This is a genomic window from Blautia sp. JLR.GB0024 (genome assembly GCF_037000545.1).
GTDB classification, from domain to species: Bacteria; Bacillota; Clostridia; order Lachnospirales; family Lachnospiraceae; genus Blautia; species Blautia celeris.
This window is the reverse complement of sequence record NZ_JBANBF010000001.1, coordinates 230686-288356: the sequence shown is the minus strand read 5'-3', so window position 1 is coordinate 288356 and position 57671 is coordinate 230686. Positions and strand designations below refer to the sequence as shown.

The following is a 57671-nucleotide window of genomic DNA, read 5'->3' as shown; positions in this document are numbered from 1 at the left end:
CCCATGGGAGGGGTGCACCACAAGACCTGCCGGTTTGTTCACACAGAGCAGATCCTCATCCTCATACAAAATATCCGGTATTCCCTTTCCCGGCACCAGTTGGGAGGAGCCTGTGTGCGCCTCCTCCAGCTTTACTTCCACTTTATCCCCGGCTTTCAGTTCATGGGTAACTCTCGCCCTGTTACTGTTTACCCGGATTCCGTCCTTCCTGAACTTTGCCTGTTTTACCTGCCGCTTTGTAAGTTCCATATCGTGAAGCAGAAAGTCTGACAGACTGCAGTCCCTCTCTGCCGTTTTACTCCATATCTTTTCCATTTGCTCATCCCTGTGCATGCTTGTGCTTTCCTCTATCTGTTTTTTTTATTCTAGCAGAGTCCGGCAAATGCGTAAAGAAAATAAAAGAAAACCTCTTTCAGAACCCCTCCTCCCGTGATAGAATGGATTTATAGCAATAGAAAGACGGGCAGACGCACACAAAATGCAATAAATTGCATTTTGGCGCTGGCTAACTCGGGATTTTGCTTCGCATCGCGCAGCATCCCCTTGGGGAAAACACCTCCCGTGACATTGGCCGTGAACAGTAACCAAAAGGAGACTTTATTATGCAGATCAGCAGCCTTCACATCAGGAATTTTAAATACATACGGGATATGGAGATTCGGAACATTGAAAACGCCCTGATTCTGGTGGGGAAGAACAATACGGGAAAAACCTCCGTTCTGGATGCTGTCCGGGCGGTGAGCGGCTCTTACCGGATACGTGAATGTGACTTTAATGAAAAAAAGCAGAGGATAGAGATTACCATGACTCTGTCCATCTCCAGGGAAGACCTGCAGATGCTGCACCACCACGGACGCGTGAGCGTGTACCGCAGATATACTGCCTGGTATGAGGATTTCTGCAAAAAGCTCCCCTCCTACCAAAACGGAAGTCTGACCTTTACCTACACAGTCAATGTGCTGGGACAGGAACGCCTGAGCGACGGCCGCGAAAAGCACAACAAATATATCCGTCAGGTACTGCCCCAGATTTACTACATCGGAACCGACAGACGGCTGGAGCAGCTTCAGAAAGATCTGCTGGCCTTTGAGGAGGATGAACAGTTAAAGAGAATGCGCCTTGATGTCTGCCTGTTCGAGAGCAGCAAGCACTGCAGCCGCTGTTTCCAGTGCATCGGCCTGATCAACCAGAAACGCCCGGAGGATCTGACCGCCTTTGAGACCGCAAAGCTTCTGGAATACAAACTCTGTCAGATGAATCTGACGGACTTTGCAAGGCGTGTCAATACCAGTTTCCACAGAAACGGCGGATTTGATGAGATCCGCTACACCATGCGCTGCAACATCGACAAAATGTGCTCCGTTACGGCAGAAGCCTACAACACCAAGCGCAGCACATACACCCCGGTGGAACATATGGGAGAAGGTATGCGCAGCATCTATATGCTCTCTCTTCTGGAGGCTTACACCCAGGACAACAACAGGATTCCCAGTGTGATCCTGGTCAAGGACCCTGAAACGTTCCTTCACCCGGAACTGCAGAAAAAAGCCGGGGAAATTTTGTACCGTCTGTCCAAAAAGAATCAGATCCTGTTCTCCACCCACTCGCCGGACATGATCTTTAACTTCAGCAGCCACCAGATACGGCAGGTTGTGCTGGACGAACAGTATTATACCATTTTACGGGAGCGGACTGATATGAACCGGATACTGGATGATCTGGGTTTCAATGCCAGCGACCTTATGAATGTCAGCTTTGTCTTCATTGTGGAAGGCAAACAGGATAAAAGCCGACTCCCCCTGCTTCTCCGGAAATATTACTCGGAGATCACCGCCCCGGACGGCAGACTGTCCAGAATCGCCATCATCACCACCAATAGCTGCACCAACATCAAGACCTATGCCAACCTGAAATATATGAACCAGATCTATCTCCGTGACCAGTTCCTCATGATCCGCGACGGAGACGGCAAAAACAGGACAGAGCTGGCTGCACAGCTCTGCCGCTACTATGAGGCCAGGAATCTGGAGGATGTGGACCATCTCCCGAGAGTCACCCCGAAAAATGTACTGATCCTCAAATACTATTCTTTTGAGAACTATTTTCTCAACCCCGCTGTCATGGTTCAGATCGGCGTGCTGGAAAAGGAAGAAGATTTTTACAGAATCCTCCTGGAAAAATGGAAGGCCTATCTCTATAAAATAAAGAGCGGGCGCCATCTGACAGAGGAGCTCGGATTTGAGATACAGACAGAAGAAGACCTGAAAAACCATATGGAGGAATTTAAGATTTATATGCGGGGCCATAATCTCTTTGACATCTTCTACGGACCTTACAAAGAGAAGGAACAGGAACTTCTGAAACGCTATATAGATCTGGCTCCCAGGGAGGACTTCAGGGATATCCTGGATGCTGTCGACCATTTTATTTATTTTGACAGCAGGAAAAAGCAGGAAAGTTAAAACACAGGCGCCGCAGATAGGATGTGAATCTGCGGCGCCTGTATTATTCTTTCTCTTCTGTTTCAGGGGCATAGAGGGCATATCCGCCCTTTCCGCTCCGTTTTGCTTTGTAGAGAGCCGTATCCGCCCTGCGGTACAGCTCGTGGAAATTCTCGCTGCCATTAGTCATGACAGCTCCGATGCTGCCGTGTACCGGATAGTCATCCTTTTCCCCTGTATAGAGGGAATCCCACTTCTTTACAATGGCATCCAGGATGAGGATGAGCTGATGGCTGCTCTGCACATTGATGAGAAAGACCATAAATTCATCTCCGCCGATTCTGCCCACAATGTCCGTGGAACGGAATGTCCTCTGCAGAGCATCCGCAAAGCGGACGATCGCCCTGTCCCCCTGGGTATGCCCCAGCGTGTCATTGATACGTTTTAAGTTGTCCATATCCACAATGAGGAGCGCACAGACACTGCCTTTGTATTTTCTGAGGGCATGGGTGACAAGTTCCTCTGTGGCCATTTTGTTATAAAGTCCTGTCATGGAATCTGTCTCGGCGCGCAGCCTGAGTGCCTCTTTTTCCCTCATATTTTCATCTATGTTCATCATTTTGCCCAGAATGCGCACAACTCTTCCCCTGTCATCCGCAAAGATACTGGTGAGCACTGAAAACCAGATATAGACGCCTGCAAAGTTACAGAAACGAATGTTCCGCGTCATAACCCCTTTTTTGCTGCTGAACTGAGGCAGTATCCTGGAAAAGGCGGTGACATCATCCGGATACACCCATTTCCCGTCCAGAAATGACTGGTAATCCGGCTTTATGCCGAGTATCTTCTCAAAATTTTCGTTGAACTCCAGTGTATGATCCAAATTGTTGAGTTCAAATACCAGCACATCGGAATCCCTGGCCAAAAGCCGGAATCTCTCCTCCGAGACTTCCAGCTTTTCCTTCTCCTCCAGAAGCTTCTGTGTCTGTGCCCGCAAAGCCTTCCGCTCTGTTCTGAAGAGATAAAAGATCAGCAGAAAACCAAGCAGAAAAGAGACTGCGAAGGCAATATTGAGCCTCGCTGCATAAGTTCTGACAAAGGCATAGGAGGAATCCACCTCCCCCCGCTTCATGGCAGATAAAAGTGTCCATCCGTTATATCCGAAGGGCGTCTGTGTCACATAATACTCCTGTTCCCCTTCCTGTATAAGGGATACCAGTTTCTCTTGGTTCTTGGCTGCCTGCTGCATATCCTCCACGGAATGACCGTCCAGAAAGGCTTCGTTCTTTGTCTTTTCATATATGTTTTCCAGGCTCTTATCCCCTACCACCATCTCCTCATCTTTGGAGGCCACTATGACGTCTCCCTGTCCGTTGATGAGAACACTGGCATCATTTCGCTCGAAATTGTCATGCAGGAACAGGGTCCCGAACTGTTCTGCCGTATAAGAGCCGCAGAGCACGCCTGTGATCTCCCCCTGAGGATTTTTGATGGGAACAGCCAGCAGAACACAGAGGTATCCGTCTTCGATACTGGAGATAAACGGCTCTGAGATCGTCTGTTCCCCTTTCACAGCTGCCTGGAACTCTTTCAGATTTTTGATGTTCCTCTGTATTCCCTCATTGGTCATTCCGTTTCCATCCAAATCCGCCATGGTAATGCGATAAAACTCCTGGGTCTGCCGGATGGCATCGGCTGCGTTCAGGAAGGTCTCTGTATCCTCCATCCCTGCCTGCCCCAGATAACTGGCAAAGGCGCCCAGGGAATCAAACTGGCCGGAAAGTACAGTTCTCACATGATCCGCCTGCTGCTGCGCATAACTTTCCAGGGTCGCGTGAATCTCTTCGTTCACCCTGCGGCTTGTCTTCTGATTATAATTCAGCACTGCTACTGCAAGAAAAACTGCCAATACCGCAAACACCCACAGTGTCTGCTCTGCCCGTGTATGTTTCCTTTTTTTCGTCATACATGTACCATACTCTTTCCTCCGCTCATATTTCCTTGTACAACTAGGCGTATTTCACATTTTTCTTTTGTTTATTCTGTCAGAAACGGTTCTGCTCCATGTTTTCCATTTTTTCCTTTGTGAGAAGAAAAATCTTAACCTCTGCCTCGTGACCGTCCAGTTCCTCCTCTGTCATTCTGCCCAAAGCGGCTACTCTGCTTTTTCCATCCCGAATCTCCCACATGGCATCTGCAAAAAACAGGTCTTCCCCCTCTGTCGTCCGGCCCGTATCCGGCATGGCGCGAAGCGTAACGGTAAAGGAAGATATGCCACGCTCCATACTGCGTCTGTGTATGGCAGCCTTCTCCAGTGTCTCCTCCTCAAAAGGATATTCCCTGAAAAGCTCTGCCAGGTCTGCCATGCGGACAAACCCTCTGAAATAATACTCATTTTCCTGTATCGCCTGCTGCAGTCTCAATTTCATAGTCATCCCTCATTTCCGCCCGGCATCCGCAGTTCTCTGTCGCAAAAGAGGGCATCCACTGCTGCCCTGTATTCATTCAGATGCTGGGCCTTTTTTATTTTCTTTGCGTATTTCGCGCTGTCGGGAAACATATGTATCATGTAGAACCAGAGTTCTTTCATCTTAAACAGCACATTTCTGTCTCCTGACATGACTTTCTCATATTCAGTACAGAGGATGTCGTGAAATTCCCGAAATTTCTCTTTATCCGGCAGTGTGCCCTTCGTAATATGTCCCGCAAGGTCCGGGTCTGTGAGCATTCCCCTGCCAAGCATCACTGTCTCCACCTGGGGAAACCGTGCTGTAAATGCCTCATAGTCTTTCTTCGTAAAAATATCCCCGTTATAGCAGACCCTGTTCCTGCTCAGGGACAGGGCATCTGCAAAAACATCCAGATTCGGTTTGTTTTTATAATAATCTGTCTGCAGTCTCGGGTGAATGATCAGCTCCTCCATGGGATATTTGTTGTAAATCTCTATCAGCTCGTAAAACTCTTCTGCATCCTCCATACCGATTCTCGTCTTAACGGAAAGCTTCAGATCCAGTATGTCAAAAATCTCATCAAGAAATTTTTCCAGCAGCTTCTGCTCTCCCAGGAATCCCGCGCCTCTCATCTTCGTCACAACGGTCCGGGAAGGGCATCCCAGATTCAGATTGACCTCCTCGTATCCCATACTCTGCAGTTCCAGAGCTGTCTTCACAAAATCCTCTGCGTTGTTTGAAAGAATCTGGGGCACTGTGTACATTCCCCGGTTATTTTCCGGCAGGACATCCTTTAACTCCCTGGAATTAAAACAGCGGTTCCGGTTCGGCATGATAAACGGGGTAAAATATTTATCTATGTTATTATAACATGAATACAGGGCATTGCGGTAGATATATCCTGTAATTCCTTCCATTGGCGCAAGATAAAATCTCATAGTATTTTCTGTCTTCCTCCCGGTCTTATTCAAGTCTTATGTTCCTCCAGCCATCTCTCCAGCACTTCCAGATTCATGTCAGAGTGTTCCACCTCCCTGGCATATCGGTACGCAGTCTCCACCACATCCTGAAATTCCAGCTTTTTCCCCTTTTTCAGCCATACCAGCATAACAAATTCCTGAATCCATTCCGTGGAAAATACAGCCAGAGCCATCTTGGAATAGACAGCATCGTCGTACACCGCACCGCAGAAATAGGTATATACAAAGAACACCATAAGCTGTTCTCCCATCCGTTCCCACTCCCCGCGTACGCTGCTCTCATACCCAAAGCTGCGTTCAAATTCCCCGCACAGATCCAGATAATGCTCCTCCCCGTTTTCATAGAGATTCTTCCAGGCATCCGAAAGCAAGGTGCCCCACTCGCTCCTAAGCCGCTCCAATTTCCGGAACACGGAAAATTCCTGCTTTCTTCTGGCGTACCGCCCTTCCTTTTCTATCTCTGCACCGGTGGGATGGCGGTATTTTTCAATCACCTGATCTATGGCGAAAAATTCTTCCCGGTCTATGCATGCCTGGAAATCCTCCGCAAGAAAAAGCACCTCCCGCATCCGGATCCGCAGGTCCTTTTCCCTATCTGTAAGGATTTGAAATATCACATCCCTGGCATCCGAAAGCAGGGTAAAAAGGAAAAAATCAAAGTCCTCAAACTCATCTTCCTCCTCTGTCTCCCAGGTGATAAATTCCGCCTTCTCCCTGCAGGAAAGAATCATTCTGGCAGCTTCGGGACAGGACAGCGTAAGGGAAAGTTCCCGCAGATCCTCAAATTCCTCCACATGCCTGGGATACATGCTGCAGGTGGCACATAGCCCCTTCGGGCCCAGTTCCCTGTAAAGGTCACAGAGGTTTTCCTCGTTTAAAAACGCACAGCGCCTGTCATACTGATAAAAGCATCCCTCCATCCAGTCAATGGAATTTCTGAGCCTTCTGCCAAACTCTCCCTGCACATTTCCATAGGTCTGCAGTGACTCCTCATCAATGACAATCTGCCATCCGGCGCAGCAGGTAGCCGGACAAGCTCCGGCAATACAGACAAAATCGTCATAATAGCCGGGTTTTATATATCTCATATTGCGTCTCCTTATTGATTTCTTTCGTAAACCGAACAGAACTCACACCCGGTCAGGACTATGACACTCCTGGGGCCGGCAAGTATACTGTCACTGTCCAGGCGGACAGGCTGTTTTTTCCACTCCGAACCGATCTCTCCGGTATTCACGGATACATGCCACAGCAGGGGCCGCGGAAGCTCAGGCAGTCTGACTGAAACAGGTTCCCAGAAGGCATTCACCAGGAGATAGACAATGTCATCCCTGCCGTTATCCTCATCATAGCCTGTGAACATCACTGCCGTAACCTTTGCCTCCTGCCCGAAATTCTCCACCCAGGGATTTTCCCCGTGGAAGCTGATCTCCGGAAGGCCGAAGCGGTTGCTGCCCAGATTGCCGCTGATGCTCTTATGGCTCTTCCTGAAATGTATCATGAACCGGAAGAATTCATACACATCTCTGTGTGTCTCAAGCCTGCTCCAGTCAATCCAGGATATCTCGTTGTCCTGGCAGTAGGCATTGTTATTCCCATACTGGGTGTTGCAGAATTCATCCCCTGCGTAGAACATAGGCGTCCCTCTGCTGCACATGAGGACTGCGCAGGCATTCTTGATCAGACGCATTCTCAGCGCATTGACCTGAGGGTCATCTGTCTCTCCCTCCTCCCCGCAGTTCCAGCTCCTGTTATCATCGGAACCGTCCCGGTTTTCCCATCCGTTGGCCTCATTGTGTTTCCAGTTATAGGAATACAGGTCATAGAGTGTAAAGCCGTCATGACAAGTCAGGAAATTAACGGAGGCATTTTTCCCCCGTATCTTGGGCTTGTAAATGTCCGTAGAACCTGCGATGCGCATGGCAGCCGCCTGGGCTGACCAGAGTCCGCCCTTCAGATACTCCCGCAGGTCATCCCTGTACTTTCCGTTCCACTCTGACCAGCGGCAGAAGGCCGGAAACTGCCCCACCTGGTATAGTCCTCCTGCATCCCATGCCTCCGCAATCAGCCTGGTGCCGCTTAACAGGGAATCATAGGCCAGAGACTCCACAAGAGGCGGCCGTTCCATGGGTGAACCGTCTTCGTTCCGCCCCAGAATCGACGCCAGGTCAAACCGGAAACCGTCAATATGGTAATCGGAAACCCAGTATCTGAGGCATTCCTGAATCATTCTCCTCACCACCGGGTGATTGCAGTTCAGTGTATTGCCGCAGCCGCTGAAATTATAATAATGGCCGTCCGGCGTCAAAAGATAGTAAATGTTGTTGTCAAATCCTTTAAACGATATAAAAGGCCCCTCCTCGTTTCCTTCAGCCGTGTGGTTAAACACCACATCCAGAATGACCTCTATTCCGTTTTCATGGAGCGCCAGCACCAGGTCCTTTAACTCCATTCCCTCCCGGTTGTACTCTTTTGAGGCCGCATAACTGGTGTTGGGGGCAAAAAATGCCACGGTATTATAGCCCCAGTAATTGATGACCTGCCGGTCATTCACCATTCTCCGCTCCCGCAGCTCATCAAACTCAAAGATGGGCATAAGCTCCACTGCATTAACTCCCAAATCCTTCAGATAGGGGATTTTCTCCTTAATGCCTGCAAATGTCCCCGGGTGCTCAACATCTTCTGCCATCTTCGTAAATCCGCGGACGTGCATCTCATAAATGATCAGCTCATCCATGGGAACCTTTGGCTGCCGCTCTTTTCCCCAGAAAAAATCATTTCTCACAACTCTGGCCCGATATCCTTTTTCATTCACTTTTTTGCCCCATACACTCTGGCCTGTCACTGCCTTTGCATAGGGGTCAAGGAGTATGTGGTTCTCATCAAAGAGAAGGCCCTGTTCCCTGTCCCAGACACCGCCCAGCCGGTAAGCATACTCAAATTCTCCGATGTCCAGACCGAACACCATCATGGAGTACACGTCACCGATCTTAAAATGCTCCGGAAACCTGAGAACTGCATACGGTTCCTCCTCTGTCCTGTGAAAAAGCAGCAGCTCACAGAACGCCGCACCCTTTGAATGCACGGTAAAATTAACGGCAGTCTGTAAAACTGTGGCACCGTAGTTGCCGTACAGCCCCGGGCATACCTGAAAACCTGCCACCTCGTCTGTTGGTATCCATTTTTGAAGCTCATCATTCATGCTGACATCCCTCCCTGAATTTTATGCGATCACGGTTTTCGGTTCTCTTACTTTGCGGGAGAGTCGGAAAAAGCCCGGCAGCAGCCAGGCTCCGGGAGCTCCCATACGGTACACAGCATTTCTTCCGGGAGGCATCAGTCCTGCCTGAGCACTGACAGCAGCTTCCTCATCTGTCCCAGGCGCTCCTCAAACTGTACATAGAAGTCTCTTCCGCTTTCAAACGGCTGTGTATAAAAAAGATTCAGGACATACATGTTCAGATCTTTCGTGAGCTGCTCTTCCTCTTTTTCTTCCAGAAGATTCCGGATGTCTTTCAAAAGAAAATGCCATTTGGCAGCAAAATCTTCATAGTTTTTCAAATCCGGCACATCCAGCCATTTGCTCACTTTTATTTTAGTCTTATTTTTCTTCGGGCATTCCTGATTCTGCAGGTAATAGAAAAAACCTTTTTCCTCATAATATCTCCCCAGGGGAAATAACCGGCAGAGCCCCGGGCGGAAGGCATGGACCTTACATCTTCCATTTTCATCTAAGAAGGTACACTTTTCTTTTGCTCCTGTCATCCGCAGATTCGGCAGAATACTGCCCTCTGCCACATGCAGTTCTATGTGGCTGTTCATCAGGTCTTCAAAAGTGAGGCCCAGGTTTGTCTCCAGCCTGTAGACATCAAGGGGGTCCAGTTTAATGGAGTCCCCCATGCCCCGGCAGCACTCGGAACATCCCTGGCAGCCCCCGCAGTCAGCCTTCACCATATCTCCCGCTTTATATAATTTCTTTAAGTCCTCTGCAAGAACTTCTCTCTCCATGTATAAAACCTCTCTGTCTTATGTATTTCTGTTTATGGACTTTACAGAATGTGTTTGAAAATTTCTTTGGCCGGCTGTACGTCACACTCTGTGGGAGATTTTCCCCCATAAGCCAAAAGTCGGGAAATCCCTCTTGCCACGCGTCCCTCCGGGTCATCAAAATGACCGCCCGGATTACTCTCACAGATAACCGGACAAAATTTCCCCCAGTGGGCAGCCAGACGTTCTGTGCACACTTTTACGGAAGCCATTCTCACATTGCGGACTTTATGCTCCCTGCTGCCAAGAGATATATAGATCAATGGATTTTCGGCTTTCATACTGTGGGACATGGCATAATCTGCCCAGCCGTCAAACCAGAGGGAACCGGACATGGTGCCGATTCTGTTGAACTTGTCCGAATGGTACATGGCATACACGGCGAATAATCCGGCCATGGAATATCCCACGATTCCTCTGTCCTTCACGTCAAATGAAAGATTCTGTTCCGCCCGGGGAAGAAGCTCCTGCTCAAAATACCGCAGATATTCCCCGGCTCCGCCTGTAAAATCCGTGCTCTTTGCAAAAGCCTTCTCTGCCTTCCAGGGAGAAAAATCACCGTTCCAGTCTCTTCCCGAAACGCCCGCAAGGACACACGGCCTCGTGATCTGCTGCCATATCTTCTCCCCTTCCTCCCGGGAAAAAATGTGGCACCAGATAACAGGAACCGGTTCTTTTATCTCCTCTCCCCAAAGGTAGATTTCACATTTCTCTTCTTTAAAACTTTTCATGGCAGCAATAAGACCTTTCTGTGTGCAGTCAGTATTTTTACTGATGTTGCCGCTGATTTATACAAGTTCAGCACGGTAAATGTACAGATACGGCTGAACGGTTAGCAATTTATTTTCTTCTTTTTTATTATAAGGGACGGGGTAGAAAACCGCAATGTTTTTATTCGCAGGGACGGGAAAATGGGGACGGGAAAATGGCCGTAGGCGGGGGCTGCATGATAGCATGACATGGGAGGGGCAACTGCGAGGGATGACTCTGATCTTCCTTGCTCTATAGACAAATTGAAAGGAATCTAAATCTCTTATTTTCGTAGATAGTCTTAAGCGCCTGGCAGCAAGTTCTCCTCACTTTACGGCTAATTTTAGAGAACTCTTTGGTTTTCGTAGGTGATTTTAGGGCATCTGACAATATTTTTTCTTGTTTTACAGATAATTCGAAGGATGTCTTTAGCTTTCGCAGGTAATCTTAGGGCGCCCGACAATGATTTCTTCTTGTTTTGCAGATAATTCATTAAAAAGCTTTAGTTTTTATAGGTAATCTTAGGACTCCTGGCAATGGTTTCCGCCTGTTTTACAGATAATTTGAAGGATGTCTTTAGCTTTCGTAGGTAATCTTAGGGCGCCCGACAATGATTTCTTCTTGTTCTGCAGATAATTCATTAAAAAACTTTAGTTTTTATAGGTAATCTTCAAGAACCAGACCATGTCTTCTGCTTGTTTTACAGATAATTTGAAAGACAGCCATATAATCTATAGGTAAATCCGGAAATTCGACATGTGTCCTTACTTTCCAGGTAATTCAGAACTCTGATATCTAACAGATGATGTGCGATGGGTAATATATAAATACAACAAGGGTATTTATAAAATGAGACAGCAATGACCCGGTATGGCGTATGGAATCTATATATAGCTTGCAGGCTGCAGGAAATGTAGTATAATAGTGTCTGGCTGTCCGGATGATTTCCATGCCGGACTGTATCATAAAACTGCACGGGAGGTCTTGTGAAAATGAATCTGATATTCCGGAAAAATTTTAAAAATGCAGTGGAACGTGTGCTTCATGTTCCCCATAACTATACAGGCGGTATTCTGGAAATGACCTTTGTGTTGGATTATGCGCTTTCCAAAGAATGTGCCGTATCCATGACAAAAGAGATTGTCGCCGTGCTCCGCTCTCACAGCCAGGTCTTCCAGAATGTCCGGCTCAACCTTCTGCACTGGAAGGAGAACGAGGTGCTTGTAAACCAGGTGGTGCCAATTTCCATGCTGCAGCTTGGGAGAGGGCTGGAAAACTATGAATCCCTGCCCGGAAATAAATCCCTGGACACCCTTACAGATACCCTGAAACGGTTCCACGCCAGATCTAAGCTGGTAATCTGCCTGCTCGGTACAGGATCAGCCGCAGGCGCGGTGGTGCTGGATGAGGAGAGGACAAAAAAGAATCTGCAGCCATTTCTTGGGCGGAAGAGTATATTCTTATGTGTGCAGGAGGACGGGGAATGCGTTAGTCCGGAGATTGTGATGGGGGCTAACGTACTTTCCGATTATGCTAAAAAACCCGGAGCTGATGTCTAATATCAGCTTCGGGCTCATATTGTAATTTCTGCCTATCCTTTCACTGCTCCTGCTGTCAATCCTGCAATAATATGCTTTTGCAAAACAATCGATGCAATTAATATTGGCAGAGTAATTGTCACTGCAGCCGCCATCAACGCCCCCCAGTCAATAGACGCATAAGAGATAAAACTCAATAGTGCCAACGGCAGCGTCTTTGTTTTTCCTCCAGCCAAAACAAGAGAAAACATGAAGTTGTTCCACGAAAAAATTACAGATAATAAGGAAGCCGTCACAATTCCAGGCTTTGCTAAAGGCAGCATAATACGTATAAATGCCTGAAATGTATAGCATCCATCTATCTTGGCCGCTTCCTCCAAATCGGCGGGAAGGCTTTCAAATGCAGGAATCATAACCCACACAATAAATGGCAGATTAATTAATAAATGACTTAAAATCAATGCCAAATGCGTATCAGATATGCCAATTTTTTCAAATATCATATACCACGGAAGCAAAAATGCAATTCCCGGGAAAAAACGTACAATCAAAACCATTGTACTTAATTTATTCATTTTAGTTCTTGCGATAGCATAAGAAGCCGGAAGCCCCAACAAAAGGCCGATCAATGTTGATCCTACTCCTACTATTGTACTGTTGATAATTGGTTTTACAAAGTCATATCTACCAAAAACATCTTTATAATTTCCCCAATAAGGCTCAAAAAACAAAAACTGCTCCGGGTCAAGTACCTGTGCGTTCGTTTTAATAGAAGCAAGAACCATCCATAAAAACGGAAAAACAACTACTGTGGTTATAAATATGATTCCTAAATAGAAAATAAATCTTTCACCCGCCGATTTAATTCTTTTAATTCTTTTTGTATTTGTTGCTTGATCTATAGTTTTTTCCATTATTCATCAACCCTCGCTTTCATCCTGAGATAAAATATAAAGGCTATACAAATACCAATTTCAAGTAAAAAAATCACTATAGTAGATGCCCCGTAACCCATTCTGAAATAACTGAATATAGAATCATAAGCCATAAGATTCACAGTTTCTGAAGCCTTAACAGGTCCGCCTTTTGTTGTGGCATAAATAATATCAAAAGTCTTGAGTGCATCTATGATTCGCAGCAAAGCTGCAACTACAACCGTGGGCTTGATAAGAGGCAGTGTAATTTTTTGTACAATCTGAAAGCGGTTGGCTCCGTCCATCTTCGCCGCTTCAAATAGGTCATCAGATATACCCGATAAACCAGCCAAAACTATCAGCATAATCATAGGTGTCCATTCCCAGACTTCAATGATAACCAGAGATGGAATCACACTGTTCTTCTGTACCAGCCACATGATGGGGGATAATCCCGCAGATTTAAGCATATAATTTGCGATACCGATGGTCGGTTCATAGATAAGCTGCCAAACCATTCCGATTGCTATAGGTGTTGCCACCATTGGCAGGAGAAAAAGTGTCTTAACCAAATTTTCCCCCCTGAACTTCCGATTAAGCAGTAAGGCCAGCGCTATTCCCAAAACCGTTTCAATTATTACTGAACCAAATGCAATCACCAGTGTATTTTTAGTTGCGGCCCAGAATCTACTGTCTGTTAAAATATCCTTATAATTTTCAAAGCCAATTATTTTAGGTGATGCAGTTCCCATTGTCCAATCTGTAAAGCTTAAATAAATGGTATATACCAAGGGAAACGCTACCATGGAAATAAGAAAAATGACCAATGGCAACACCATAAAATAATGGGCCCATTTTTCCATTCGATTACTTTTCATAACATCATTCCTCGCTATATGGCTCAGGGGTTTGAATTATCTTCAAACCCCTGGTATATTAACTGCCCGATGGTAAATCAATCCGACTGTTCACTGTCAATCAGCTCCTGAAACTCTTTATCTGCCTTTTTTAAAGCATCTTCGGGGTCATTACCCATAATTGCTTCCTGTATAGGAACACTAAGAATATCACGCGCCTCCGAAACACCGATTACCGTCGGACGGTCTCCGGCAACCGCAACTTCTCTGGATTCCGTCATAGCCTTGAGCATTTCCGGCTGAAATGATTCTGCTACATCCGGTACTTCCCATGTACTTGCTCTGCAGCTCGCATTCTGTACCTCCTCTGCCATTCTCAGATCCATTTCTTTAGATAACGACCATTTAATGAATTCTGCAGCTGCCTCCTGCTTCTTGGAAAAAGACGGAATTGCCCATGCCCCAATTGTTGCATAAAACGGTGTATTTCCCGCCGGACCTGCCGGAACTTTTGCAAATCCAACCTGGTCTTCTGTAATTGCAAGGCTGCTGTCTCCTGTTATATTTCCATAAATCGCATCAGAATCAATAAAAAATCCCACTTTCCCTTGTGCAAATAACGCTGCACATTCTGTCCAGGTCATATTCACAGCACCTGCAGGACCATATTTATTTAATAGGCCGCCGTAATAGCGCACCGCCTCAAGAGCTTCTTCCGTTCCCATCAAACTCTTTGTCTCATCATTAAATCTTCCGCCAAAGGCATACAAAAATGTTGAAAACTGTGTAATGCATGCATTTGCTTTTCCTCTGAGTGCAATTCCGTAAAAATCATGATCCGGATCATGCAGTTCACTGGCAGCACTTTCCAGTTCCTCCAGGGTTTCCGGCACTTTTATTCCTTTTTCCTCCAACAAATCTTTCCGGTAATACATAATCTGGCTTTCCGCCAGTATGGGCACTCCATACAAAGCATCGTTATAAGTACAGCTTTGAATCGACGATTCAAAAAAATCACCCATATCGAATTCTGTATCTTCATTTAGATAGGATAGATCTGTAAGCCAGCCATTTTGTGTATACTGCTTCAACTCATTGAGGGGTCTTAGAAAAATAACATCTAGATTATCACTTTTAGCTGCCAGCTCTACTGTAGCTTTATTTGAATAATCATCAGTCCCCATAATCTCCATATCAACTTTAATGCCTGTTTTCTCTTCAAACTCACTGAGATTGGGATAAAGTACTTTTTCTACACAGGTCTGATTTGCGGTCAATACTCGTATGGTAGTTCCGCTGTACGGCTTATCCGAATCTGTGCTCTCCGTCTTAGTATTATTTGAATCTTGTACATCATCTGCCTTATCCACATCTTCTTTTTCTCCACAGGCAGTAAAAACACAGGAAGCAACCAAAGAAACTGCCAGTAAAAGACTAACTCTTTTCTTCTTCATACAAATTCCTCCTACAAATCTTTCGCAGACTTATCATCCAGATACATAACAACATTTTCATGTTTTCTCATAATACTGGCCGGACACGTTTCATTTACCGGCCCTGTCAGGGTATGTTTGACAGCAGCTGCCTTTAATTCACCCGGCACTATGCAGAACAGGAATGATCCCCCCATCAGGCACGGAATTGTTGCAGTCAACGCATATTTTGGCACTTCATCTATATCAGGAAAACACCCATCATTTACCTGTTGTCTACGACATGCGTCATCCAGTTCCACAACTTTTATCAGATTTGTATCCTTAAAATCGGCATTAACCGGATCGTTAAATGCAATATGCCCGTTTTCACCAATTCCTAAAAATACTACATCCAATTTTTGATTACGAATCAGTTCTTCATAACGGATACACTCTTTTCGGAAATCATTTTTACCATTCATCAAATTTACACTCTTGAACGGAACCTTTCCAAAGATCTTATTAGATAGGTATCCGTTAAAAGACCGCGGATCTCCAATCTCAAATCCTATGTATTCATCCATGTGAAAAGCATTGATACGTCCCCAGTCTATATCCTGAATACCTGCAAGAGCTTCCAAAAACTCATTTTGAGAAGGTGCTGCTGCAAACATGCAATTGATTTCATCTTTGCTTTCCAACAAACTTCTCATACAGGAAGCTGCATCTTCTGCGGCATGGAGCCCCATCTCTTTTCTTTTTTCAAATATTTTAACTTTTATTTTATCGTATCTTTTTATCTGCAAAATTTTCCTCCTCTCCTTCAAAATCAGCTTTATGTGCCTGCTCATTTAATAGCTGTATGATCAAGATCAGATTTCGGGTGATATGATAAGGATCTTTCACAGGCAGTGCCACTACTTTATCATCCGGTCTGCCATCCCGCTGGCGGATTTGAATCCATTCTCCAACACTTGAGTCAGGATTCGGAAATAATTTAAACGTATAATCAAATACCTCCCTGTAGATAGCAAGTAATTCTTCATCCCCTGATTGAAAATACGCAAGCAGGAAACTGTAAAGGGCCTCCGAATGCGGCCACCAAAGCTTATTATTGTGATTCTCTTCAATTTGCCTGAACATGGGTTCCTTCTCTAAACCTGCTGATTTACCATGAGGAACTCCTCCATCGTGATGGACAAATAACCGAAAACCACCATAGTCCTTATCCCATCCAATTTTATATACATTTTTCAGTATTTCTGTGCAAAGCGGAAGAACTGACCGGTCTCCCAAATAATGGGCAGCTTTTAGAATAAACCAGATATCTTCCATTGTATGTCCTGGATTACAGTACTCTCCGAAATAATTATCCACCTGACAATTATCTGTTGTTATCATTTCTCTCAATACATGTTTCTGATCTACAAAATTGGTGAGTATATCTGTATAAAACATCTGCATATCCCGGCTGTAAACATCATTTTTTAATCCAAGTCCAGCCGCGGAAACATACATCTCGGTTGATAGGTTCAAAAATATCATCGGTATCCCATGCATACGCAGTCCTTCTGGTATGGGATACGGCAAAGTAAGATACGTTCCCTGCTCTATTCTCTTCCTGATACTCTGGTACATCTTTTCGGCAAGTTCAAATATTTTATAGTCTTTTGCTGCATCTGCGTATTTTGCAAATCCCGCTGCCACAAAAAAGTCCGCATATATACTTGATGATAATATACCGCTTTCATCTGCAGGTATGGGATTTCCCTCTCTGTCCATCAAATAAGTACATACCTTACTTTCATTCAGAAATACATGTTCACTGAGAAAATCCACACCGATTTTTGCGTATTCCAAAAACACTTCTTTTTCTTCTTTTGTTACAACACTGTCTTCACACATAGATAATTCCGAAAATACCCAAAGAAAACGTCCCTGAGACCATGTAAATTTATTATATGACAATAACTCTTTACCGGTATTATCATAACAGTTCAAATAGCCTCCAAATTTCCGGTCAATACAATCCGGAATCCAGAACGGAAGAATGACCTCTTTTAAATGTCTCACATAATATTTTTCTGCTTTTTGAATATCTGCTTTGTCCATAATTCTACCTTTTCAGTCTTTCAGATTCAGTAATTCACGCTGCACCTTTGCAACTTCGCTGATATCCTTTTTCCCCAGGCCCTTCTGCCTCGCAATTTTCATTGCAGACAAGCCGCCATCCAGTATAAAGGAAGGACTTCCATAACTGTCAAAAAGCTGCTTTACATACCCTGCATCCTTTAGTGCCAAATCCAATGCGAAACCATGTTCGTAGCTTTTCGATACTATCTTCTTACCGGCACCTTTATACATAGGGCATCCAACGCCGCTTTCTCCAATAATATCAAATAATTTCTCCACATCAATATCCAGCTTTTCTACCAAAGGGAAAATTTCGCCATACAGGTTTACGTACATAATTGCCAGATAATTATTGATCAATTTGGCAATATTACCAGCGCCGCTTTTGCCTATATACTGAAATGCTTTTGAAAAAGTATTTACAACCGGTGTTACTTTTTCAAAAGTTGCTTCATCACCTCCAAAAGTCACAATAAGTTCCCCCGCAGCAGATTGTGCCGGTGTCCCTGTAAGGGATGCATCCGCAAATTCACCACCGGCATTTTTAAATTTTTCATAAATGGCCCTGCTGGAAAGCGGAAAACTGGTGCTGATATCCAGCACGGTCTTACCTTTTACCCCCATCGACAAAAATGTATTAGTTACTGCTTCCACTTGTACGGAACTTGGAAGCGACATCAGTGTAATCTCTGAATGCTCAAATACTTCCTCAATGCTTTGTGCCAGACTGGCTTTTCCTTCAAACGGAACCATAGCTTCCTCATTCATGTCATATACTGTAGTTTCAAATCCACCATCTACAATATTCATACATACTCCGCTGCCCATCATGCCAAGTCCAATAAAACCTACTTTCATACACTTTCATCCTCCTTTTAGTTTTTCCTCTCGTTCATGGAATACGTTTTCCGTAATGTAATTTCATGGTATCACAACAACATTCTTATGTCAATTATATTTTCTAACTTTTACGTCGAAAAAAGTCTTTATTTGGAAATTTTTTATTTTCTTCCAGTATTTACCAATATAGTTATCCGGTTTTAGAAATACTAAAATTCATTCTTGCCTTTTTTGTTGCTCTGCTTTATACTTTTCTTATGGATAACGTTTTCTTTTTTCTCCTCCGTATAAAGAAAGGATACTAGCTATGGCTGAAAATTTATATGATATTATTGGTAATATAAAAATTCCACGAATGATACGCGTCCGTCAAAAATTTGACGCTGTGGAAATTACAGATATTGAACAGGCTGTACGCAGGGAAATGCAGCAGAAAGATATCGACGATACAATACAATCAGGTATGCGTATTGCTATTGCAGTAGGCAGCCGCGGCATCTGTCATCATAAAGATATCGTGAAAACAGTTGTATCTGTTCTGAAAGAGAAAAAGGCATTTCCATTTATCGTCCCTGCTATGGGCAGTCATGGGGGCGCCACGGCCAAAGGGCAGGCAGAAATACTTGCCAGTGCCCAAATAGTAGAAAATTATGTGGGATGTCCTATAGTTTCCAGTATGGAAACCGTAAAAGTCGGGGAAACAAACGAAGGTCACAGTGTACATATTGACAAACGCGCATATGAAGCAGATGGAATTATTCTGATAGGCAAGATCAAACCACACACGGCTTTCAGAGGAAGCTATGAAAGCGGCATGATGAAAATGATGGCTATTGGTCTCGGCAAACAGTACGGAGCCAGCATCTGCCACCAGGCCGGTTTCAAAAATATGGCACACCTGGTACCTTTATTTGGAAATGTCATTTTAAAGCAATGCAACATTCTCTTTGGACTATCAGTTATTGAGAATGCGTATGGACGCTCCTTTATGGTCAAAGCATTGACCGGCGACAAAATACCCGATGAAGAGCCAAAACTTCTGGAAATCGCCCGCACTAAAATGGGCAGCATTCTTTTCAATAATATTGCGGTCCTGGCTATAGATGAAATCGGAAAAAACTATAGTGGTGACGGTCAGGATCCCAATGTTACAGGAAGATTTATCACCCCCTATGCTGCCAATGATGTTCAGATACAAAAAATATGTGTTCTGGACCTTTCAGAGGAAACTCGCGGAATAATGGTAGGGATAGGATGCGTAGATGTCTGTACCAGCCGCGTATTGCAGCAGGCCAGATTAGAGGAGAGTTATATCAATGCAATAACCAGTACTGTATTTACCGGTATACACCTGCCTATGATGTTAAAAAACGATTATTTTGCTATCGCGGCATGTATTAAGACTTGTAATGAAGTGGATATAGACAATATCCGCATGGTACGAATTCCTAACACACTGGAAATCGGTGAAATATATATATCTGAAAGTATGCTGGAAGATGCAGCCTCCAATCCCTGCATCGAAATACTTGGATCTCCCGAGGAAATGGAATTCGACAACAGTGGAAACCTAATCAAAAAAGAAGCATTCTGGAGCCACTGAAACAATAAATCAATTTTAAATGGGGATGCAGTCAAAGACTGTATCCCCATTTTATACTATAATTTCTGTTATTTTACTATTTTTCCGCTTACCATGCACCATTTAACCTGAATATCATCATCAAACATAATCAAATCAGCGTATTTCCCTACAGATACAGATCCTGTCACAGAAGATATTCCTATGGAATGCGCAGGTGTAAGACTTGCCATTTTTACTGCATCACATAGAGGAATTCCGCATTTAAGCGCCGTCCGCACTAACACGTCACAAGTGGCAATACTGCCGGCAAAGGCTTTTCTGTCTGCCATTTTAGCCACACCATCCTCTATAACCACTTCCAAACCTCCCGTTAGGCTCCCTAACACAGATGTATAAGTATCTGTTCCTGCCGCTCTCATAGAATCTGTCACCAATACCACATGATCTGCGCCTTTTATTTCGTAAACCAAGCGGATTAATTCCGGCGGAATATGACGCCCATCGGCAATAATTTCGACAATTACATCTTTTAAAAGAAATGCACTTTCCACTACACCCAGATGTCGGTATCCGTCTATTCGTTTGATAGTTGAACATGCTGAGTATAAATGAGTAATCCGTCCAAAACCATTCAGTCTGGCTTTCTCCATCTGTTCCCACAGCGCATCGCTATGCCCTGCCGAACAGATGATTCCCTTCATGGAACAATATCTGCCGAATTCCATTGCACCTTCCAATTCAGGCGCTGCAGACCACAGACAAATATCACCCTCTGCCTCTTTTATAATTTTTGTGTATTCCTCCTGCATGGGATTTCTGATGATTTTAGGATTCTGTGCCCCACATTGAGTCCGGTTAAAATAAGGTCCTTCCAGGTGTATGCCTGGCAGATGAGGACCATTTTGCATATTTGCTTTTAATATTTTAAAATATTTTATGAAATTCAGTATTTCTTCTTCCGTACCTGAGAGTGCCGTAGGTACAATCGTTGTCGCTCCGAATCTAAGCTGTGTCTTGGCTGCAGTTTCCATCGCCGAAACAGATCCATCCATATAATCGCAGCCACCGGCTCCATGGCAGTGAGTATCTATGAATCCCGGTGAAAGATACAACCCCCTGCCATCTATCACGGTTTCAGCAGAAAAGGCAGGATCTCCTTCAAAAATTCTTATAATCACACCATTTTCTACTGTCACCCCGCCATCTATGACACTGTCCTCCAGTATAATTCTGGCATTTTTAATTATAGTTGCCGCCATAATATCCCCTTTCCATCTTTTTAGCCTTAACAAAACGCATTATCATAAATGCGTGTTATTAATTTTCTGGTAAGGGAAAACGTATTCCATTTCCACTATAACATCTTTCTATTTCAAATGCAAGAACTCTTCGTGATTTATCATTTATCTTTTTGGACCTGTTGACTGTCTGATCACAAGACTTGGTCTCAGATATAAATTTTTTATTACAGAATTCTTGTTTTCCATATCCTCCAACAATATTTTTACGGCCTCTTCTCCCATTTGTGCAAGCGGCTGTTCTATAGTAGTAAGGCCAGGCCAGGTAATCGACGAAAAAAATAAGTTGTTGTAACCTATCAGTGAAACTTCTTCTCCCACTTTTATTCCAATCTCGGACAGATACTGCAAAACGCCATAGGCAGTCAAATCATTTGTTGCAAAAATAGCCGTAGGCGGGGATGAAAGTTCCATCAGTTTCCTTGCCTGATATCTACCATTTTCAAATTCATATCTCTGAGGTTCTCTGTCCTTTACAGACAAAGGCTTGATATCATACTCTTCAGGCAATTCTAATCCTTTTGCTGCAAGTTCACTTTTAAAATCATGATATAAATTTATTCTGCTGGGCCTGATCAGAGGTGAATTAACAATAGCTATATTTTGATGTCCCAGGTCACATAGATGATTTAAAGCCAGTTTTGCTGCATGTCTGGAATCAAAAAATACTCCACTGGTTTCCAAACCGCTGATTTCCTGATCATAGACTACAACGCTCACCCCCATATCCATCATATGTTTCAGGGAATCAATAATAGTATCATCTTCATCTATATATGCTGATGTAGAGATAATCAATCCTTTAATCTGTCTCTGTCTTAAATCTTCCAGATATTTCTTTTCTCTCTGTGTATTACCATAAGTATTATAAATCATCACACTATATTTATTATCATCCCAAAGATAATCTTCTATCCCCCTTAAAACATCTGGATAAAAGGGGTTTGCCAAATTCTGCACAATAACTGCAATATCACTGCTTCCCTGCTTTTTCAATTGTCTGCCCATCAGATTCGGCACGTAATCCATCTTTCTCGCTGTAGCGATCACTTTTTCCTTTAAATCTTCACTGACCGGATGTGTGCTCCCCCCCAACACCCTTGAAACAGTGGAAACAGATACTCCACTGGCTTTTGCTATATCAACGATCCCTGCTTTTTTTTTCGTCATATTCGCTCCTTACGCTGCTATTCCCTGCTAACTTTTTTAATATATTTTAGAATATTGTAGCATGGAAAACGAATTCCATCAACAGGTAAACTTTACAGTAATTATTCCAATAATTTATATCAATTCTGTATCCCTGCTGTTTCTAACAACACTTTTTTACTTTTAATTTTCCGCTGTTTTCCATTTGCAATGAATTTCCCGGAATATATTATGAATTTCAGATAAGACACAAAGAAAAAAGCAGCAACAATTCCATTTATATTTTATAAACTATAAAAGGTGCTGCAAACTACGCAGCACCTCATCATAGAATATACCCTGCAATTGCAGGAAATACTGTCATTATATCACTACCCTCAGGTAATAGAAGCCTTATAGATCGCGTCTATGGACTCCCTCAGCAAATTATTGAACTCTTCCTCCGTCTGATTAACATTCAGCCCCTGGGTCAGTGCCCTGGAGAAGCTGGCGATCAGGCCCGGATTCCGGGCTAATTTTTGGTCTGCCTCATCCCTGCTGTAGCCCCCGGAAAGAGCCACCACACGAACCACATGAGTGTCTTCCATAATGTCAGAATAAAAACCATCCGCATCCGGAATCGAAAGCTTGAACATAATCTGTATACTGTCATCCAGTTTTGCCAGATGCTCCTGCAGATATCCTTTCATGATTCTTTCAGACTCCGCTTTATCTGTACTGAAAATGTCAATCTCCGGTTCCAAAATGGGAACCAGTCCGGCTTCTGCGATCTGAATCCCCAGTTCAAACTGTTGTTCCACAACAGCACGGATGCCTGCCTCATTGGCTTCTTTAATGACGGAGCGCATCTTGGTTCCGAAGATATGACGCTCTTTTGCCCGTACAAGCAGTTCATCCAGTCCCGGAATGGGTTTCATGCACTGTACACCATTCTCCACCGGTGCAAGTCCTTTGTCCACTTTCAGAATCGGAAGGATGTGTTTCTCTTCCCACAGATAATCTGCCGTCAGTTTTCCTTCCACTTCCCGCTCCATAGTCTTTTCAAAGAGAATGGCTGCCAGAATATGCTCCGAAGTAAATGCCGGGCTGGTCATGATCCTTGTACGCATAGAGTGGACCAGGTCAAACATCTCTTCCTCCCCATGGTAGCTGTCCTCAGCAATACCATAGAGTCTCAGCGCTTTCGGCGTACTGCCGCCGCTCTGGTCAAGAGCTGCTATAAAACCTTTTCCCGAACGCATTCGATTCAACTGTTCCGTGTTCATGCTTCCTCCTTTCGCCGTTTGTCAGTATCCATGCTCTGTCCGCATACGGTGAAATCTGCCTCTCCTCATACGCAGGCAAACCGGCTGGCTGCGCGGTCTTTTGATTCTGACAGCAGCGCTGCTGCCGCCATTCTTGTCATGTTGTCTGCAATACCCGGATTATAGTGATTTTCACTAAATCCATAAGAAAAACATACCACTTTTTGTCCATTTTGTCAAATATTATCCAGTAACTGTTCACCGGAAATTCCCGGTTCCGTCATGGAGTAGGGGTTTAAAATAACATTTAACTCCTCCTCCCCAAGCAGTTTATCTCTCAGGATCAGACTCCGCACGGAAGCCCCCGTTGAAATAGCCTCCTTTGCAAGAACGGCTGCCTTTTCATATCCCACATGAGGACAGATGGCAGTGATGATGCCCACACTGTTCTCCACCATATTCCTGCAGTGCTCCCGGTTGGCTGTGATCCCTTTGATACAGTTGTCCACCAGCGTATGCACGGCAAAGGTCAGGGTCTCAATGGACTGGAAAAGATTGTAGAAGATGATCGGCTCAAAAGCATTCAGTTCAAGCTGTCCCGCCTCTGTTGCCATGGCAATGGTCATATCATTGCCGATGATGTTAAAGGCAACCTGATTCACTACCTCCGGGATGACCGGATTGACTTTTCCCGGCATGATGGAGGAGCCATTCTGTCTGGCCGGAAGATTGATCTCCCCAAGGCCGGCTCTCGGTCCGGATGATATGAGGCGCAGGTCATTGGACATTTTGGAGAGATTGACTGCGCAGGTCTTCACAGCGCCGGATACCGAAGTATATCCATCCAGATTCTGTGTAGCATCGATCAGGTCATAGGACTGCACCAGATCCAGGCCGGATACCAGAGCGATATTCTTCACTACTTTCTGGAGATACTGCACATCTGCGTTCAGGCCGGTGCCGATGGCTGTCCCGCCCAGATTTAAGGAACTCATCTCCTCCTTTGCATGCTCAAATCTGGTAATATCCCGGCGGATCGCCGTTGCATAGGCCCTGAATTCCTGACCGAGACGGATGGGCACCGCGTCCTGAAGCTGTGTCCTGCCCATTTTGATCACATCGTCAAACTCCTCCGCTTTTTCCATAAGCGCCTGATACAGCCGCTCTAACTGTTCCTTTGCCCGGTTCAGAAGCTTCAGGGCTGTGAGCCTTCCACAGGAGGGAAAGACATCATTGGTGGACTGCCCGTAGTTTACATGGTCATTGGGATTGACAATAGAATAATCTCCCTTTCTGCCTCCTAAAATCTCGACGGCCCTGTTGGCGATCACCTCGTTGGCGTTCATGTTCAGGGATGTCCCTGCACCGCCCTGGATTGGGTCCACAATAAACTGGTCGTGAAGCCTGCCGGATATGATCTCGTCACAGGCCCGCACGATGGCGTCCGTTCTTTTTTTATCCAGCCGTCCCACCTCAAAATTCGTGATGGCTGCCGCCTTTTTTATCTGCGCCACGCTGTTGATCAGTTCCGGGTGCATATTCATGCCTGTTATGTAAAAATTCTCTGCAGCGCGGAGGGTCTGTACTCCGTAGTAGGCTTCCGCCGGTACTTCTTTTGTGCCGATAGAATCATGTTCCAGTCTTGTCTTTACCATTTTTTCTTTTGTATCCATATCTTTTCCTTACCTCTTTTTCCTGCAGGCCGTTCTTGCCGCCTTACATGTATTTTACAGCGTTTTTCGCCACTGCCTGCCTCTTCTTTTTACTGTTAATATACTGCCGCATAAAGCAGTTCTGTATACCACAGTCTTTTGCTATCTATATTATAAGTTCGCCTGCTATTAGAAGCTAATACATATATGTATATATTTATTATAAATAATTGTTTATATACAGAGAAATTCATGATAAGATAAAAAAAGAAGCGGTAAGTATTCACCCGGCTGAACGCTTACCAGAAATGCAGGTGGATTTCATGTTTGAAGGAAAAAAATACGTTTATGAAGTTTATAAAACAAGGAGCTTTTCAAAAGCTGCCGCTAACCTCTATATCTCCCAGCCGTCCTTAAGCGCTACCATAAAAAAGATTGAGGCCCGTCTCGGAACCCCCATTTTTGACAGAAGCACCAGCCCTATCATGCTTACAGAGTGCGGGGAAAAATACATACATTACGTGGAACATCTCATGGATATGGAAAATGAATTTGAAAATTATCTGAATGACTTTGAGGCCCTCAGGACCGGACATCTTTCTGTAGGGGGAAGCAATCTCTTTGCCTCCTACGTCCTGCCGCCCCTGCTCTCCGGCTTTATGGGAAAATATCCCTCCATAGAGGTGAAAATGACGGAGTCCACCACAGGCGATTTGGAAAAACAACTCTTTTCCGGCAGTCTGGACCTGGTGATTGACAACTATCCTTTCTCAGATACCATTTATGACCGCCATTTTTTCTGCAAGGAACAGCTTCTTCTTGCAGTCCCCGCAGGACTGGCCCGCGAAAAAGGATCGGATACCTGCTGTCTGGACGCTGCCTCCATAAAAAACGGTTCTTATGAAGAGTGCTGTGTCTGCCCTGATATCCTGCAGCATTTTGCCCATGACCCTTTCCTGCTTCTCAGAGCAGGAAATGACACACGTGAGCGCTCTGACCTGCTTTTAAAAAGCGCAGGTCTTGCGCCCCATGTGCCTCTGAAGCTGGACCAGCAGGTCACGGCCTATCATCTTGCCTGTTACGGCATGGGGATCGCCTTTGTAACAGACACCCTGATCCGGCATGTGCCTGATGACTCCAGGATTGTTTTTTATAAGCTGCCGCCGGACATCTCCCAGCGGAATATTTATTTCTACCACAAACGCTCCCGGTATGTGACAAGAGCCATGGAGGAGTTTTTAAAAATCGCAGGTTCCGGTATCCCCACGGGGCAATGACAAAAACAGGCTCACTCCTGATCTTTCCTGCGGTAATACTGCCTGCCGTACTTTCTGGCCTCATCCTCCACCCAGGCTATTTTTCTCAGCATATCATCCGAATTGCCTACAGGACTCAAATCCCAGAATACATAGCCGCCGCCCACTGCGAAGTTATCTATGGCAGTTCTCGCAGACTGCCGCACTACCTCCTCGGACGCTCCGGGCATTCCGGCCTTTCCCTGGGAATCCCAGCCGCCGTTTAATACAAGACGGTTTCCATATCTGGCCTTGATTCCTTTAAGATCATTCATGACCTGGGCCGGCTGCCAGATATTGACACCCATTTCCACAAAATCAGGTATGATCTTTTCACAGCACCCACACATATGGAGTTCAACCGGCAGCCCAAATTCCTTTGCCACATCAATAAGCCTCTGATAAAAAGGACGAAACCTGTTCCGGAAGGTTTCTGTGGAAATAAAAAGATTCGTGGCAGCAGCCATGTCATCATCAATGATCACCACATCCGGTTTATAGATGGGGATCAGATGCCGCATAGCCTCCTCGGTCAGCACAGTGACTGCATCAAACAGCTCATCCACCGCCTCCGGTTCCTCCAGAAGCGCGCATAAACCCTCCTCAAATCCCATCATGTTCATCAGAGGAATGAAAAAGTTACCCCCGCAGCCGTCTGTCCGGTAGCCCATGGCCTTATTGGGGTTATGCATGCGCAGAGCCTCTGCTGCCATCTGCTCCCAGTCAATTTTGGAGGTATCCGGGAAATTCACAAACTCCCTCCATTTTGTCACGTCTTCCAACAGCTTTCTGTCCGGTTTTGGCATCTTGCCCGCATCGTTAATTTCCCACTCCACGTTGAAAATATCAAACTTTCTCTCTTTATTTACATAGTCCAGCATAAAACCCGTAAATACCCAGTCGCAGGCGTCAAAATACAGGGGTACCCAGTCCGGTTCCTCTCCCCGGATAACCTTCAGATAATTTTCCTTCTCGTCTGCCTCGCCGCCTACTGAGCTGCTGAATTTCATCCAGTCCAGTACCATATTATCTGCCATAATCCATTCCTCCTTCTACAAAAACGTAATCCTTCAGATAACTGAACAGTTACATGCATCCGGCCATTTAAAATCGCTTTGCCATGGGCCGGATACTCACTGCCGCCACGCATTCATGCGGTCAGCGCAGTGAATGCGCACATCTGTCTGAACCGTTACATCAATACTGCAATAGCAGAAAAAATAATATTGATCACAATAGATGGAAGGATCACGCTGGTGATACACACCGGATATGATTCCTTCAAATCCGTTCCCGCAAATCCCATTACCCCGTGAAGTCCGCCCGAATGTGGGGATAAGGTGATGCCGCCTGCTGTATTCGCAACGGTTATCTGCCGCAGCAGCCCCGTATTTACTGACGGATTCGCCAGCCATCCTGCCCCAAAAGTTCCAAGGACCGTCTGCGCGGTCACAGCTCCGCCCCCGGTTATAAATCCCGTTACACTTCCCGCTATAAGGCACTGCATATACGGGTTTCCTCCTACATTCTGAACCGCTTCGGTGAAAAGCTGATAACCGTGGGAACCTGTAATAACACCCAGAAAACCCGCAATAACAGCAGCGGCAAAGGTGGGATTTAATCCTCCGGCCATTCCTTTGAACAGAATATCCTTTTCACTGCCCCGAAGCGTCTTCAGGTTCAGAAGATAACATACAATACACGCGATTCCCATGGAGGCCAGTATACTGTTGGACGCTTCCAGTCTCCCGATTCCCATAAAAGAAAACCAGCCCGATGTCAGTCCTGTATACAAAAGAATCACCAGTACCATGGGAGCAAGCGCTGCTGCCAGACCCGGCAGATTTTCCCTGTCAGGCTTCACCATCTGCCTGTCAGACTCCGTCTCCACGTATCTGCGTCCTTTTTCTTCCCATCTTTTTTCCGTCCTTCTGATGATGAAATATCCCGCTGCTGCATAGAGGACAAACATTGCCAGACAGATCACCGGCACCGTCCCGGCAGACACCTGCAGCATCTGGGATACCACGGTATTCACCATACTGGGATTTCCCGGAAAGAGCTGTGCTGTGAACAATCCCAGATAAAATACAGAGAGCCAGATTCCTCTGTTTATATTAAATTCCTTTGACAGAACCACTGCCATTGGCCATACAATAAATATCTGTACATAAGGATTTACCCCGCCCAGATTCAGCAGACAGCACACAATGAACATGACCAGCAGTATCTTTTCTTTTCCAAATACATCCACCAGCTTATACGCAATGGCTGAGACCGAACCGGAACGTGACATGAACTCTGAATACACGGCACCGATGGTAAAGATCAAAAACCACGAACCGAAAAATCCCACCAGACCGGGCATGTAGTAATCACTGAAAACCGCCCACAGTCCGATACCGCTTGTCAGCCCCACAATAACAGCACAGATCAGGCTGACAAGAAGCATATTCCACTGTTTAAAAGCCAGGAATACCAGCAGAGCAATGGCTGCCACGATTCCTATTACACTTACCATGTGAATCCTCCCTTTCTCCATTTTTAAACACGCTGTAATCTCTTGGCCTGAAAGAAGATCTTCTTTTATGTTTTCATCATAGCACCGGCAAGTGTAAAAAAATATGCTCATAACACCGAAAGCTTTTCCGGTTCTTTACTCTATTTTGTAGGAACCGGCAGGCCCTCATGTATCTATCATCTCAAAGACAAGCATGAGATACAGTCTTGTCCGATAATCGCTTAACTGCCAGCCGGTGATCTCCTCAATCCTTTTTATCCTGTACAGATAGGTGGTCCGGTGCACGTGAAGGATTTCCTGGGCAATGACTGCCCTGCCGCTGTTCTCCAAACATATTTTCAGGGTATACAGCAGCTCTGTCCCATGCTTTTTGTCGTAATCCATCAGTGCAGCCAGGGGCGGGGCAATATAAAACTCTTTGTTATGTTTCAGGCAGGCTGTCCTTACCATATATTCCAGAATATATTTTTCAAACAGATACACTCTTTCAGTGCTGTCCGTCTGATTGCCTGTTTCAAAAGCGATAACTGCCTGATGGTAATACATGCCTACTTTTTCGAAATCAGAAAACCAGCCGCTGCATCCTATATAAAAGTCATGACGGCCGGCAAAGCTCTCCAGTATTTCATATATTTTCTTATTTTTCCTGGATGGATAGCGCAGAATGAGATGAATATGATTTCCATGGACAAACGTATAATTACTGTCCAGGATCCGGTGCAGATACAACATGTGTTCCGCCAGCCTGGAATGCCGGTTATTCTCTGAAAAACTGGACAGATAGACATAGAGATATGTATCTGACTTTTCCCATCCGTAAGACCGGAGTATGGAATCATAGACGTCCAGATAAGGCCGTTCCGAAACGGTAAGCGCCTTCACCATGTGGTCAAACTCCTTTGTCTCTCCCAGATTGACGGGACAGATGTCCAGATACGCCATCTTCACATAATCGGATATGAGCATCAGAAATGACAGATCACTTTCCCTGCAGGGGCGGTAAACTTCATCTGCCACAAGCCTTCCCAGATATTCCTGACGGTGAAAAATGTTATAGTAGATTTTCCGAAACCCGTACATTTTCTCTGAAAAGATACCGGGAATTTTTGTCTTTAACGTCTCCTTGTACTCCGGGTCAGAGACAACAACCATGTATTCATCTTCCGGAAGATAAGCATTCTCAGCCAGGGAAAAGTTCTTATCATGGTTTTTCTTTCCCGGCACGTACATCATGATCCGGAATACAGGGGTCGCGAAAGAGACGGGATTTTCCAATACCTCAAAGAGAATCCTCCCTATCTCATTCATGGGTGCATGGTCCACAAGACATCTCAGAATCCTCACCTCAATGTCCTGAAACCGCCGGAAGATTTCTGCTGCTTTCTGGAACAGTCCGGTGATATCTGTCCCCTCTTCCACACAGAGGTATTCGCAGGGTATCTGCCTGTAAATTTCCGGCAGTTTTCCTATACAGATCAGTGATATACTGTTTTCTGCCTCCGGAACATCCGGAAGATCTTCTGCATCTGCAATGTAAAGACAGGATTCCTGGAACCTTTCTCCTGTGCAGACCTCCACGCTTTCCAGGTAAAAAGAAAAGGGGCGGTTCGTCTGCTTTCTTTTTATGTCCTGACTGTCCAGATAATCGGAAATTATGGTCATATTCAGCTTCATACCTTCTCCTCCTCAAACAAAACCCATCCCGGCCTTCCTCATTTTACTGACGCGGAACTGCATGCAGCCATCTTCCGGCTGTGTGAAGTGCACATCCTGCCCGGAGAGTCTCTTCTGTGATCACAACACTTATTCCAAACCATATCTCCTGTAACAAAACGTAAAAAACAAAACAACAGCAAAGAAATTGATTCCTATAATCACCATACTCTCAGTACCTGCTCCATGGGTTCCAATCCCCTCCATGATTTTGCTGACCTGCTGGGAAAAGATGTACTTTGACACCTTTGCAATTTTCTCATTGAAGGCCGCCAGCATGGGTAGAAACGAGAGCACCATCATGACAGGAACTGCTATGGAAGTGGCAGCCATCTGCCCTCTGCTCCTCACCCCGATCGCTGCTCCCAGAAGCAGGGAGAGCACGATTCCCACACACATGGCAAGCACAAAACCGGCCAGTTCCTCTCCCCTGAAATTTCCCATGATCCCGAAAAACAGTGCGCCAATGGTGCATATCATGAACACATAACCGCCTGTTCCGAGCAGATATTCCCCTGCCTTTACATTGGACATAAGCAGTACGCGCAAAGTGTTGCATTCTTTTTCCTCTGATATAATTGCCGCCATGGAGGTGAGGGGAGCCATGCCGATATACATGGTGGCAAATAAAATCACAAAGAAATTATCCTGCATTCCCTGCATATCTATGGTATTCTGCATCACAGCCGTCAGCAGCGGGAACATAACAAACTGAATCAGTATCACTTTATTTTTCAGGGTATCTTTTACCTGTTTTTTCCATACTGCATATATCTTTCTTCCATCCATGCTACTCAAACCTCCTTCCGGTCAATTCCAGAAATACCGTTTCCAGATTTGGCTCTGTAGAGTGGATACTCTCCACCTGTTCCGATGCAAAAAGCTCCTGAATCTTTCCTGCAGATTCCCTGCTGTTTCGAAGATCGATCTCCCGGCCGTCCTTCAGCAGAATCCTGACCCGGTTCTGCTCATTATATTTCCTGCAGATTTCCTCCGGTTTTCCGTATTCCACGATTTTCCCCTGGTTTAAGAGCGCAACATGGTCACATAATTTTTCTGCCTCCTCCATATTGTGGGTGGTGAGAAAGACTGTGGCTCCTTTTGCCTGCTCCTGACGGATCAGGTTATGGATCTCGCTTACTGTGGAGGGGTCCAGCGCACTGCCGGGTTCATCCAGAAAAAGGATTTCCGGGCTGTGCATCAGGGCTCTTGCCATGACCAGGCGCTGCCGCATTCCCTTGGAAAGCTTGCTGACCGGACGCTTCTCTGCCTCCAAAAGTCCCACAGCGCTTAGGATTTCCCGTATTTTTGCCTTTGGTATCCTGTAGATTTCCGCGAATAATGCCAGATTATCACGGCAGCTCAGACGGTCATACAGTCCGGTGTTATCCAGCACCATGCCCATCTTTGTGTAAATACTGCTGGTAAGTTTTCTGGTATCCGTTCCCAATACTTCCGCCCTTCCTCCTGTCTGTACAAGCTGTCCCGTAAGTATCTTGATCAGTGTTGTTTTCCCGGCTCCGGACGGGCCAAGCAGGCCGAAGATTTCACCTTTTTTCAGTGTCAGGCTGATGTCCTCCAGAACTGTTTTGTCTCCGAACCTTTGGGTGATTTCCATTATTTTTATACTGTTTTCACAATCCATTTTATTTCTCTTCCCCTTCCCATTTTTTCTTCATGCGGTTCAGACCCTCTTCCAGTTTCCGGTCCTCAGCCTTCATTTTCAGGCGCATAACACCTATGCTCACAGCAACACTGATGGCAAAGCAGACAATGAAACATACCCACGGTTCCCACATATTTACGGGAAACCAGCCGAATCCCCAGATTGCCATACAGGTGATCGTCAGAATGGACAGCAGCATACATACGGTCCGCCCGGTCCCTGACAAGCGTTTGAACAACTTTTCCGAGAAGAACAGGTACTGCATACAGGTCACCAGAAAAGAAGTCAGCAAAAACTCCGCCATGACCTCCAGAGGAATCCCCTGCCTTCCAAGCCTGAATATGCCGGAAATTTCCTTTGCCGTTTCGCCGAAAAAAAAGGCGATCAGAATCAGTATAGTGGCAGTGATCCCGTAAATACAAAACACATTTCCCAAAAAATCAAATATCGTTTTCTCTCTTTCCATACTCTACCGAACCCCCAGTTTTTCTTTCATATACTCTGCATATTGTCTGGATACAATCAGTTTTTCCCCGTTTGTCATAGTCACAAGAAGACGCCGGTTCAGCTCTGACTTCAGAGAAGCAATGTGCCGGAAATTAATGATGCAGGACTTGTTTGCCCTGAAAAAATCAGCGTCCTCCAGTTGTTCCTCCAGCTCATAAAGCTTCAGATCCGTCTCATACACCTCACTTTTTGTATAGAGAAATGTTTTTTTATCCGCGGTATCAATATACAGCACATCCACTGCCTCGATGAGATACATCTCCCCTGCTTTATACCCGGCAAGCTGTTTGTTCAGCATATGCAGCATGGAGAGTATTCTTTCGATCTCCGGTGTCATTTCCGGGCATGTTACGTGGATGTGAGTCTCTTTTTCATCTGTGTCCGTGTGCACGGTTATCTTCACGCAGCCATCTCCTTTCCCTTCTGCCTAAACCTTAACAGACTCTGTTTAAATGCGCAATAGCATGGGGCCCCAGTTGCCCTATACGGGTACCAAGTTACCACGCGCACCAAACAGACTGATCTGCCGGACAGCAAAAAATATCAAGTTTCTCTCTTTCTTTCAAATTATAATCTTTTTATAACAGAAAGGAATGATGTGAAATATGGAAAAAACACACGTATATCTGAAAAATTTTACAGGCACAAGCTATGAAGTGGGAACACAGATTGGAAACTGGATACTATCTGCGCCGGTTCTGCTGCAGAGGGCCTTGCTGCCGCCCGATACCTATCCCCATGATAAATTTGCGCAGATCACCGCTCTGCTGGATGAATACTGTCCCGGTATCAACGAGGAGATTCTGGGCTTTTCAGACACCGTCGGCGTTCATGCGGAACAGATCCTCTTCTACGCAATGACCTATCTGGAACGCGGATGCAGCCTGATGGCAGCCCTTCCATCCAAAACAGAAAACCGCCACACCATGATGGCCAGAAATTATGACTTCCACGATGAAATGGAGGAGATGTGCTTTGCCTATACTGATATCAAGGGAAAATACCGCTATATCGGCTCCACTCTGCATCTGTTCGGCAGAGGTGACGGAATAAATGAGCATGGCCTCGCAGTGTGCCAGGCGGGAAACGGACTTCCCGTCGGTAATTTTGAGGGTGCACAAAAGGCAGGGGTAACGGGATTCCAGCTCTGGATCGTTGTGCGCAGTATTCTGGAAAACTGCAGAACCGTGGAGGAAGCAATCCGGTGGACCATGGATGCCCCTATTGGTTTTAATATCAATTTGATGTTGGCTGACAGCTATGATAGAATAGCATTATTACAATGCATAGATGGCCACAAGGCATATGAAATCCTGGACAGCAGCAGTGAAAAAACATATCTCACGTCCACAAACCACACCCTGTTTGAGGAAATCAAGCCCTACGAAAAAATGGTTATCGAAAATTCCCTGATCCGTAACCGCAATATAGAAAAACTCTTTGAACAGGACAGGTGCATTTCCAAGGAAGACATGAAACATCTGTTGTCCGCTCCCTATCCTGAAGGCCTCTGCTGCCACTACTATAAAGAATTTTTCGGAACACTGCGCTCCATGGTATTTGATGTGACAGATAAGACCATAGAGATGACATTCGGCTCACCGCAGGTAAATACATGGCAGACATTTTCCGTCGGCATGCTGGATGCCGGGGAAATACCGGCACTGCTGCCTCAGGAAAAAGCAGGCCCGGAATTCTATAATATACTTTGATCGAACCATAAAAGGAGGGAGGAGACTGTGAACGACCATCAAATCATCGGACAGGCTATTGTATTCATTGAGAATCATTTGTATGAAACGATTACGGCACGTGACGCCGCAGAAGCGGTCTCCTACTCTTATTATCACTTCCACCGCTATTTCAGCGCTGTCATGGGGGAAACCATCGGAAGTTATATACGAAGCAGACGCCTGACGCAGGCTGCGTGGGACTTGACCCACAGCGATAAAAAGATTATTGACATCGGACTTTCTCTTTATTTTGAATCAGCAGAGAGCTTTACCCGGGCGTTTAAAGACAGGTATTCCATGACACCCTCCGAATACAGAAAACATGGAATTGATGTTCTGATCGGAAACCGCCAGTCAGCGCGGCTCCCTGATGAGACCATTGTCACCCATGCCGGATTAACCCCGGAATTTGTCTCCATGCCTGCCATAAATATTATGGGATTTCGGTTCAATACAACGGTCAGCGGCAATGAATCAATTGCCATGTGGGAGCAGTTTAACCGACAGATTCCCGCCTCGCTTCTCTCAAACAGACGGTTTGGCGTATACGAGGCAGGGGAAACCTGCTCTTCTGACGGATTTCACATAGACAGCAAAACTTCCGCCTTTGTGGGGGTTGAAATTCCGGATGCGTATCCTGTGCCCGACCATATGAAAAAGAAAAAGCTCTGCGGGGGCACATACGCAAAGTTCACGCATAAAGGAACTGTGGATACTCTGCTTAGAACCTATCATTATATCTGGGGTGTCTGGTTTCCCAAAAGCGGGTTTGAGCTTGCCGCCCGGGATGATTTTGAATGTTATACAGAACGGTTTACAGGACCGGAAGATGAAAATGCTGAGATTGATATTTATTTCCCGGTTCATGATCGAAAACGGGGATAAAAAAGCTGCTGCAAATGGAAGATTCCATCCATTCACGGCAGCTTTTTCTTTCACCAATAGTGCCCATACTCCGCCGTTCTTCTAACAGCGCTTCATAAGGCGAATATAAAACTCAACGGTCTTTACCAGGGTTTTCACGGGAACTCTTTCATTATTTCCATGAATCATACCTCGCTCCTCTTTAGACAGCTTCATCGCAGAAAATTTGTACACCCTGTCCGTGATCCTGCAGTAATGCCAGGAATCGCTGCATGCCATCATGAGATACGGGGAAACCAGTGCCTCCGTCCAGGTATCGCATACTGCCTGGGATAAAAGTTCCCATTCCCTGCAGGAAGTATCCGACTCTGCGGAAGGATTTCTTCCCTCCACCACACGCACTTCTATATCCGGATTCTGTATGGTGCGGGACAGATAATCCCTGGCAGACTCCACGGTATCTCTGCCAATCAGCCTCAGGTTCATACCCACAGAGGCCATGGGCGGAATCACATTGTAGGCCTTTCCGCCCTCCATTTTTGTCATGGCACAGGTGGTCCGCATCATGGCATTCAGCTCACCGCCGGACTTTTTGCACACCTTGTCAAACAGCCCCTCAAAGCACCAGAGATTTGCAAAGATCACTCTATACAGAAAACCGGAGTGACGCCCCAGTATGTCCAGCATTTCCCTCACGGGTTTGGTGAGCTGGCGGGGGAAGGGATGGTTTTCCACCTCTGTCACAGCCTTGGCAAGCTCTCCCACAATGGTATGGACCGGAGGCATGGAGGCATGGCCGCCGTTACTTTTTGCGTGGAATTCAATGTTTGTAAGACCCTTCTCAGCGATACCGATGAGGGCACATTCCCGTGAAACGCCGGGAAATACATTTTCCACCACGGCGCCGCCCTCGTCTACTACCATAGCCGGGGAAATGCCGTTTTGTTCAAACCAGTCCACAATGGACGGACAGCTCGGCCCATTGATCTCTTCCTGTCCGGAAAAGGCAAAGTAAATGTCATGTTCCGGCACAAATCCCTCTTTCAGAAGCTGCTCCGCAGCCTCCATGATTCCGCAGAGGGTTCCTTTGGTATCCAGTGTTCCCCTGCCCCAGAGCACACCATTCTCCACAATGCCCGCAAACGCCGGCTTCTCCCACTGTGATTCCTCCACAGGCACCACATCATAATGGGACATAAGGACAACCGGGCGCCCCTCCTCTTTTCCTTTCCAGTGATACAGCATGCCGTTAACCCCGATAAACTGGCGGGTCAGACGGCTGTGGATCTCAGGATAGATCTTCGGAAGCAGTTCCTGGAATTTTTTAAATTCAGCCTTGTCTATGAGACTTTCGTCATTATACGATACGGTTTTGCAGCGTATCATCTCTGCCATGTCCTGTACCGTCTTTTCTTCATCTACTGTGACCTGCTCCCCGGAGGGCTTTGGCCCCGGCTTTGGCTTGAACATCGCCGCCCGCACTAAGATAACAGCCAAAAATGCAATGACTGCCGCTAATAGAATCCACAATATCATCTGCAGCATTTCAAATCCCTCCTATAACTTTCCATTCTTATATAAAAATCTTGCCGAGCCAATGGCGATCAGCGCCCCAACAGGTACCAGCACGCCCACAGACCCGGAAAGGGACGGTACCAGAAGAAACAGTATGACCATAAAAAGCAGCGGCGCCACGGAAATCTTCCAGTTTTTACTCACATACACCACCGCCAGACCGCCGAATAAGGACGGAAGTATATTGTCAAAGGCAGGCTTTACTGCCGGATTATTCAGTATTGGGGTCAGCGGTACAAGAAGCGCCACGCCCAGGGCAATGACTATGGTGGTGACAATGGAGGAGGTGGCAACCGCTATGGTGGAAATCACCTCTCCCTTCTCTGTTCCCGGTTTTACCTTTGCATTCTCCATGGCGGTGAGGGCTGCCGGAACTTTCAGGTTGGTCAGATTACCGGTGACAAAGGCCAGATAAGACCCGGCTGTCCCCAGCATGGGAACAAAGGTCACCACCTCGATCAGGCCAACCGTCCAAAAAATAGGCGCCACACCCAGAAGTCCTTTGAGTACCGGTTTCCAGCCCGGCCACGCCTGATAATAGATACAGGTGACAATGGGATAGGCGAAAATCATGCCCAGCGCGCAGAGAATCCAGATGCGCCCGTAAATGTGTGTCATGTCTTCATATGTTCTGCCGTTTTTCTTCATCCTGTCAACCTCCTATCATGGGTGTGATAACCGCCGCAAAGATCATAGCTCCCAGCATACTGACAGGAAGCGCATAATTCTCCAGCCATTTCCAGCCGCACTTTTTTATGAGAATCCCGCAGATACCCATAAGAAGAGCGGAAAACAGCAGGACAAAGATTGGGATCCAGCCCTTCAGTCCATTGCGGATATCAGAGAACACCATTCCCAGAAATGCGGATATCATGCCCAAAAACATGGCTGTCATAAAAATATCGCCCCATTTGCTATCCTTATTCTTGATCTTCAGCAGGCCTCCCTGAATCTTTTTGATAAAGAGGGGCACCCAGATAAGCCCCGGAAAGATGCCGAGTGTCATGACCCAGCAGATGGCTGTATAGACTTTCGGGTCTGTCACGGTCTCCGACAGGGAGATATGCAGGGCATTGGCTGTGGACGTGGCTGCCGGAAGTTCATATGTAATGGCTCCGATGACACTGAGCCTCAGCCACGGCAGAGGCAGCCCCAAAAACTTAGACAGTGTGATGACGCCCAGCAGTATGGACACAGCCGGGGCCAAGGTAAATACTGCGGTGGACAGAATGGTCTTCTTCATCTGCGCTGTCTCGATTCCCAGGCTTTTTCCCCGCCTGTAAGCCCGCACCAGGAAAAATATGGACTGGGCAATAACGAACAGGATCACCAGTCCTGCCAGGGTAAACAAAAAGGTACTGTTTGGTTGAAATTTCATGTGTTCTCCTCCCTTGTCAGCTTCCGTATCCAGTTCCCATAATGGGATTCCAGAAACGCCGGTACACATTTGAATATCTGGTCCGCGTTCAGGCAGCAAACCACAACTGCCGGGGATGCTTTCATAACAAACGCCATAAAAAATGACAGAGGTATGACAATGCCCCAGATACTGATCAGGTCCATTTTCACTACAAACATAGCATTGCCGCCGCCCCGGATGATCCCGTTGTTGGTGGGCATCTGGTAGGACATGCCCACACAGACTACACTCAAAATGATCAGGAATGTGTTGGCCATATCTTTAGTTGCAGACGACAGATCATAAAGATTCAGAATTGGAATGCGGATAAAGAATAAAAGGATTCCCGATAAGATTCCAATCACCAGGAACATTCTCTGCATCACCTTTGCGTACACCTTCGTCAGCGCTATGTCTCCTGTTCCGATGGTCTTTCCTATGATGATCGATGCCGTGGAGGCTGCTCCCACTGCTGTGGATTTCACCATCAAAAACAGTGTGGACGCCGCGCTGTTGGCGGCAATCGCCGCGGATGTCATATGCCCCAGGATCACTGTCTGCAGAGCAGTATTGACACCCCAGAGGCTCTGTACCACCACCATGGGTGCTGTGATCTTAAAGTAGTCCCTGCACAGAACTTTGTCGAATGACAGATAATCTTTTAATCTGAGATTCAGGTTCTTTTCCTTTTTTGCTATGTATAGGATCAGCACAGCGCACTCTGCGATTCTGGCTGTCAGCGTTCCCACCGCTGCGCCTGCGGTTCCCATTTCCGGTGCGCCGAAGTGTCCGTATATGAGGACATAATTGATTCCGCAGTTGATAAAAAATGTCATAATGGAGAGGCCAAACGCAATCTTTACCACCTCCACACTTCTCAGCGCTGCCAGCAAAAGCTGGGTAACCGCAAAAAACAGATACGTGAACCGTATGATATTCAGATACTGCACACCCTCCTCGATGATGTGTCTGTCAGTGGTAAAAACACCCACTGCCTGGAAGGGAAACAGACTGACCAGCACAAACAAAAGGAGCGCCACCACAAGCCCTGCATGCATAGCTGTGGCTGCAATCTTTTTCATGGGTTCCGTCTGCTTTTTCCCCCAATACTGGCTGCAGAAGATCACAAGCCCGTCTCCCAGTGCCATAAGGATCTGCTGAAATACAAACTGGATCTGATTGACCGCTGCCACGCCTGCCAGTGATGTTTCACTGTAAGCTCCCAGCATCATATTATCCGCCAGATTTACGCTGAGCGTGATAACGTTCTGCAGCACCAGTGCCGCGTATATAGAAAAAAAGCTGTAATAAAATGTTTTATTTACCTTGATATGTAAGTTCGTGTTTTCTGTCCTGCGTATTCCTGTCATTTCACTGTCTCCATCCCTCTTCTGTCCATGCATCCGTGTGTGTCATTACACTTCATAGTGAACCATATTCTCCTCAATTTTTGGGCTGTTGTTTTCTTTTACACGCTTTAACGGTAAAATCCCAGCCACCTGCTTTCCTGCTGAAAGTCCATCTGTATCACAGAGCCGCTGGCTACAGATTTCCTCTCTATAAATCGCTGTATGACCGTCTCATGGGAAACCACAATTATCTTTTTACAGTGCATGTATTTTTTCACTGCCAAAAAGGCCCTTTCTCCAACCTTTGAAAGACTTTCCCAGTGGTATTTACATTCGCTGCACCACTCTCCTTCATACCGTTCCATCTCCTTAAGAATAGCCGGGATTTCCTCCGGCCCCGTGTATGTAAAGGTCAAATCAGGCATCCATTCGTGCAGGTCTGTTTCCACGGTCAGGGGAATACCGGTAACCCGGGATATGACAGAGGCGGTTTGAAGCGCTCTGGTATAGGGGGAAGAGAGAATCAGATCCGCACCCGGAAGTCTTTTGTCCCCAGCCGCCTGTTCTGCCTGCTGCACACCCTTCTCTGTCAGTTTTGCCAGATCACGGCCGTGCCCTGCATAACCTCTCTTATCAACGTCAGAATAATCCGGTTCCCCGTGTCTGACCAGCAGTAAGTCCATGATAATGCTCTCCTTTTTCCATTTTTTCTCTTAATTTAAAATTATACTCGTTTTTGTCAATTAACGCAATGAATTTTCCTTTTCATTGCAAACCGCCGCCGGGAATACTATAATATAAGAAAAACCGCAGGAGGCCTGAATTTGTACCATATATTAATTATTGAAGATGATACGGATATCCGCAGTGAACTGAAGCTGATGCTGGAAAACGCATTGTATCAGACAGATGTCATAGAGGATTTTACCCATATTCCCGCTCAGGTGGACGCGCTCTCCCCTGATCTGATCCTGCTGGACATCCAGCTTCCGGGAGTTGACGGTCTGTCTCTGTGCAGGGAGATCCGCAAAACAAAAGACACGCCTGTCATCTTTGTGACCAGCCGGGGCTCCTCCATGGATGAATTGAACGGCATCATGATGGGTGGCGATGACTACATCACAAAGCCCTACGTGGCCCCCATTCTGCTTGCCAGAATAGCCGCGGTGCTGAAACGCTCGGGAAGGGAAAACACAGCCACGGATGCCTGTATCCTGACCTGCCGCGGATGCCGGCTCAATCTTCTGAACAGCACCCTGGCCTGCGGGGATAAGACAGTGGAGCTTACCAGAAACGAGCTGCGCATCTGCTGGAATCTCTTTTCCAGGTGCGGTGAAATCGTATCCAGGGAAGACATTATAGACGATCTGTGGGATAATCAGATATTCATTGATGACAATACACTGAGTGTGAACATCACCCGTATCCGCGGCAAGCTGCGCAGGATCGGCGTGGAAAATCTGATTGAAACAAGGAGAGGACAGGGGTACCGCATATGAATTTTCCGGAATATATCAAAGACAAAATACTGACCATACTGATGCAGATACTGTGCATGACAGGCAGTTTTATCTACCTGTACACCTGCGGTATGAAAAAGAACCAGCTTCTGCTTTTTTATCTGGCCTGGCTCTTTCTTCTGGCTGTCTGGTTCACCGTTGACTGGTACAGAAGAAGCCGGTACTTTAAAGAGCTGTTCCACATATCAGACTCGCTGGACAAGCCCTATCTCATATCAGAGATCATGCCGGATTCCTTCCGCCTGGAGGACCGGCTCTATAAAAGGATCCTCAGAAGCTCCAACAAATCCGTCATCGACACAGTCCATCATCTGGAATCCGAGCGCACAGAGTATAAAGACTTTATAGAGAACTGGATACACGAAGTAAAACTTCCCATCACCTCCATGAACCTCATCTGTGACAACAACAAAACAGCAGAGACGAGAAAGATCAAAGCCCAGCTCTCAGAGCTGGAAAATGATGTGGAAAAGGCACTTTTCTATGCCAGATCTGACACGGTGTATCAGGACTACTTCATACACCGGATCGTGCTGAAAGACGCGGTTCTGACTGCCATCCAGCGCATCCGCCCTTATTTGATACAGAATCAGGCGCAGGTAGAGCTTCACGGCTGTGAGGAAATGGTATACTGCGATGATAAATGGCTGGAATTTATTTTAAACCAGATATTTCTCAATGCCGTCAAGTATAAAAAAGAGGAAAGCCTGCGCATAACCATTGATACTCTCCGGGAAAATAACAGCACTGCACTTATCGTTTCAGATAACGGTATCGGCATTCAGGACAGTGAGATCGGGCGCATTTTTGACAAGGGATTTACCGGAACCAATGGCAGACATAACCGGCAGTCCACAGGGATCGGACTGTATCTGTGCCGAAAGCTCTGCAGAAAACTGGGAATCTCCATAGAAGCCCGTTCTGAGGAAGGAAAATACACAAAAATACTGCTGCATTTTCCTGACGGCAGCAGTCATTTCTCCAGAGACGGACAAAATGCAGAAGCCTGAGCCAATCTGTTACTGTTCACTGCGTGCCCAGTAACACGCTTCGCGATGCACAGTTCTGCCCTTTAGGGTACAAAATGCAATAAATTGCATTTTGGCGCTGGCCAACTCGGGATTTTGCTTCGCATCGCGCAGCATCCCCTTGGGGAAAACCCCTCGCGGAACATTGGCCGTGAACAGTAACGCCAATCTTTCAAAATTGTAAGGTTACTGCAGACTACATTGATATGAAACACAGACGCTTTCCGGTATCATAGAACCAAGAACAGGGAACTCCCCTGTACAACAGCCGGAAAGGAAGGATAACAAGATGGAAGAATTAATCCGTGTGGAGGATATAGAAAAATATTACGGAAGTAAAAACAATCTCACAAAAGCTGTGGACCGCATCTCTTTTACTGTCAGCAAGGGGGAGTTCACCGGTATCATGGGAGCCAGCGGAAGCGGCAAAACAACACTTTTAAATCTGCTGGCAACTGTGGATATGGTTACCTCAGGCCATATCTATTACGGTCCCGAGGACATCACAAGGCTCAGCGAGGATAAAATGGCTGATTTCAGGAAAAACAATCTGGGATTTGTCTTCCAGGACTTCAACCTGCTCGACACGCTGACCATTCAGGAGAATATTTCCCTTGCCATGTCACTGACAAAGAAAAGCAAAAAGGAGATCCAGGAACGGACGAAAAAAATCATGGAGCGCCTGGATATCCTGCCCCTTTGCGACAAATTCCCCTACCAGGTATCCGGCGGACAAAAGCAGCGCTGTGCCTGTGCCAGGGCACTAATCAACCATCCGAAAATTGTTTTCGCGGATGAGCCTACAGGCGCTCTGGATTCCAAATCTGCCCGGATGCTGCTGGAGACTTTTACCCATATGAACGAGCAGATGAATGCCACCATTTTAATGGTCACCCACGACGCTTTTTCTGCCAGTTACTGCAAGCGCATCTTATTTTTAAAGGACGGAAAAATCTTTCATGAACTGCAGAAGGGCTCCAGAAGCAGGAAGGAATTCCTGGATGAGATCCTGGATGTGCTCTCCCTGACAGGAGGTGATGGGGATGCTGAATAAGCTGGCTCTTCGCAATGCCAAACGCTCCTTCCGAGACTATCTCATCTATCTTCTGACCATGGTATTCACTGCTGCCCTGATGTTCTCCTTTGACTCCATGATCTTCTCAGAGGATGTAAAAAAGCTATGCGCCGAGGCGGGAATGATGGGCGCCATGCTGGGTCTGGCCACCTTCTTTATCGTGCTGATCATGATATGGCTGGTGCACTATATGATGAAATTCATGGCGGAAAAGCGAAGCAGGGAATTTGCTACCTATCTGCTTCTCGGATTTCACAAAAAGCAGATCGCAAGGCTGTTTTTAAAAGAAATGCTGCTTCTGGGCCTGGCTGCTTTCTTCATCGGCCTGCTTCCCGGCCTCTTTCTGCAGCAGGTTATCACAACCCTGATCTATGCCATTGTGCAGGCTGACTATACGATCCATATCCAATGGAACGTAGCGACTTTTTTTATGACCGCAGGGATTTTCTTCGGCTCCTATGTACTGGCAATGTTCCGGAGCAACCGGCGGTTTAAGAAAATGAATATCCGTGAGATGATGTACCTGGACCGCCAGAATGAGGAATTGAAAAACGGAAATAAATCGGGAAAACAGTGGATGTTTTTTGTCTCCCTATTCACGATTCTATTGTTTGGCTGGATGCTGTACTTTGGGCATTTTAATCAATGGAATGTATATCCCATGATCGCGGCACTCATTGTCTCCGTCTATTTTCTGTACATGGGGCTCTCCGCTTTTCTTATCAGCTACATCCGGAAAGGAAGAGCCGGCGTATATAACGGAGCCAATATATTCCTTCTCAGGCAGCTTGCCTCAAAAGTAAAAACCATGCAGTTTACGCTGGGCACACTCACGATTCTTTTTATGGTGGCCCTGGTGGGGGTATCGGATGCCCTGATGCTGAACCAGTTTCAAAACACACAGGTGCAGGAAAAATATCCCTTTGACGTTTGCATATACAACGAACATACCGATTATGATTTTGCCGAAGAGAAAGCGCTGACGGAAAAGTACGCGAAAATCACAGATTTTCTGGCCTATGAGATTTATCAGGATCATACCAATTCCTGCAATCGTTATCTTACGGAAGCGCTTTCTGAGAACGACACTTACTATTACTCCTGTTTTAAATACGACACTTATATGCGTTTAAGCGATTACACCCACCTGCGGCAGATGCTGCATCTGGAGCCGGTCAGCCTTCAGCAGGACCAGTATCTGATACAGACAAAAAAGAGGCTGAAAAAAACATTGCTGCCGTTCTCCGAAAACCCTTTGCACATTCAGGGGCAGGACTATGTCTGTGCCGGAATCTATACCGATACCTTTGAGCAAAGCGGACACAACGGTGCTGATTATATACTGGTCGTCCCGGATGAAACGGCGGCCTCCATGACGCCTTACTACTCCCTCATGGCAGCCAGTATAAAAGGCAGCCTTCCGGATGATTTCTACGACCAGGTGCTGTCCATGTGGGGCATCAACATGAAAAATGATTCCTATGAAGAGCTGGATAACTATATGGACAGCCTGGACCGGGGAACCGGATCAGATGCCATCTATGTGTCTGATAAGCTGGTATTTCTGAAAGAAAACGATGCAAGGGAAATGAAATTTCTGCTCTCCACCCTGATCTTTCCGCTGATCTATGTAGGGCTTGTGTTCCTCTGTGTGGCGCTCACAGTGCTGGCAGTCCAGCAGCTCTCAGATTCCGGAAAATACAAATACCGCTATCAGCTTCTCGGCAAACTGGGCATGCGGACAAAGGAACTGAACCAGATAATTTTCCGGCAGCTTGTCATTTACTATATCTGCCCCTTTGCAGGAGCGGTACTGCTCAGCGGAGGCATTGTGGGCTTTATCAGCCATAATTTCGTCAAATACTCCGGTGTGCAGGCACCGTCCTGGTCTTACTTCGGGCTTGCACTACTGCTGTTCGGCGGTGTGTATATAATTTACTTTATCGCAACTTACATTGAATTCAAACGGAATATCATGTCCGCGCAGAAAGTGCCTGATGTGGAATAACATTTAAGGGGAAGCCCGGTTTACCGGACTTCCCCCTGATACTGTCCCCTATGCTTTTCTGTTCTGAATAAAATACTGGTAGGCTCTTCCTATAAATTCAGAGGCCCCTTTGCCATAGTTTTTATCCATAGTATCAATCAAAAGTTTTTCATGCAGATAGCCGTCAATCATGTTTTCCCAGAAGTTTTTGCCCATTTCCATTCCTTCGTACAGTTTTTCCGTGATCTCCACACATTCCTTTATGATCGCCTGCACTTCCTCCGAGCCCGGGTCTCTTGTCAGATCGGATACCAGAGCCTCTGTAAGCTCCTTGTTCCGCTGCAGTCCGCCGTCCTCTTTGAGTTTCTGTCCTTTTTTCATCAATTCGGGCATATGTTCCAGGTTCTTTCTCATGGCTGATATAAAATCTTCCATACTGTCATAATTTTTCTTGGCAGCGTCAACCAGGAAGGACTCTTTTCCTTTCCACTTACTCACCCAGTCATCAAATGCCTCCATGCTTCCAAAGCTTTTTATGACAGCATCCTCATGCTCCTTCCGGAATTCGGACAGCATGTCAAAATATTCTTTTGTATCAAATTCTTCAAAACTCATACACGTTTCCCCCTTTTCTAATTTTCCCAACAGACGAATCATTTTGTCCAGCCGTTTTCTCTTTGTCTCCAATAGTTGTTTCTGCTGCTTATACGCCTCTGTTTTGTCAAAGGCCGGATTTTCGATAATTGCTTTGATTTCTTTTAAAGAGAAATCCAGCTCCTTGAAAAACAGTATCTGCTGCAAGGTTCCAAGTGCAGCGTCATCGTATAAGCGGTAGCCGGAATCCGTCAGCTTCGTTGGTGCCAGAAGCCCTATCTCGTCGTAATACTGTAATGTCCTTACGCTGATTCCTGTTAGCTCAGAAACCTGTTTTACTGTCTTAATATGATTCCACTCCCTTCTGTCCATGTGTTTTTTGCAGCTCTGTATCATATTTCTTTTCTATGATAATTTCATCTTACACTATCACGGAACGTGAGAGTCAATAATGTTTTTCAATAAATTTAAAAGGGGGAAATATAATTTTTATCCTTGGATATCTCCGTTTGCACGGAGCAGTTCTTTTGCGCATTCCATATAATAATGGCGCCCATTTGCGCTTGTTTCGTATTCTGCCGTTTTTTCCAGAGCTGCGGCTTTTAACTGCAGCACTTTGCTGTCAGGTTCCGCAGCCAGCAGCAGATCACAGAGCTCCAGGCACCACTGGTACTCTTTTTCCTTTAGTGCCTTTTTGGCCGCCTCAAAAGTTTTCGTTTTGCCGCCTATCAGATCCAGCATTTTTTCGGAATGCGCTTTCGGGGCAAGGGGATGGAGATTCGTCGGATTTCCGTCAAACCATCCTAAATATGCCGAATAAATCTCTCGTACCGTCCACTCCACACATCCATAATGCTCCGCCAAATACGGAAGATTTGCATATTCCCCGGGCAGTCGGATTTCAGAAGCCAGTTCTTCCGGGCTTTTGCCTGCATTCATTCCCTCTAATGTTTTGGTGAGAATATAGTCAATAGAATTTTTAAAATTCCCCAGCACTTCCCGGATTTTTTCATTGCCGGATATCAGCGCTGTATGGCCCGGCAGAAGATATTCTGCAGGGTAAGACATGAGCACATCAAGACTGTGGATCCACGTTGCGAGATTGCGGTACTGTCCGCCGCGAATCGCGTATAAATTTGGAAAACAGCCAAAATAATTGTCGCCGCAGCACAGCACTTCCTTTTCAGGGAACCATATCATGATCTGTTCTTCCGCCTCACCCGGAAGACGAACCATCTCGACCTGTACCCCGTCAATTTCTCTGACAATGCGCTCCTGCTGACACACCCTGGTCGGTGGGACAAAAGCCCTGTGTTCCCCGTAGACCACGCCCTCCCGCGGTCCGATTCCCTGAGAGATGGCTTCCTCGTCTGTGAGAGAATATCCAAACTGCCGTTTTCCCCGCAGATTCTGAATATCCTGCAGAAGTTCCGTTTTTTCCAATACAGCAGTTACAGGTTCAAAGGCTATGATTTCCTCCGCGCTTTCCTGAAATGCCCCTGCGCCGCCCCGGTGATCGGGATGTCCGTGTGTATAAAGAATGGTTTTTACTTTTTTGCCTGTATTCTTTTCAATGATTTCTGACAATCTTTGCCCGCGCTCCAGGGTGTCCAGAGTGTCAATTAAAATAACGCCGGCAGCCCCCTCAACAAAGACAGCGTTGCTGTGCCCGAAGCCTGATACGAACCACACCCCTTTTGTCACTTCAGAAACGGTTTCTTTGTAATTTTTTTCTGTAAAGTCCCGTAATGTCTGACCACCATTTTCTATAAGCATATAATTATGCCTCCATTCCTTTGGTTTTTCTCTATTTTACCACAATTACAGGGGTGTGAACATGAGAAACTTGCTGCCGATGCCAGAAGGCAGAAGGAAATGGACGAAAAAACGGCATAGCCGTAATGGCTGATGCCGTTTTTTGTGGTGATGTTTTTATGTCCTGTCATGCTGTGTTTATTCTCCGTGATGCCCGTTTCTATGCCCGTGTTCTGTATTTTCATAGTCTGAGTCGCCGGAAGAATGACTGCTCTGCTGATTTTCCTGACTCTCTTCCGACTGGTCACCCCTGGATTTCTCATCGTGTTTTCCATTGCCCTGGCCGCTGTGTTTTTCTCTGTGGCCTTCTGTCTCCGTGTCATGTTCCCGGCTGTGATGTTCACGGTACTGCTGACCGTATGAGTGGCAGGCCTCATTGGCGCTCTGCTGCATATCTGCCTCCTGCTCGTCATCATGGCAGGAAACCTTCACATTCGCCTTATCCCCCTGGCACTCCTGATAGGAATCTGTCTCCATAATGGCCTGCAGCGCTTCCTGGTAATGCATTCCCGTCACATCCACCTGGGAGATTATGCTCTCTCCGTCTTCGTTCAGACCCTCCGCTGAAATCACCGTTTCTTTGCCGTTTACGGACAGACCGATCTCAACCGGGCCTTCCATAGTGATATATGCTGCCTCGGCTTTTATCTCATAAGCCCTCATACTCCCCGCAAACACCAGTACCAGCAGCAAAGCCCCTGCCAGTGTCCGGTAAAATACCGGTCTTTGGTAAAAGCGGCGTTTTGAACAGGAATCCAGTTGGGCGATCAGGGTTTCCTTTGTTTTTTCCTTCATCTGCTCATCTGCTTTTACAGAATCAAATGCATCTCTGATTTTTCTGCTCACTCCACGTCACCTCCTACCATATCCTTCAGCATCTGTCTGGCACGGTTCATCCAGGTATAAACGGTATTCTCTTTTTTATGCAGGATTCCCGCTATTTCCACTGCTGTGTATCCCTCGTAATAGAAGAGATAAATAACGGATTTGTATTTGTCCGGCAGTTTCAGGACTGCCTCCCGTATGTAAGATAAATCCTCCTTCTCCTCTATGGGAATTTCCTGTGCTTCCTCCAGGGAAGTATGCCTGCGGAAAATATTCTTCAGGAAATCCTTGCACTCATTGATCGTCACCCGGATGATCCAGGCTTTTTCATGTTCCTTAGAGTCAAATTCCGGATTGGCGCGCATCAGCTTCAAAAAGACGTTCTGCATAATGTCCTGGGTGTCATCATAATTCTTTCCATAAGAATAGCAGATACGGGTTATGGTATCTGCGTATTCTTCCACTATTACATTGATGTCCCATTTTGTCATCATGTGAATGAAATCCTTTCGGCTTTATATGATACTATCTGTCTTCTTTTCCTTGATGCTGTCTTATTTTCCGTGATGATTTCCATGACTGCTGCCGTGATGTTTCCCATGGCCCCCGAAAGTGTCTGTGCCGTTCACAGAATCTTCCGGATTCTGACAGGCCGCGCTGTTCCTGCAGGCTTCATGGATCTGGCAGTTGGCGCCGTACTCACACTCTTCCGAATTCTGACAGGCTGCGCTGTTCCTGCAGGCTTCATGAATCTGGCAGTTGGCGCCGTACTCACACTTCTCCTGGATTTGACAGTCTTCATTGTTCATGCAGACTCCCTGGTTCCGGCAGTCGGTTCCATTCATGCAGATTTCCGGATTCTGACAGTCGGTTCTATTTATGCTGTCGGTGATGACAGTATTAGCCTGGTTTTGACCGTCTGCATGATACGCAGAATCTGTCTGGTTTTGACTGTCTGCGGCATCTGCCTGACTGTCTGGATTATTCCCGGCAGATGTCTGTTTCACACTGTCCTCATAGCTCACAGTGACGAACTGGTTTTGGCTGTCAGTTTCATTCGCAGTACCTGTACGTTTCTGGCTGCCCGCTTCATTTGCAGTGCCTTTACCGCTCTGATTGCCTGCTTTATTCCCAGTGTCTGCACGATTCTGGCTGTCCGCTTCATTTACAACACCTGTACGGTCCCGGCTGCCTGTTCCGTTTATGACAGTATCCCGGCTCTGTCCGGAAGTACCATAGACGCAGTTGCCCGGGTTCTGACAACCTGCTCCATGTTCACAGTCTTCCCTCTTCTGACAATCTGTTCCTGCACAGGTTTCCGGATATGAGCAGTCTGCTCCATGTTCCCTGCACACACTATCCCGGCACCACAGGCGGTTGTGATCCCCTTTTCCTCCTGCCATCACAACGGTACTCATTGTCCCAACCAGGAGCACACCTGCTGCCGCGGCAGCTAAAACTTTTCTTTTATCAAACTTCATCTTTTTATTCCTCCGATTCTTCATCCTTTTATTTTCAGCGGTTTCTTCCCGGCAGAACGCCCGGAAACTCCTCTTTATACTAATAAAACGATTGGACCGGAGGAATCCTTTCAAAAATATGAAATTTATTTTATTTTTTTACTTTTCCACCTTCAGATATGAATCCAGCCCTGTAAATTGCTCCAGATAGCTGACTGCATCCTCATAACGGTTGGACTGCAGAATCAGATTTACGGTATTACAGATGCAGCGTCTCAGCTCCTGTATGCTAAGCGTTCCCTCTGACAGCTCCTGACGGATGTTCTCATGATCCTGGGGGATGCCCGGCATTACCATATCATTGCCCGCACGCATACAGCCTGCCGCTGTACACTCGCCTCTGGGAGACGCAAAGGTTGTGGTCCAGTCTGTCATGATGGCGCCTGCAAATCCCCATTCATCTCTGGCTGCCCTGGTGCAAATGTCGTAGCAGTTGGCAGCATGCACGCCATTGATCATATTATAAGAGGTCATAATGGACATGGGCTGGGAATTTTTCACTGCGATCTCAAATCCTTTCAGATAGATTTCGCGCAGCGCGCGCTCGGAGAGTACGGAGTCGGAACCCATACGGTTATCCTCCTGATTATTGCAGGCAAAATGTTTGATGGTGGTTCCGCATCCCGGTACCTTCTGCACACCCAGAGTCATGGCAGAAGCCATGATACCTGACAGCAGAGGGTCCTCGGAATAATACTCAAAGTTTCTTCCGCAGAGAGGGTTCCTGTGAATATTCATGCCCGGTGCAAGCCATAAAGTCACCTGGAAAAGTTCCATCTCCTTTCCTATCATCTCTCCCACTTCTTTTACAAGTTCGGCATTCCAAGTCTGGGCTAAGAGTGTTCCCACCGGAATCGCAGTACAGAACTGATAATAGGAGGTTCCTTCCTCTTTTACCGACTCTGCGAAAAATCCTTTTTCTATAGAGTTCATGAAATTCTCAGGTACAATCTCTCCGTCAACCACCTGATATTTCTGGTTCAGGCGCAGCCCTGCAGGGCCGTCTGCCAGAGCCATGGACGGCAGATTCCAGGGTTCCCCGGACGCAGCGGAGGAGGTCTCAGCCGCAGCTCCCGGCACAGTGATCCCTGCTGAACCGAGTACAGCATCCTGGCCTTTTCCCGGGTCTCCGGTCGCCATCAGCACAAGCTGCTCCCGGGACAGGGACTCCACAATCTCACCCGCCCTGCCGGTAAAATGTTCCGGCAGTTCTGAGTAAACCACGATTTCTTTTCCTATATTCTCTGCGCTCATATGTACACAGGGAAGCCCTGCTGTTTTTTCCAGCCAGGCAGCTTCTTTCTCCATCATCCTGCCATGGTCCGGTGTCAGCTCCTTCAGCTCCTCTTTCAGCGGGCAGATATGTTCACACTGTACCAGAACGGCATCTTTGTCCAGACACAGACTTCCTGCAGGCTCTGCATCCTGAATGGAGCTGCCCACCCAGATACCATAAGTGCCTCCCTCCAGAATCCAGGCTGCCTTCTCCTCATCGAAAGAGGCAAGCTGGTATACCGGGAATGTAATGGTCATACTGCAGGACTCCTGCGGCTTTAATTCCTCTGTTTTGGCAAATCCGGCAAGACGGCGGTATTCTTTAGCCAGTTTTCCCTGAGGGCAGGAGACATAGATCTGCACTACTTCTTTGCCGCAGTATGTATCACCTGTGTTGGTCACCTCCACCGTTACCGCGATTTCCGGTTTTCCGCTCTCTGTATTCACAGCCTCAATCCCTTTTGCGCTGACTGAGAAATCCGTATAAGACAGACCATAACCGAACGGATAACGCACAGGCACGTCAAAGGTATCAAAATACCGATATCCCACATAAATGCCTTCCTGGTATTTTTCTGTATTCACATCCCCGTTTTTAAAGCTGAACGTATCACTGCTCGGATAGTCTTTATAATCAAGGGCCCAGGTATCCGCCAGTTTGCCGCTTGGTGTCACTTTGCCGGATATCACGTCCGCAAAGGCATTGCCGCCCTCCTGCCCTGCCTGCACAAACTGCAGCACAGCTTTAATATTGTCAAACTCCTCTGCAAACGCCAGGTCTACAAGACCTCCTGTATTGATCACCAGAACAAGGGAATCATAAGCCTTTGATAACTGAGCGATCAGCGCTTTTTCCTCCGCGGAAATATAATAATCACCTTCCGTGTCATGACGGTCCGCATTTTCTCCCGCTATACGGCTCAGTACATAAATGGCTGTATCTGCACCATCCAGAGCAGCCTTTTCCACATCAACGGGATTTCCGCAGGGCATGAAAAACGGGGTTGTAGAATATGCCTCAAAGAAATTGTTGTTATATACCGGCAGTTTTCCCAATATCTCATCCCGCCATTTAAGCCGTGTCTCCTCATAGAGAGATGCGTAAGCCTCCAGCCAGGCGTCACTTGTGATCTCATATCCCGCGTTTTTCAATCCCTGGCAGATATTGATGCATTCTCTTTCATTGACATCGCCGGAGCCTGTGCCGCCTTTGATGGTCTTTACTGCACCGGCACCGTAAAGTCCAAGCTTTGCACCATTTTTGATGGGCAGAATATGGTCCTCATTTTTTAAAAGTACAAACCCCTCTGCTGCTGCCTGACGGGCAATTTTTCTGTTTTCTGTCTCTCTGGCTGTCACTTCATTTGAAGTTGTTCCTGTAAATGTTTTCTTTTTTAACTGCATGGTATTCCTCCCAGACTGCTTGTCTTTATTAACCGCAGCTGTTCCGTAACTCCCAGCTGCTATCCTGTCTTATATTATGACGAATAAAACAGGAAATTTCTACGGTTCTTTTTAACTATTTATAGGCTGATATTGATATTTTTCACCTGGTTTGCTAGAATGTTCCCAGAAGGTTCTCTGTCAGTATTGATAAATTCAATTACACTCCATGACAAGACCACATGACCGGAAGGAGAAAAGCCCATGTCATACTATTATGAGAAAATCAGTGAAAACAACGGTCTGCCTGCAAAATTCATGCTCTCCCAGTGTACAGATCTGACCATTCCGGCCCACTGGCATGATTATCTGGAAGTTCTGTATATGATGGAGGGAGAACTGACCGCAGTGGTACAGGCGGGTTCCTATCTGCTCACCCCGGGCAATCTGATGATCATCAACAGCAAAGAACTCCATATGACCCGGGCCAATGGCTCCGTCTGTTATATTCTGCTGCAGATTTCCGCTGAGCATCTGCATAATTTTCTGCCTTCCGGCACCGAACTGCATTTTCAGACTATGATCGCTCCTGCGGATAACGGGGAGGTCTTTTCCGGCCTCAGACAGAGCCTGGAGCATATGCTGGATGCCTATACCCGTCAGGGAAATGGTTATCAGTTCTTTTTTGCTGCCAAACTCTATGAATTTCTGTACCATCTGTATAGGAACTTCTGCACGCTCTCCCCTTCCGCACCGGAAACGGGGACCAACCGGGACCTGGAACGTGTCACACAGGTCATGGACTGGGTACGGAACCATTTTCAAAAACCGCTGACACTGGACGATGCAGCCGCAAGTCTGGCAGTGAGCCGGGAATACTTTTGCCGTCTTTTTAAACGGTATACGGGACAGACCTTTCTGGAATACCTGAACTCTGTCCGCACCATGCATTTATATGAAGATTTAAAAAATACGGACGACAGCATCACTGTACTCATGGAAAAAAACGGCATCCGTAACTACAAAGTTTTTATGCGCACCTTTAAAAAATTGTACGGTGATACACCGCAGAAGATACGAAGCGAGATCAGGGAATATTTTTCACCGGAACTGCCATCCTAAGTTTATACTAACTTGGAGGTCCGCATTATGTTTCCAGACAAAATCTACTATGAAGAAGCAGCCATGGGCTATGAACTGGGAAAATACCTGAAGCAGAAATATCAGGACAAAACCTGGATTCCCATTGACAGCCACAATAAAATAGATGAACTGCGCACGCGCCCAAACTCTGATTTCCGGGAACTGAAGCAGTATCTCATTATCGGCATCCGCAAAACACACCGGCATGTACCCAATGCCAAAGTCTCTGATTTTCTGGTACCTTACACCTCATCCGGCTGCATTGCCGCCTGTCTGTACTGTTATCTGGTCTGCAACTATAACAAATGCTCTTATCTGCGTCTCTTCGTAAACCGGGAAGAAATGCTTGATAAAATCATGAAAACAGCAAACCGCGCTTCAGAAGATCTGACCTTTGAAATCGGCAGCAACAGCGATCTGGTCCTGGAAAATACCATCACACACAATCTGGAATGGACCATAGAACGCTTTGCCGAAAATGAAAAAGGCCGCCTGACCTTTCCGACCAAATTTGCAAATGTAGCGCCTCTTCTCTCCCTGCATCACAGTGGCAGGGTCATATTCCGCATGAGCGTAAATCCGGAAAAAATCATCCGGCAGATTGAACTCGGCACCTCCCCTTTAAACAAACGCATCGAAGCCCTGAACCAGATGTGTGAAGCAGGATACCCCTGCGGAATCCTCATTGCCCCTGTTATTTTCCTGTCCGGATGGCAGGATATGTACAGCGGATTGATCACGGTCCTATCGGAAAAGCTTTCGGAAAAGATCAAGAAAACAGCATTTATAGAAATCATTTTCATGAGCTACAGCTTTGTCCACCGCAAGATCAATGAGGAGGCATTCCCGGATGCCCCTGACCTTTACGACAAAGATAAAATGCAGGTCAGAGGCCGCGGCAAATACGGCTACAATCAACCGTCCAGACAGGAGGGCGAACTGTTTTTCCGCAAAGAGCTTGCCAGAAAACTGCCGAATATGGAAATATTATATTTCAGCTAAGTGTTTCCGACTTATCCCCACATATCCATATGTCGGAAAAAGAAGCCGCGAATCTTCCGGGATACGTGGCTTCTGTCAGGATACATACTTTCCTATCGGTTGGATGTTTATTACTGCATATCATCCGGCATACAAAATTTCCGCCAGTATTTTTACCATGAGGGCTGGCTATTTTTCTTTCTCTTTGTTACAATACTATCTGAAGATAACCGGAAAGGAAGGAAATACATATGCGTCTGGAAAAAATACAAACTCTTCTGAAAGAGAAATCCCTGGAATTCCAATATAATGAAGTGGACGGCTGCGGCAGCCTGGACTTTGACTACAGAGGTGTCCCTTATCATATCTGGGAGTACCAGGAAGACGGCTGGGGCGTGGAGACGAATGTAAAACACGGCGGATACAATGAAGATATCACCGGTGACTATGAAGAGGAAATCTTTCAGGTCATGAAAGACTGGTAAGCAGAAAATGGGCTCTTGGGAGTCCGTTTTTTGTATTTCAGACAAACCTGTCTCCTCTCCCATGTTTGCCTGTCAAACAGATAACGCTTAGTACCATTACAAAAGATTCAGGAAAAGGAGAACGACAGAAATGAAAACAAAGATACAGCGCCCTGTAAAGAATGAATGCGATAAACAGATTGAAACCCGTTCAAGAAGCCATGCGCTTGATTTTGTAGCAGCCGCTGCACAGATTTTGACGATTATGTGTATTGTAAAGGGTAATCCTGCGTGGAAGGGAAGTCTTTCTCTCCTATTCTTCGGAGGCGCTGCCGCACTTGTATATAAGTATGATGAACACAAAGAAAAAACATATTTCATCATTGGAATCGTACTGGGTATCATTGGAACAGCCCTGCTTATTTGGTTTGGAATTACCGGATAAAAAGGCTGTCTTCTGCATACCCTCAGCCGGGACTGCAACATTTGTCCCCAATTCCGGAAGGACGGGCTTTCGGTCTCCCTTCCGGAATTAGGGGGATACAGAATTGACCACTTCTGTTGATATATAAATCATAGGCTGTTGGCTTGACCATCCATACAATTTACGTAATATGTTCTCCCATCCTCCATTTCATAGTACCAGACAGGTGTATAAGATTCCTCACCGATTTCTGCAAATATTAATTCTACATTACTAACCACTTTTGCATCTTCGCTATTTTCATCTAATCCTAATTCCTTATTTTCTTTCGTTATTACGTCTGCTATTAATTCTTCCGATCGTTTAAAATCAACTTTTTGAGCTGCTCCGTAATCGTGTGGTGAATCTATTTTTTCGTATTCATTCCATGTTATATTACCATAGATAACACCATAATCATCCAACATTACACTAATACCCTCATACTGTATTTTTATACCATCATATTCGTTTGGGTATTCTATCCTATATCCGATAACAGATTCCTCAACCTCATCTCCCAATTCTGTTTTAAGCATCTCTGCTACAACAGGCTCTTTCTTTTCCAGAAGTTCTGCATCAAACTCATTAAATGCTGTATGGATCCACGCATTTGCCTTCGCAATAGCCTGCTCCTTATCCATACTGACCGTTTCATCTCCAATCTCTCCATATGATATACTGGTCATCCCTCCGCTTTCAGTAAAAATTCTACCTCCGACTTCTTCATTAACTTCATATTGTTTGACGGTTTTCTTCAAAGCATATTCCGGAATATTTAATTCTGTCAGTGCTTCCACATCTGTTTTAAAAATTAATTGCCGGTCTGACAATTCCAAGTCTTCCAGCTTCGTGGTTTCTTTTTTGACTTCTTTTTCTTTTTTAACTTCTTTTTCTTTTGTCAGCTTCTCAGGGGATTCTGAATTCGCAGAGCATCCCATTAATACCCCGCCAATAATAACGGCCAAAGCTGAATTTAACACAACCTTCTTTTTTCTCACTTTTTTACTTTTCAAGATATTCCTCCCATACATTTGTAATATAATAATAGCACAAACGTCATAAACCTTCCACTTTACTTTTCTATATGTTCCAATTCCAATTTTCTGTCAGTCTTACGTCGAAAGCCTATTATCACTGGAGTTTATCTATCTAAGTGTTAATTTACGTCCCTCCTTAACAATAAATCAAATGTCAGCAAACCAGAATACAAGATTGCATAACCTAAAAGACAACAAAAAATATAACAACCACTATAAAAACAAGAAACATCAAATCCCCCGCATAATTTAACATATCATCTAATTGTTTATATTGAGGATTTTTCTTCATTTCTTTCCGTTTAGATTTTAATTCATAGAATTCCTCATTTGTAAAATATCGATACAGATTCTTTGTTTCCATCAATAAATAAATGAGCGCCATATCATGAGGAGAATTTTCCTCCTTAGCTGCCGCTGATTTTAAGATACTGATCATTTCCTCCTTATGGTTTTTTTCCGGAATATATATGGTTTTATGGCCGAATAAACCACCTTTCCCTTTCGTCGCCATTTCATCATGGAGCAAAGACTCCCCCAGCTCTGCTGTTAGTTTCTTCATACTGCTGCCAATTGACAGCATATAATAATTCATTAACTGATTCATCGTGCGTGATTTCTGCTTCAAATATGTATAGAGAGA

At 46.0% G+C, this 57671-nt stretch carries 52 protein-coding genes (2 of these 52 only partly in view); 14 read left to right on the top strand and 38 right to left on the bottom strand.

Annotation, left to right across the window (positions count from 1 at the left end; all coding sequences use genetic code 11):
- A protein-coding gene (locus V8Q34_RS01260; RefSeq protein ID WP_335834631.1) for an RluA family pseudouridine synthase crosses the window boundary here: on the bottom strand, positions 1 to 315 show its 5' end (the start). It extends 588 nt beyond the left edge of the window; only the first 315 of its 903 coding nucleotides appear in the window; the start codon lies at positions 313 to 315; its stop codon lies beyond the left edge, outside the window.
- A gap of 287 nt (positions 316 to 602) precedes the next feature.
- Here V8Q34_RS01260 and V8Q34_RS01255 point away from each other — a divergent pair, with 287 nt between their 5' ends.
- Positions 603 to 2462 carry an ATP-dependent nuclease gene (locus V8Q34_RS01255; protein WP_335834629.1) on the top strand — a complete coding sequence of 620 codons (1860 nt, stop codon included), beginning with the start codon at positions 603 to 605 and terminating at the stop codon, positions 2460 to 2462.
- Between the two features lie 43 nt (positions 2463 to 2505).
- Here V8Q34_RS01255 and V8Q34_RS01250 read toward each other — a convergent pair whose 3' ends face one another.
- The 7 genes from V8Q34_RS01250 to V8Q34_RS01220 all read right to left on the bottom strand — a co-directional run bounded on the left by V8Q34_RS01250 (position 2506) and on the right by V8Q34_RS01220 (position 10649).
- Positions 2506 to 4407 (bottom strand): sensor domain-containing diguanylate cyclase, encoded by a 1902-nt coding sequence (locus tag V8Q34_RS01250; RefSeq protein WP_256138614.1) that lies wholly within the window; start codon positions 4405 to 4407, stop codon positions 2506 to 2508.
- 79 nt (positions 4408 to 4486) lie between these two features.
- Positions 4487 to 4870 (bottom strand): hypothetical protein, encoded by a 384-nt coding sequence (locus V8Q34_RS01245; RefSeq protein ID WP_335834628.1) that lies wholly within the window; start codon positions 4868 to 4870, stop codon positions 4487 to 4489.
- A 2-nt stretch (positions 4871 to 4872) separates the two neighbouring features.
- Positions 4873 to 5829, bottom strand: a complete 957-nt coding sequence (locus tag V8Q34_RS01240; protein WP_335834627.1) for a tRNA dihydrouridine synthase — start codon at positions 5827 to 5829, stop codon at positions 4873 to 4875.
- Positions 5830 to 5858: 29 nt separating this feature from the next.
- A complete protein-coding gene (fliB, locus tag V8Q34_RS01235) occupies positions 5859 to 6959 on the bottom strand; it encodes a flagellin lysine-N-methylase (RefSeq protein WP_033140512.1) in 1101 nt (366 codons plus the stop codon).
- A gap of 11 nt (positions 6960 to 6970) precedes the next feature.
- Entirely contained in the window at positions 6971 to 9073 is a 2103-nt protein-coding gene (gene glgX, locus V8Q34_RS01230) for a glycogen debranching protein GlgX (RefSeq protein ID WP_033140513.1), read from the bottom strand.
- 134 nt (positions 9074 to 9207) lie between these two features.
- Entirely contained in the window at positions 9208 to 9879 is a 672-nt protein-coding gene (locus tag V8Q34_RS01225) for a YkgJ family cysteine cluster protein (protein ID WP_033140514.1), read from the bottom strand.
- 41 nt (positions 9880 to 9920) lie between these two features.
- On the bottom strand, positions 9921 to 10649 hold the full coding sequence (locus V8Q34_RS01220) for an alpha/beta hydrolase (RefSeq protein WP_335834626.1): 729 nt from the start codon (positions 10647 to 10649) through the stop codon (positions 9921 to 9923).
- 1011 nt (positions 10650 to 11660) lie between these two features.
- Here V8Q34_RS01220 and V8Q34_RS01215 point away from each other — a divergent pair.
- Positions 11661 to 12227: a hypothetical protein gene (locus V8Q34_RS01215; RefSeq protein ID WP_335834625.1), complete on the top strand. Its 567-nt coding sequence runs from the start codon at positions 11661 to 11663 to the stop codon at positions 12225 to 12227.
- Positions 12228 to 12259: 32 nt separating this feature from the next.
- On the opposite strand, the gene V8Q34_RS01210 is transcribed toward V8Q34_RS01215, so the two are convergent.
- The 6 genes from V8Q34_RS01210 to V8Q34_RS01185 all read right to left on the bottom strand — a co-directional run bounded on the left by V8Q34_RS01210 (position 12260) and on the right by V8Q34_RS01185 (position 18383).
- Positions 12260 to 13120, bottom strand: a complete 861-nt coding sequence (locus V8Q34_RS01210; protein WP_227243464.1) for a carbohydrate ABC transporter permease — start codon at positions 13118 to 13120, stop codon at positions 12260 to 12262.
- Positions 13120 to 13998: a carbohydrate ABC transporter permease gene (locus V8Q34_RS01205; protein ID WP_244806261.1), complete on the bottom strand. Its 879-nt coding sequence runs from the start codon at positions 13996 to 13998 to the stop codon at positions 13120 to 13122. Before V8Q34_RS01205 ends, V8Q34_RS01210 begins: the two co-directional genes overlap by 1 nt.
- 77 nt (positions 13999 to 14075) lie before the next feature.
- Positions 14076 to 15431 (bottom strand): ABC transporter substrate-binding protein, encoded by a 1356-nt coding sequence (locus V8Q34_RS01200; RefSeq protein ID WP_227243468.1) that lies wholly within the window; start codon positions 15429 to 15431, stop codon positions 14076 to 14078.
- A gap of 11 nt (positions 15432 to 15442) precedes the next feature.
- Positions 15443 to 16198 carry a glucosamine-6-phosphate deaminase gene (locus tag V8Q34_RS01195; RefSeq protein ID WP_227243470.1) on the bottom strand — a complete coding sequence of 252 codons (756 nt, stop codon included), beginning with the start codon at positions 16196 to 16198 and terminating at the stop codon, positions 15443 to 15445.
- Complete coding sequence (locus V8Q34_RS01190) at positions 16176 to 17504, bottom strand: AGE family epimerase/isomerase (RefSeq protein ID WP_227243472.1); 1329 nt, start codon at positions 17502 to 17504, stop codon at positions 16176 to 16178. Before V8Q34_RS01190 ends, V8Q34_RS01195 begins: the two co-directional genes overlap by 23 nt.
- Positions 17505 to 17516: 12 nt before the next feature.
- On the bottom strand, positions 17517 to 18383 hold the full coding sequence (locus V8Q34_RS01185) for an NAD(P)-dependent oxidoreductase (RefSeq protein WP_335834623.1): 867 nt from the start codon (positions 18381 to 18383) through the stop codon (positions 17517 to 17519).
- A gap of 289 nt (positions 18384 to 18672) precedes the next feature.
- Between V8Q34_RS01185 and V8Q34_RS01180 the strand changes: the two genes are divergently transcribed.
- Complete coding sequence (locus tag V8Q34_RS01180; RefSeq protein ID WP_335834622.1) at positions 18673 to 19968, top strand: lactate racemase domain-containing protein; 1296 nt, start codon at positions 18673 to 18675, stop codon at positions 19966 to 19968.
- 68 nt (positions 19969 to 20036) lie between these two features.
- Here the strand turns inward: V8Q34_RS01180 and nagA are convergent, their stop codons facing one another.
- The 4 genes from nagA to aspA form a co-directional block, all read right to left on the bottom strand.
- Positions 20037 to 21209 carry an N-acetylglucosamine-6-phosphate deacetylase gene (gene nagA, locus V8Q34_RS01175; protein WP_244806255.1) on the bottom strand — a complete coding sequence of 391 codons (1173 nt, stop codon included), beginning with the start codon at positions 21207 to 21209 and terminating at the stop codon, positions 20037 to 20039.
- Positions 21210 to 21353: 144 nt separating this feature from the next.
- Entirely contained in the window at positions 21354 to 22418 is a 1065-nt protein-coding gene (locus V8Q34_RS01170) for a LacI family DNA-binding transcriptional regulator (protein WP_227243480.1), read from the bottom strand.
- Positions 22419 to 22774: 356 nt separating this feature from the next.
- Complete coding sequence (locus V8Q34_RS01165) at positions 22775 to 23662, bottom strand: fructose bisphosphate aldolase (protein ID WP_244806254.1); 888 nt, start codon at positions 23660 to 23662, stop codon at positions 22775 to 22777.
- Positions 23663 to 23877: 215 nt separating this feature from the next.
- Positions 23878 to 25314, bottom strand: a complete 1437-nt coding sequence (gene aspA, locus V8Q34_RS01160) for an aspartate ammonia-lyase (protein WP_081960241.1) — start codon at positions 25312 to 25314, stop codon at positions 23878 to 23880.
- A gap of 302 nt (positions 25315 to 25616) precedes the next feature.
- On the opposite strand from aspA, the gene V8Q34_RS01155 reads away from it, so the two are divergent.
- Entirely contained in the window at positions 25617 to 26570 is a 954-nt protein-coding gene (locus tag V8Q34_RS01155) for a LysR family transcriptional regulator (RefSeq protein WP_335834620.1), read from the top strand.
- A gap of 11 nt (positions 26571 to 26581) precedes the next feature.
- On the opposite strand, the gene V8Q34_RS01150 is transcribed toward V8Q34_RS01155, so the two are convergent.
- The 7 genes from V8Q34_RS01150 to V8Q34_RS01120 all read right to left on the bottom strand — a co-directional run bounded on the left by V8Q34_RS01150 (position 26582) and on the right by V8Q34_RS01120 (position 33398).
- The gene (locus V8Q34_RS01150; RefSeq protein WP_335834618.1) at positions 26582 to 27625 is read right to left on the bottom strand and encodes a uroporphyrinogen decarboxylase family protein; all 1044 of its coding nucleotides are present in this window, start codon (positions 27623 to 27625) and stop codon (positions 26582 to 26584) included.
- Positions 27626 to 27780: 155 nt separating this feature from the next.
- The gene (locus V8Q34_RS01145; protein ID WP_158587338.1) at positions 27781 to 29109 is read right to left on the bottom strand and encodes a GntP family permease; all 1329 of its coding nucleotides are present in this window, start codon (positions 29107 to 29109) and stop codon (positions 27781 to 27783) included.
- A gap of 165 nt (positions 29110 to 29274) precedes the next feature.
- Positions 29275 to 30783 (bottom strand): helix-turn-helix domain-containing protein, encoded by a 1509-nt coding sequence (locus tag V8Q34_RS01140; RefSeq protein ID WP_335834617.1) that lies wholly within the window; start codon positions 30781 to 30783, stop codon positions 29275 to 29277.
- Positions 30784 to 30912: 129 nt separating this feature from the next.
- On the bottom strand, positions 30913 to 31611 hold the full coding sequence (locus V8Q34_RS01135) for an ABC transporter permease (protein ID WP_033140530.1): 699 nt from the start codon (positions 31609 to 31611) through the stop codon (positions 30913 to 30915).
- Position 31612: 1 nt separating this feature from the next.
- Complete coding sequence (locus V8Q34_RS01130; protein ID WP_227211152.1) at positions 31613 to 32467, bottom strand: ABC transporter ATP-binding protein; 855 nt, start codon at positions 32465 to 32467, stop codon at positions 31613 to 31615.
- Position 32468: 1 nt separating this feature from the next.
- Positions 32469 to 32954 (bottom strand): hypothetical protein, encoded by a 486-nt coding sequence (locus V8Q34_RS01125; RefSeq protein ID WP_148391611.1) that lies wholly within the window; start codon positions 32952 to 32954, stop codon positions 32469 to 32471.
- 3 nt (positions 32955 to 32957) lie between these two features.
- Positions 32958 to 33398, bottom strand: coding sequence for a LytTR family DNA-binding domain-containing protein (locus tag V8Q34_RS01120; protein ID WP_103731706.1), 441 nt, complete (start codon positions 33396 to 33398; stop codon positions 32958 to 32960).
- A 202-nt stretch (positions 33399 to 33600) separates the two neighbouring features.
- Here V8Q34_RS01120 and V8Q34_RS01115 point away from each other — a divergent pair, with 202 nt between their 5' ends.
- Both V8Q34_RS01115 and V8Q34_RS01110 read left to right on the top strand, forming a co-directional pair.
- Entirely contained in the window at positions 33601 to 34707 is a 1107-nt protein-coding gene (locus tag V8Q34_RS01115; protein WP_335834614.1) for a C45 family peptidase, read from the top strand.
- 27 nt (positions 34708 to 34734) lie between these two features.
- Positions 34735 to 35613: a GyrI-like domain-containing protein gene (locus tag V8Q34_RS01110; RefSeq protein ID WP_227211148.1), complete on the top strand. Its 879-nt coding sequence runs from the start codon at positions 34735 to 34737 to the stop codon at positions 35611 to 35613.
- An 81-nt stretch (positions 35614 to 35694) separates the two neighbouring features.
- On the opposite strand, the gene V8Q34_RS01105 is transcribed toward V8Q34_RS01110, so the two are convergent.
- The 5 genes from V8Q34_RS01105 to V8Q34_RS01085 all read right to left on the bottom strand — a co-directional run bounded on the left by V8Q34_RS01105 (position 35695) and on the right by V8Q34_RS01085 (position 40598).
- Positions 35695 to 37137 carry a M20/M25/M40 family metallo-hydrolase gene (locus tag V8Q34_RS01105; RefSeq protein ID WP_227211146.1) on the bottom strand — a complete coding sequence of 481 codons (1443 nt, stop codon included), beginning with the start codon at positions 37135 to 37137 and terminating at the stop codon, positions 35695 to 35697.
- A 12-nt stretch (positions 37138 to 37149) separates the two neighbouring features.
- On the bottom strand, positions 37150 to 37815 hold the full coding sequence (locus V8Q34_RS01100; protein WP_103731703.1) for a hypothetical protein: 666 nt from the start codon (positions 37813 to 37815) through the stop codon (positions 37150 to 37152).
- Between the two features lie 4 nt (positions 37816 to 37819).
- Complete coding sequence (locus V8Q34_RS01095; protein WP_033140537.1) at positions 37820 to 38545, bottom strand: DUF5058 family protein; 726 nt, start codon at positions 38543 to 38545, stop codon at positions 37820 to 37822.
- Entirely contained in the window at positions 38542 to 39936 is a 1395-nt protein-coding gene (locus V8Q34_RS01090) for an MATE family efflux transporter (RefSeq protein WP_103731702.1), read from the bottom strand. The genes V8Q34_RS01095 and V8Q34_RS01090 overlap by 4 nt, the downstream gene beginning before the upstream one ends.
- A gap of 107 nt (positions 39937 to 40043) precedes the next feature.
- A complete protein-coding gene (locus V8Q34_RS01085) occupies positions 40044 to 40598 on the bottom strand; it encodes a histidine phosphatase family protein (protein WP_052099300.1) in 555 nt (184 codons plus the stop codon).
- A gap of 141 nt (positions 40599 to 40739) precedes the next feature.
- On the opposite strand from V8Q34_RS01085, the gene V8Q34_RS01080 reads away from it, so the two are divergent.
- The 4 genes from V8Q34_RS01080 (at position 40740) to V8Q34_RS01065 (ending at position 45546) form a co-directional block, all read left to right on the top strand.
- Positions 40740 to 41414, top strand: coding sequence for a response regulator transcription factor (locus V8Q34_RS01080; RefSeq protein WP_335834610.1), 675 nt, complete (start codon positions 40740 to 40742; stop codon positions 41412 to 41414).
- On the top strand, positions 41411 to 42445 hold the full coding sequence (locus V8Q34_RS01075) for a sensor histidine kinase (RefSeq protein WP_335834608.1): 1035 nt from the start codon (positions 41411 to 41413) through the stop codon (positions 42443 to 42445). The genes V8Q34_RS01080 and V8Q34_RS01075 overlap by 4 nt, the downstream gene beginning before the upstream one ends.
- Positions 42446 to 42752: 307 nt before the next feature.
- Complete coding sequence (locus V8Q34_RS01070; RefSeq protein WP_033140540.1) at positions 42753 to 43517, top strand: ABC transporter ATP-binding protein; 765 nt, start codon at positions 42753 to 42755, stop codon at positions 43515 to 43517.
- Complete coding sequence (locus V8Q34_RS01065) at positions 43507 to 45546, top strand: ABC transporter permease (RefSeq protein ID WP_335834607.1); 2040 nt, start codon at positions 43507 to 43509, stop codon at positions 45544 to 45546. Before V8Q34_RS01070 ends, V8Q34_RS01065 begins: the two co-directional genes overlap by 11 nt.
- Before the next feature lie 48 nt (positions 45547 to 45594).
- On the opposite strand, the gene V8Q34_RS01060 is transcribed toward V8Q34_RS01065, so the two are convergent.
- The 6 genes from V8Q34_RS01060 to V8Q34_RS01035 all read right to left on the bottom strand — a co-directional run bounded on the left by V8Q34_RS01060 (position 45595) and on the right by V8Q34_RS01035 (position 52958).
- Complete coding sequence (locus tag V8Q34_RS01060; protein WP_305144590.1) at positions 45595 to 46491, bottom strand: MerR family transcriptional regulator; 897 nt, start codon at positions 46489 to 46491, stop codon at positions 45595 to 45597.
- 117 nt (positions 46492 to 46608) lie between these two features.
- On the bottom strand, positions 46609 to 47895 hold the full coding sequence (locus V8Q34_RS01055) for an alkyl/aryl-sulfatase (RefSeq protein ID WP_033140542.1): 1287 nt from the start codon (positions 47893 to 47895) through the stop codon (positions 46609 to 46611).
- A gap of 177 nt (positions 47896 to 48072) precedes the next feature.
- On the bottom strand, positions 48073 to 48780 hold the full coding sequence (locus V8Q34_RS01050) for an anti-sigma-I factor RsgI family protein (protein ID WP_227211145.1): 708 nt from the start codon (positions 48778 to 48780) through the stop codon (positions 48073 to 48075).
- Positions 48777 to 49253 (bottom strand): RNA polymerase sigma factor, encoded by a 477-nt coding sequence (locus V8Q34_RS01045; protein ID WP_054351069.1) that lies wholly within the window; start codon positions 49251 to 49253, stop codon positions 48777 to 48779. Before V8Q34_RS01045 ends, V8Q34_RS01050 begins: the two co-directional genes overlap by 4 nt.
- A gap of 60 nt (positions 49254 to 49313) precedes the next feature.
- Complete coding sequence (locus V8Q34_RS01040; RefSeq protein ID WP_335834603.1) at positions 49314 to 50240, bottom strand: hypothetical protein; 927 nt, start codon at positions 50238 to 50240, stop codon at positions 49314 to 49316.
- A gap of 138 nt (positions 50241 to 50378) precedes the next feature.
- Positions 50379 to 52958, bottom strand: a complete 2580-nt coding sequence (locus V8Q34_RS01035; protein WP_335834602.1) for a glycoside hydrolase family 3 protein — start codon at positions 52956 to 52958, stop codon at positions 50379 to 50381.
- Between the two features lie 243 nt (positions 52959 to 53201).
- Here V8Q34_RS01035 and V8Q34_RS01030 point away from each other — a divergent pair, with 243 nt between their 5' ends.
- The 4 genes from V8Q34_RS01030 (at position 53202) to V8Q34_RS01015 (ending at position 55970) form a co-directional block, all read left to right on the top strand.
- On the top strand, positions 53202 to 54059 hold the full coding sequence (locus tag V8Q34_RS01030; protein ID WP_335834601.1) for an AraC family transcriptional regulator: 858 nt from the start codon (positions 53202 to 53204) through the stop codon (positions 54057 to 54059).
- A 27-nt stretch (positions 54060 to 54086) separates the two neighbouring features.
- Positions 54087 to 55082 carry an SPL family radical SAM protein gene (locus V8Q34_RS01025; protein ID WP_335834600.1) on the top strand — a complete coding sequence of 332 codons (996 nt, stop codon included), beginning with the start codon at positions 54087 to 54089 and terminating at the stop codon, positions 55080 to 55082.
- A gap of 230 nt (positions 55083 to 55312) precedes the next feature.
- Positions 55313 to 55546, top strand: coding sequence for a hypothetical protein (locus V8Q34_RS01020; protein ID WP_054351066.1), 234 nt, complete (start codon positions 55313 to 55315; stop codon positions 55544 to 55546).
- A 130-nt stretch (positions 55547 to 55676) separates the two neighbouring features.
- Positions 55677 to 55970: a DUF6442 family protein gene (locus V8Q34_RS01015; protein WP_054351065.1), complete on the top strand. Its 294-nt coding sequence runs from the start codon at positions 55677 to 55679 to the stop codon at positions 55968 to 55970.
- A 128-nt stretch (positions 55971 to 56098) separates the two neighbouring features.
- On the opposite strand, the gene V8Q34_RS01010 is transcribed toward V8Q34_RS01015, so the two are convergent.
- Positions 56099 to 57004 carry a hypothetical protein gene (locus V8Q34_RS01010; RefSeq protein WP_148391630.1) on the bottom strand — a complete coding sequence of 302 codons (906 nt, stop codon included), beginning with the start codon at positions 57002 to 57004 and terminating at the stop codon, positions 56099 to 56101.
- 208 nt (positions 57005 to 57212) lie between these two features.
- Positions 57213 to 57671, bottom strand: the 3' portion of a protein-coding gene (locus V8Q34_RS01005; protein ID WP_103731979.1) for a GPP34 family phosphoprotein. Its footprint extends 204 nt past the window's final position; only the last 459 of its 663 coding nucleotides appear in the window; the start codon falls outside the window, past its right edge — the gene reads right to left on this strand; it ends in the stop codon at positions 57213 to 57215.

Bases quoted from the DNA above. Each gene is read 5' to 3' on its own strand.
- V8Q34_RS01035 (WP_335834602.1), bottom strand. From the start codon at position 52,958: ATGCAGTTAAAAAAGAAAACATTTACAGGAACAACTTCAAATGAAGTG.
- V8Q34_RS01130 (WP_227211152.1), bottom strand. From the start codon at position 32,467: ATGGATTGTGAAAACAGTATAAAAATAATGGAAATCACCCAAAGGTTC.
- V8Q34_RS01165 (WP_244806254.1), bottom strand. From the start codon at position 23,662: ATGAACACGGAACAGTTGAATCGAATGCGTTCGGGAAAAGGTTTTATA.
- V8Q34_RS01240 (WP_335834627.1), bottom strand. From the start codon at position 5,829: ATGAGATTTTATCTTGCGCCAATGGAAGGAATTACAGGATATATCTAC.
- V8Q34_RS01215 (WP_335834625.1), top strand. From the start codon at position 11,661: ATGAATCTGATATTCCGGAAAAATTTTAAAAATGCAGTGGAACGTGTG.
- V8Q34_RS01055 (WP_033140542.1), bottom strand. From the start codon at position 47,895: ATGCTTATAGAAAATGGTGGTCAGACATTACGGGACTTTACAGAAAAA.
- V8Q34_RS01185 (WP_335834623.1), bottom strand. From the start codon at position 18,383: ATGAAAGTAGGTTTTATTGGACTTGGCATGATGGGCAGCGGAGTATGT.
- V8Q34_RS01015 (WP_054351065.1), top strand. From the start codon at position 55,677: ATGAAAACAAAGATACAGCGCCCTGTAAAGAATGAATGCGATAAACAG.
- V8Q34_RS01180 (WP_335834622.1), top strand. From the start codon at position 18,673: ATGGCTGAAAATTTATATGATATTATTGGTAATATAAAAATTCCACGA.
- V8Q34_RS01030 (WP_335834601.1), top strand. From the start codon at position 53,202: ATGTCATACTATTATGAGAAAATCAGTGAAAACAACGGTCTGCCTGCA.
- V8Q34_RS01085 (WP_052099300.1), bottom strand. From the start codon at position 40,598: ATGGACTTACTGCTGGTCAGACACGGGGAACCGGATTATTCTGACGTT.
- V8Q34_RS01045 (WP_054351069.1), bottom strand. From the start codon at position 49,253: ATGATGACAAAATGGGACATCAATGTAATAGTGGAAGAATACGCAGAT.
- V8Q34_RS01075 (WP_335834608.1), top strand. From the start codon at position 41,411: ATGAATTTTCCGGAATATATCAAAGACAAAATACTGACCATACTGATG.
- V8Q34_RS01115 (WP_335834614.1), top strand. From the start codon at position 33,601: ATGGAAAAAACACACGTATATCTGAAAAATTTTACAGGCACAAGCTAT.
- V8Q34_RS01205 (WP_244806261.1), bottom strand. From the start codon at position 13,998: ATGAAAAGTAATCGAATGGAAAAATGGGCCCATTATTTTATGGTGTTG.
- V8Q34_RS01135 (WP_033140530.1), bottom strand. From the start codon at position 31,611: ATGGATGGAAGAAAGATATATGCAGTATGGAAAAAACAGGTAAAAGAT.
- V8Q34_RS01255 (WP_335834629.1), top strand. From the start codon at position 603: ATGCAGATCAGCAGCCTTCACATCAGGAATTTTAAATACATACGGGAT.
- V8Q34_RS01155 (WP_335834620.1), top strand. From the start codon at position 25,617: ATGTTTGAAGGAAAAAAATACGTTTATGAAGTTTATAAAACAAGGAGC.
- V8Q34_RS01105 (WP_227211146.1), bottom strand. From the start codon at position 37,137: ATGCTGCAGATGATATTGTGGATTCTATTAGCGGCAGTCATTGCATTT.
- V8Q34_RS01100 (WP_103731703.1), bottom strand. From the start codon at position 37,815: ATGAAGAAAAACGGCAGAACATATGAAGACATGACACACATTTACGGG.
- V8Q34_RS01245 (WP_335834628.1), bottom strand. From the start codon at position 4,870: ATGAAATTGAGACTGCAGCAGGCGATACAGGAAAATGAGTATTATTTC.
- V8Q34_RS01170 (WP_227243480.1), bottom strand. From the start codon at position 22,418: ATGACGAAAAAAAAAGCAGGGATCGTTGATATAGCAAAAGCCAGTGGA.
- V8Q34_RS01090 (WP_103731702.1), bottom strand. From the start codon at position 39,936: ATGACAGGAATACGCAGGACAGAAAACACGAACTTACATATCAAGGTA.
- V8Q34_RS01020 (WP_054351066.1), top strand. From the start codon at position 55,313: ATGCGTCTGGAAAAAATACAAACTCTTCTGAAAGAGAAATCCCTGGAA.
- fliB (WP_033140512.1), bottom strand. From the start codon at position 6,959: ATGAGATATATAAAACCCGGCTATTATGACGATTTTGTCTGTATTGCC.
- nagA (WP_244806255.1), bottom strand. From the start codon at position 21,209: ATGGCGGCAACTATAATTAAAAATGCCAGAATTATACTGGAGGACAGT.
- V8Q34_RS01210 (WP_227243464.1), bottom strand. From the start codon at position 13,120: ATGGAAAAAACTATAGATCAAGCAACAAATACAAAAAGAATTAAAAGA.
- V8Q34_RS01150 (WP_335834618.1), bottom strand. From the start codon at position 27,625: ATGGCAGATAATATGGTACTGGACTGGATGAAATTCAGCAGCTCAGTA.
- V8Q34_RS01200 (WP_227243468.1), bottom strand. From the start codon at position 15,431: ATGAAGAAGAAAAGAGTTAGTCTTTTACTGGCAGTTTCTTTGGTTGCT.
- V8Q34_RS01070 (WP_033140540.1), top strand. From the start codon at position 42,753: ATGGAAGAATTAATCCGTGTGGAGGATATAGAAAAATATTACGGAAGT.
- V8Q34_RS01025 (WP_335834600.1), top strand. From the start codon at position 54,087: ATGTTTCCAGACAAAATCTACTATGAAGAAGCAGCCATGGGCTATGAA.
- aspA (WP_081960241.1), bottom strand. From the start codon at position 25,314: ATGGATACAAAAGAAAAAATGGTAAAGACAAGACTGGAACATGATTCT.
- V8Q34_RS01095 (WP_033140537.1), bottom strand. From the start codon at position 38,545: ATGAAATTTCAACCAAACAGTACCTTTTTGTTTACCCTGGCAGGACTG.
- glgX (WP_033140513.1), bottom strand. From the start codon at position 9,073: ATGAATGATGAGCTTCAAAAATGGATACCAACAGACGAGGTGGCAGGT.
- V8Q34_RS01125 (WP_148391611.1), bottom strand. From the start codon at position 32,954: ATGGAAAGAGAGAAAACGATATTTGATTTTTTGGGAAATGTGTTTTGT.
- V8Q34_RS01065 (WP_335834607.1), top strand. From the start codon at position 43,507: ATGCTGAATAAGCTGGCTCTTCGCAATGCCAAACGCTCCTTCCGAGAC.
- V8Q34_RS01225 (WP_033140514.1), bottom strand. From the start codon at position 9,879: ATGGAGAGAGAAGTTCTTGCAGAGGACTTAAAGAAATTATATAAAGCG.
- V8Q34_RS01190 (WP_227243472.1), bottom strand. From the start codon at position 17,504: ATGGACAAAGCAGATATTCAAAAAGCAGAAAAATATTATGTGAGACAT.
- V8Q34_RS01060 (WP_305144590.1), bottom strand. From the start codon at position 46,491: ATGGACAGAAGGGAGTGGAATCATATTAAGACAGTAAAACAGGTTTCT.
- V8Q34_RS01040 (WP_335834603.1), bottom strand. From the start codon at position 50,240: ATGAAGTTTGATAAAAGAAAAGTTTTAGCTGCCGCGGCAGCAGGTGTG.
- V8Q34_RS01145 (WP_158587338.1), bottom strand. From the start codon at position 29,109: ATGGTAAGTGTAATAGGAATCGTGGCAGCCATTGCTCTGCTGGTATTC.
- V8Q34_RS01220 (WP_335834626.1), bottom strand. From the start codon at position 10,649: ATGAAAAGTTTTAAAGAAGAGAAATGTGAAATCTACCTTTGGGGAGAG.
- V8Q34_RS01140 (WP_335834617.1), bottom strand. From the start codon at position 30,783: ATGAAGCTGAATATGACCATAATTTCCGATTATCTGGACAGTCAGGAC.
- V8Q34_RS01250 (WP_256138614.1), bottom strand. From the start codon at position 4,407: ATGACGAAAAAAAGGAAACATACACGGGCAGAGCAGACACTGTGGGTG.